General features: G+C 71.4%; 54 protein-coding genes (1 of these 54 cut by a window edge). 24 read left to right on the top strand and 30 right to left on the bottom strand.

Translation table 11 applies throughout. The features are described from left to right. On the top strand, nt 1–1,547 hold the 3' portion of the coding sequence (locus tag JD276_RS00270) for an MFS transporter (protein WP_504739334.1). It extends 4 nt beyond the left edge of the window; only the last 1,547 of its 1,551 coding nucleotides appear in the window; the start codon falls outside the window, past its left edge; it ends in the stop codon at nt 1,545–1,547. A gap of 63 nt (nt 1,548–1,610) precedes the next feature. Here the strand turns inward: JD276_RS00270 and JD276_RS00265 are convergent, their stop codons facing one another. From JD276_RS00265 to JD276_RS00220, 10 genes are all read right to left on the bottom strand, one after another. After that, the gene (locus tag JD276_RS00265) at nt 1,611–3,125 is read right to left on the bottom strand and encodes a PucR family transcriptional regulator (protein WP_200112598.1); all 1,515 of its coding nucleotides are present in this window, start codon (nt 3,123–3,125) and stop codon (nt 1,611–1,613) included. Between the two features lie 84 nt (nt 3,126–3,209). Then, the gene (locus tag JD276_RS00260; RefSeq protein WP_200112595.1) at nt 3,210–4,166 is read right to left on the bottom strand and encodes a 2-hydroxyacid dehydrogenase; all 957 of its coding nucleotides are present in this window, start codon (nt 4,164–4,166) and stop codon (nt 3,210–3,212) included. A gap of 57 nt (nt 4,167–4,223) precedes the next feature. Further along, complete coding sequence (locus JD276_RS00255) at nt 4,224–4,553, bottom strand: 2Fe-2S iron-sulfur cluster-binding protein (protein WP_200112593.1); 330 nt, start codon at nt 4,551–4,553, stop codon at nt 4,224–4,226. Next, nucleotides 4,553–5,080 (bottom strand): aromatic-ring-hydroxylating dioxygenase subunit beta, encoded by a 528-nt coding sequence (locus JD276_RS00250; protein WP_200112591.1) that lies wholly within the window; start codon nt 5,078–5,080, stop codon nt 4,553–4,555. Before JD276_RS00250 ends, JD276_RS00255 begins: the two co-directional genes overlap by 1 nt. Before the next feature lie 8 nt (nt 5,081–5,088). Then, nucleotides 5,089–6,519: an aromatic ring-hydroxylating oxygenase subunit alpha gene (locus JD276_RS00245; RefSeq protein ID WP_200112589.1), complete on the bottom strand. Its 1,431-nt coding sequence runs from the start codon at nt 6,517–6,519 to the stop codon at nt 5,089–5,091. 109 nt (nt 6,520–6,628) lie between these two features. Beyond that, nucleotides 6,629–7,633 carry an ABC transporter ATP-binding protein gene (locus JD276_RS00240; RefSeq protein ID WP_200112587.1) on the bottom strand — a complete coding sequence of 335 codons (1,005 nt, stop codon included), beginning with the start codon at nt 7,631–7,633 and terminating at the stop codon, nt 6,629–6,631. Then, on the bottom strand, nt 7,630–8,598 hold the full coding sequence (locus JD276_RS00235; protein WP_200112585.1) for an ABC transporter ATP-binding protein: 969 nt from the start codon (nt 8,596–8,598) through the stop codon (nt 7,630–7,632). Before JD276_RS00235 ends, JD276_RS00240 begins: the two co-directional genes overlap by 4 nt. Continuing rightward, a complete protein-coding gene (locus tag JD276_RS00230; RefSeq protein WP_233615150.1) occupies nt 8,595–9,539 on the bottom strand; it encodes an ABC transporter permease in 945 nt (314 codons plus the stop codon). The genes JD276_RS00235 and JD276_RS00230 overlap by 4 nt, the downstream gene beginning before the upstream one ends. Continuing rightward, the gene (locus JD276_RS00225) at nt 9,536–10,618 is read right to left on the bottom strand and encodes an ABC transporter permease (protein WP_307866361.1); all 1,083 of its coding nucleotides are present in this window, start codon (nt 10,616–10,618) and stop codon (nt 9,536–9,538) included. The genes JD276_RS00230 and JD276_RS00225 overlap by 4 nt, the downstream gene beginning before the upstream one ends. 12 nt (nt 10,619–10,630) lie before the next feature. Further along, nucleotides 10,631–12,223, bottom strand: a complete 1,593-nt coding sequence (locus tag JD276_RS00220; RefSeq protein WP_200112583.1) for an ABC transporter substrate-binding protein — start codon at nt 12,221–12,223, stop codon at nt 10,631–10,633. Nucleotides 12,224–12,464: 241 nt separating this feature from the next. On the opposite strand from JD276_RS00220, the gene JD276_RS00215 reads away from it, so the two are divergent. Further along, the gene (locus tag JD276_RS00215) at nt 12,465–13,226 is read left to right on the top strand and encodes an SDR family oxidoreductase (RefSeq protein WP_200112581.1); all 762 of its coding nucleotides are present in this window, start codon (nt 12,465–12,467) and stop codon (nt 13,224–13,226) included. Here JD276_RS00215 and JD276_RS00210 read toward each other — a convergent pair. Together JD276_RS00210 and JD276_RS00205 are read right to left on the bottom strand one after the other, a co-directional pair. After that, nucleotides 13,186–15,201, bottom strand: coding sequence for a YhgE/Pip domain-containing protein (locus tag JD276_RS00210; RefSeq protein ID WP_200112579.1), 2,016 nt, complete (start codon nt 15,199–15,201; stop codon nt 13,186–13,188). The two genes, JD276_RS00215 and JD276_RS00210, sit on opposite strands and share 41 nt — an antisense overlap. After that, nucleotides 15,198–18,077, bottom strand: a complete 2,880-nt coding sequence (locus JD276_RS00205; protein WP_200112577.1) for an MMPL family transporter — start codon at nt 18,075–18,077, stop codon at nt 15,198–15,200. The genes JD276_RS00210 and JD276_RS00205 overlap by 4 nt, the downstream gene beginning before the upstream one ends. Before the next feature lie 158 nt (nt 18,078–18,235). Here JD276_RS00205 and JD276_RS00200 point away from each other — a divergent pair, with 158 nt between their 5' ends. Both JD276_RS00200 and JD276_RS00195 read left to right on the top strand, forming a co-directional pair. Continuing rightward, the gene (locus JD276_RS00200; RefSeq protein WP_200112575.1) at nt 18,236–18,892 is read left to right on the top strand and encodes a TetR/AcrR family transcriptional regulator; all 657 of its coding nucleotides are present in this window, start codon (nt 18,236–18,238) and stop codon (nt 18,890–18,892) included. 83 nt (nt 18,893–18,975) lie between these two features. Further along, the gene (locus tag JD276_RS00195; protein WP_200112573.1) at nt 18,976–19,311 is read left to right on the top strand and encodes a VOC family protein; all 336 of its coding nucleotides are present in this window, start codon (nt 18,976–18,978) and stop codon (nt 19,309–19,311) included. A gap of 59 nt (nt 19,312–19,370) precedes the next feature. Here the strand turns inward: JD276_RS00195 and JD276_RS00190 are convergent, their stop codons facing one another. After that, nucleotides 19,371–20,180 carry a DeoR/GlpR family DNA-binding transcription regulator gene (locus JD276_RS00190; RefSeq protein ID WP_200112571.1) on the bottom strand — a complete coding sequence of 270 codons (810 nt, stop codon included), beginning with the start codon at nt 20,178–20,180 and terminating at the stop codon, nt 19,371–19,373. 238 nt (nt 20,181–20,418) lie between these two features. Here JD276_RS00190 and JD276_RS00185 point away from each other — a divergent pair, with 238 nt between their 5' ends. The 5 genes from JD276_RS00185 (at nt 20,419) to JD276_RS00165 (ending at nt 26,733) form a co-directional block, all read left to right on the top strand. Next, nucleotides 20,419–22,512, top strand: a complete 2,094-nt coding sequence (locus JD276_RS00185; protein WP_200112569.1) for a bifunctional aldolase/short-chain dehydrogenase — start codon at nt 20,419–20,421, stop codon at nt 22,510–22,512. Then, nucleotides 22,509–24,068 carry a rhamnulokinase gene (locus JD276_RS00180; RefSeq protein ID WP_200112567.1) on the top strand — a complete coding sequence of 520 codons (1,560 nt, stop codon included), beginning with the start codon at nt 22,509–22,511 and terminating at the stop codon, nt 24,066–24,068. The genes JD276_RS00185 and JD276_RS00180 overlap by 4 nt, the downstream gene beginning before the upstream one ends. Before the next feature lie 240 nt (nt 24,069–24,308). Further along, on the top strand, nt 24,309–25,097 hold the full coding sequence (locus JD276_RS00175) for a methionine ABC transporter ATP-binding protein (protein WP_200112564.1): 789 nt from the start codon (nt 24,309–24,311) through the stop codon (nt 25,095–25,097). Beyond that, a complete protein-coding gene (locus tag JD276_RS00170) occupies nt 25,094–25,828 on the top strand; it encodes a methionine ABC transporter permease (RefSeq protein ID WP_307866360.1) in 735 nt (244 codons plus the stop codon). The genes JD276_RS00175 and JD276_RS00170 overlap by 4 nt, the downstream gene beginning before the upstream one ends. A 74-nt stretch (nt 25,829–25,902) precedes the next feature. Beyond that, nucleotides 25,903–26,733, top strand: a complete 831-nt coding sequence (locus JD276_RS00165; RefSeq protein ID WP_200112562.1) for a MetQ/NlpA family ABC transporter substrate-binding protein — start codon at nt 25,903–25,905, stop codon at nt 26,731–26,733. 221 nt (nt 26,734–26,954) lie between these two features. On the opposite strand, the gene JD276_RS00160 is transcribed toward JD276_RS00165, so the two are convergent. From JD276_RS00160 to JD276_RS00135, 6 genes are all read right to left on the bottom strand, one after another. Further along, nucleotides 26,955–28,010, bottom strand: a complete 1,056-nt coding sequence (locus tag JD276_RS00160; protein WP_307866359.1) for a zinc-dependent alcohol dehydrogenase — start codon at nt 28,008–28,010, stop codon at nt 26,955–26,957. 2 nt (nt 28,011–28,012) lie between these two features. After that, nucleotides 28,013–28,771, bottom strand: coding sequence for an SDR family NAD(P)-dependent oxidoreductase (locus JD276_RS00155; RefSeq protein ID WP_200112560.1), 759 nt, complete (start codon nt 28,769–28,771; stop codon nt 28,013–28,015). A 124-nt stretch (nt 28,772–28,895) separates the two neighbouring features. Beyond that, on the bottom strand, nt 28,896–29,939 hold the full coding sequence (locus JD276_RS00150; protein WP_200112558.1) for an NAD(P)-dependent alcohol dehydrogenase: 1,044 nt from the start codon (nt 29,937–29,939) through the stop codon (nt 28,896–28,898). A 21-nt stretch (nt 29,940–29,960) separates the two neighbouring features. Continuing rightward, the gene (locus JD276_RS00145) at nt 29,961–30,674 is read right to left on the bottom strand and encodes a hypothetical protein (RefSeq protein WP_200112556.1); all 714 of its coding nucleotides are present in this window, start codon (nt 30,672–30,674) and stop codon (nt 29,961–29,963) included. Next, nucleotides 30,671–32,155 (bottom strand): xylulokinase, encoded by a 1,485-nt coding sequence (xylB, locus tag JD276_RS00140; protein WP_200112554.1) that lies wholly within the window; start codon nt 32,153–32,155, stop codon nt 30,671–30,673. The genes JD276_RS00145 and xylB overlap by 4 nt, the downstream gene beginning before the upstream one ends. Further along, on the bottom strand, nt 32,152–32,868 hold the full coding sequence (locus tag JD276_RS00135; protein ID WP_200112552.1) for a KpsF/GutQ family sugar-phosphate isomerase: 717 nt from the start codon (nt 32,866–32,868) through the stop codon (nt 32,152–32,154). Before JD276_RS00135 ends, xylB begins: the two co-directional genes overlap by 4 nt. Before the next feature lie 109 nt (nt 32,869–32,977). Between JD276_RS00135 and JD276_RS00130 the strand changes: the two genes are divergently transcribed. After that, the gene (locus JD276_RS00130; protein ID WP_200112550.1) at nt 32,978–33,907 is read left to right on the top strand and encodes a sugar-binding transcriptional regulator; all 930 of its coding nucleotides are present in this window, start codon (nt 32,978–32,980) and stop codon (nt 33,905–33,907) included. Between the two features lie 171 nt (nt 33,908–34,078). Here the strand turns inward: JD276_RS00130 and JD276_RS00125 are convergent, their stop codons facing one another. Both JD276_RS00125 and JD276_RS00120 read right to left on the bottom strand, forming a co-directional pair. After that, nucleotides 34,079–34,873 carry a response regulator gene (locus JD276_RS00125; RefSeq protein WP_200112548.1) on the bottom strand — a complete coding sequence of 265 codons (795 nt, stop codon included), beginning with the start codon at nt 34,871–34,873 and terminating at the stop codon, nt 34,079–34,081. Then, the gene (locus tag JD276_RS00120; protein WP_200112546.1) at nt 34,870–36,186 is read right to left on the bottom strand and encodes an ATP-binding protein; all 1,317 of its coding nucleotides are present in this window, start codon (nt 36,184–36,186) and stop codon (nt 34,870–34,872) included. The genes JD276_RS00125 and JD276_RS00120 overlap by 4 nt, the downstream gene beginning before the upstream one ends. Before the next feature lie 153 nt (nt 36,187–36,339). Here JD276_RS00120 and JD276_RS00115 point away from each other — a divergent pair, with 153 nt between their 5' ends. The 4 genes from JD276_RS00115 (at nt 36,340) to JD276_RS00100 (ending at nt 40,793) form a co-directional block, all read left to right on the top strand. Further along, nucleotides 36,340–37,371, top strand: a complete 1,032-nt coding sequence (locus JD276_RS00115) for a Bug family tripartite tricarboxylate transporter substrate binding protein (RefSeq protein WP_233615149.1) — start codon at nt 36,340–36,342, stop codon at nt 37,369–37,371. Then, nucleotides 37,368–37,991: a tripartite tricarboxylate transporter TctB family protein gene (locus JD276_RS00110; RefSeq protein ID WP_200112542.1), complete on the top strand. Its 624-nt coding sequence runs from the start codon at nt 37,368–37,370 to the stop codon at nt 37,989–37,991. Before JD276_RS00115 ends, JD276_RS00110 begins: the two co-directional genes overlap by 4 nt. A 1-nt stretch (nt 37,992) precedes the next feature. Continuing rightward, a complete protein-coding gene (locus JD276_RS00105) occupies nt 37,993–39,507 on the top strand; it encodes a tripartite tricarboxylate transporter permease (RefSeq protein WP_200112540.1) in 1,515 nt (504 codons plus the stop codon). A 209-nt stretch (nt 39,508–39,716) separates the two neighbouring features. Further along, complete coding sequence (locus JD276_RS00100; RefSeq protein WP_307866358.1) at nt 39,717–40,793, top strand: 3-methyladenine DNA glycosylase; 1,077 nt, start codon at nt 39,717–39,719, stop codon at nt 40,791–40,793. Here the strand turns inward: JD276_RS00100 and JD276_RS00095 are convergent. From JD276_RS00095 to JD276_RS00085, 3 genes are all read right to left on the bottom strand, one after another. Next, nucleotides 40,771–41,664, bottom strand: coding sequence for an ABC transporter permease (locus JD276_RS00095; protein WP_200112538.1), 894 nt, complete (start codon nt 41,662–41,664; stop codon nt 40,771–40,773). The genes JD276_RS00100 and JD276_RS00095 overlap by 23 nt on opposite strands. Before the next feature lie 65 nt (nt 41,665–41,729). Then, nucleotides 41,730–42,644: an ABC transporter ATP-binding protein gene (locus tag JD276_RS00090; RefSeq protein ID WP_200112536.1), complete on the bottom strand. Its 915-nt coding sequence runs from the start codon at nt 42,642–42,644 to the stop codon at nt 41,730–41,732. Nucleotides 42,645–42,877: 233 nt separating this feature from the next. Then, nucleotides 42,878–44,041, bottom strand: a complete 1,164-nt coding sequence (locus JD276_RS00085; RefSeq protein ID WP_200112534.1) for an Rv2578c family radical SAM protein — start codon at nt 44,039–44,041, stop codon at nt 42,878–42,880. A gap of 112 nt (nt 44,042–44,153) precedes the next feature. Between JD276_RS00085 and JD276_RS00080 the strand changes: the two genes are divergently transcribed. After that, nucleotides 44,154–44,468 (top strand): hypothetical protein, encoded by a 315-nt coding sequence (locus JD276_RS00080; RefSeq protein WP_200112532.1) that lies wholly within the window; start codon nt 44,154–44,156, stop codon nt 44,466–44,468. Nucleotides 44,469–44,478: 10 nt separating this feature from the next. On the opposite strand, the gene JD276_RS00075 is transcribed toward JD276_RS00080, so the two are convergent. Genes JD276_RS00075 through JD276_RS00060 form a run of 4 tightly spaced genes read right to left on the bottom strand, consistent with a single transcriptional unit; the run spans nt 44,479 to nt 47,086 of the window. Next, complete coding sequence (locus JD276_RS00075; protein WP_200112530.1) at nt 44,479–44,784, bottom strand: chorismate mutase; 306 nt, start codon at nt 44,782–44,784, stop codon at nt 44,479–44,481. An 8-nt stretch (nt 44,785–44,792) separates the two neighbouring features. Beyond that, entirely contained in the window at nt 44,793–46,079 is a 1,287-nt protein-coding gene (locus JD276_RS00070; protein WP_200112528.1) for an adenylosuccinate synthase, read from the bottom strand. Between the two features lies 1 nt (nt 46,080). After that, nucleotides 46,081–46,560 (bottom strand): DUF3151 domain-containing protein, encoded by a 480-nt coding sequence (locus JD276_RS00065; protein WP_200112526.1) that lies wholly within the window; start codon nt 46,558–46,560, stop codon nt 46,081–46,083. 37 nt (nt 46,561–46,597) lie between these two features. Beyond that, nucleotides 46,598–47,086 (bottom strand): YajQ family cyclic di-GMP-binding protein, encoded by a 489-nt coding sequence (locus JD276_RS00060; RefSeq protein ID WP_200112524.1) that lies wholly within the window; start codon nt 47,084–47,086, stop codon nt 46,598–46,600. A gap of 124 nt (nt 47,087–47,210) precedes the next feature. Between JD276_RS00060 and JD276_RS00055 the strand changes: the two genes are divergently transcribed. Then, nucleotides 47,211–47,936, top strand: coding sequence for a DUF1361 domain-containing protein (locus JD276_RS00055; RefSeq protein ID WP_200112522.1), 726 nt, complete (start codon nt 47,211–47,213; stop codon nt 47,934–47,936). Between the two features lie 16 nt (nt 47,937–47,952). Here the strand turns inward: JD276_RS00055 and JD276_RS00050 are convergent, their stop codons facing one another. Then, entirely contained in the window at nt 47,953–48,798 is an 846-nt protein-coding gene (locus JD276_RS00050) for an aldo/keto reductase (protein WP_200112519.1), read from the bottom strand. A gap of 163 nt (nt 48,799–48,961) precedes the next feature. Here JD276_RS00050 and JD276_RS00045 point away from each other — a divergent pair, with 163 nt between their 5' ends. Continuing rightward, nucleotides 48,962–49,390 (top strand): YciI family protein, encoded by a 429-nt coding sequence (locus JD276_RS00045; RefSeq protein WP_200112517.1) that lies wholly within the window; start codon nt 48,962–48,964, stop codon nt 49,388–49,390. 48 nt (nt 49,391–49,438) lie between these two features. After that, nucleotides 49,439–50,701, top strand: coding sequence for an RNA polymerase sigma factor (locus JD276_RS00040; protein WP_200112515.1), 1,263 nt, complete (start codon nt 49,439–49,441; stop codon nt 50,699–50,701). Between the two features lie 170 nt (nt 50,702–50,871). Here JD276_RS00040 and JD276_RS00035 read toward each other — a convergent pair whose 3' ends face one another. Beyond that, complete coding sequence (locus tag JD276_RS00035) at nt 50,872–51,162, bottom strand: DUF7882 family protein (protein WP_200112513.1); 291 nt, start codon at nt 51,160–51,162, stop codon at nt 50,872–50,874. A 631-nt stretch (nt 51,163–51,793) separates the two neighbouring features. Here JD276_RS00035 and JD276_RS00030 point away from each other — a divergent pair. The 6 genes from JD276_RS00030 to JD276_RS00005 all read left to right on the top strand — a co-directional run bounded on the left by JD276_RS00030 (nt 51,794) and on the right by JD276_RS00005 (nt 54,759). Beyond that, on the top strand, nt 51,794–52,102 hold the full coding sequence (locus tag JD276_RS00030) for a hypothetical protein (RefSeq protein ID WP_200112511.1): 309 nt from the start codon (nt 51,794–51,796) through the stop codon (nt 52,100–52,102). Between the two features lie 252 nt (nt 52,103–52,354). After that, entirely contained in the window at nt 52,355–52,612 is a 258-nt protein-coding gene (locus tag JD276_RS00025; protein WP_233615148.1) for a hypothetical protein, read from the top strand. Between the two features lie 624 nt (nt 52,613–53,236). Next, the gene (locus JD276_RS00020; protein WP_200112509.1) at nt 53,237–53,599 is read left to right on the top strand and encodes a hypothetical protein; all 363 of its coding nucleotides are present in this window, start codon (nt 53,237–53,239) and stop codon (nt 53,597–53,599) included. Nucleotides 53,600–53,643: 44 nt separating this feature from the next. Beyond that, nucleotides 53,644–53,829, top strand: coding sequence for a hypothetical protein (locus tag JD276_RS00015; protein WP_200112506.1), 186 nt, complete (start codon nt 53,644–53,646; stop codon nt 53,827–53,829). 16 nt (nt 53,830–53,845) lie between these two features. Continuing rightward, complete coding sequence (locus tag JD276_RS00010; RefSeq protein WP_200112504.1) at nt 53,846–54,061, top strand: hypothetical protein; 216 nt, start codon at nt 53,846–53,848, stop codon at nt 54,059–54,061. Nucleotides 54,062–54,099: 38 nt separating this feature from the next. Further along, entirely contained in the window at nt 54,100–54,759 is a 660-nt protein-coding gene (locus JD276_RS00005; protein WP_200112502.1) for an SOS response-associated peptidase family protein, read from the top strand. Nucleotides 54,760–54,958: the final 199 nt, after the last annotated feature.

Here is a 54,958-nt window from a genome sequence, read left to right as displayed (position 1 = left end):
GGCATCTCCTTGTCAGTGCCTGGGCGTCGCCACGGGGCAGCGCCCTCGAACTCCCTCATCGTAAGTTCGCCCGCGCGGCCGCTGATATGTGCAGCAGCACAACCATGCGGGGTCGCTTTGGGCCGCGGCACGTTCCCGGGGGCCCGCGTTCGCGCGACGATATTCTCGGGGTCGCGTGCCCGCCGCCCCGTGAGCCGCCGGCGCCCCATGCCCGGGCGCCCCAGCAGAGTCGGAGCACCGTGACGGAACCCCTCAGCCTCCCGCGCGCGTTCTGGCTGCTCTTCCTCGCCACGCTCGTCTCGCGCATCGGGTTCTTCGTCGAGTCGTTCCTCACCATCTTCATGACGGACGGGGCCGGGTTCTCCGCCAGCCGCGCCAGTCTCGTCATGGCCCTCTACGGGATCGGCGGGGCGATCACCGCGCTGCTCTGCGGCCCGCTCATCGACCGGCTGGGATCGCGCACGGTCATCACGATCGCGCTCGCCCTCACGGGCACGGCCGCGGGCTCGCTCGCGCTGATCCCGCCCGATTGGCTCGTGGCCCCGATCGTGCTCGCGATGGGGGCCTTCGGGCAGGTCATCATGCCCGCATCGAACTCGCTCATCGCGAACCTGGCCAGGCGCGAGCACCAGCGGCGGGCCTACGGGTTCATGTACATGGCGCTGAACTCGGGGCTCGCGCTCGGCCCCCTCATCGGCGGCTGGCTCTCCTCCTTCTCGTTCACCGCGATGTTCTCGACCGGGATGGCGCTGCTCTACACGGGCACCTTCCTCGCCTGGCTCATCGGCGGCGGTGGCGACGCGGTCGACCGGGCCGACGCCGCGGACCGGGCCGGTGCCGATGAGCGGGCCGGCGCGGATGACCGGGCCGGCGCGGTCGACCGGAATGCGGACCGGGCCGGGCGGGCGCTCGGCGCGGCCGCCCGTCCCGGCGCTTCGAGGGCCCGGCTCCGGCCGCCGTCGGGGTTCGCCGTGGTGGCGCGGGACCGGGTGTTCCTCGCCTTCGCGCTCACCAACATCCTCTACATGGGCGTGTACCTCCAGGTGTTCGTGACGCTGCCGCTGCTCATGCTCGCCGACGGCCTCGGCACGACCGGCTACGGGCTGCTGATGGCGATCAACGGGGTGCTCGTGGTCTCGATGCAGATCCCCTTCGACCGGATGCTGGCGCGCTTCGGGATCCCGCCGCTGCTCATCGTCGCCGCAGCGCTCATCGCGGTGGGCATGGGGCTGAACATGTTCGCCTCGTCACTGTGGGGGTACGTGCTCGTCCTCGTGGTGTGGACGTCGAGCGAGCTCATCAACATGCCCCTGTCGGCGAGCGTCTCGGCCGGCATCGCGCACCCGAGCCACCGCGGCGTCTACCTCTCGGTGCACGGGATGGGGTTTCCGGCGGGGATGGCGGTGGCGTCGCTCATCGGCGGCTTCGCGTTCGCGGTGCTCGACGACCCCAAGGCGCTCTGGATGATCGTCGCCGGGCTGGGCGCAATCGTCGTCGCGCTCAGGATCCTCACCGCCCCCGCGATCCGCGCCCGCTTGAACGCCTGAGCCGGCACCCGGCAGGCGCCGGCGATCGGCGGCTCCTCGATCCGGAGCCGTCCGGCCCGGCGGCTACCCCATCTCCATGGCCCGCACCGCGAGGTAGAAGTTCACGAGATCCTCGAACGAGTTCAGGTCGCAGCCGGTGAGCTTCTCGATGAGCCGCAGCCGGTACCGGAGGGTGTTGCGGTGCACGAACAGGCGCTGCGCGGCGTCGGCGCTCTGGCAGTCGCAGTCGAGGTAGACCTGCAGGGTCTGCACGAGCTGCGCGTCGTTCTCCCGGTCGTAGTCGAGCAGCACCTTCAGGATCTGCTCGCCCACGCTCTTGAGCGGCACCTTGAGACTCGCGAGCATGAGCCGAGGGAGGTGCATGGAGCCCCGCGAGGACGACGCGATGCCGGATCGCATCGAGCCCTGGGCCTCGAGCCAGGAGAGGCGCAGCCCGGCGACGCCGGGGTACGGGCTGCCGATCCCGATGCGGGTCTCGCCCAGCCGGTCCAGGTGCCGGTGCAGCGCCTGCGCGAGGTCGTCGACCGGCACCTCCTCGGAGCACATGACGGCGACGACGTCGTCGACGAGGGCGACGGCGTACTCCCCCGCGCCGGACGGCACGAGCGTCTCGACGTTCCACGGGATGTCCTCGAGCAGCCGCGGGGCGCACTGCACATGGGCGAGCACCACTCGATTGGGTCCGTCGAAGCTCACGCCCGCGCGCGACAGCCGCCGCTGCGCCTCGTAGTCGGCGAGGTCGCCCTGGATGTAGTCGCTGATGACCTGGCCGAGGAGCTCGCGCCGGCCGTGCTGCTCGGCCTGGCGGCGCGAGAGCTCGAGCGCGACCAGCCCGAGCGCGAAGCGCATAATCTCGGGGGCGGCGCCCACGCCCTGCGTGCACACGAAGGCGACGCGCTGGTCGGAGATGAGCACCGGGTAGACGGTGACGCCATCGATCGTGTCGCCCGAGGAGATCGACGTGCGCCGGGCGATGATCTCGTCCATCGGCCACGGCGTCGAGGCCGGCTGGCTCGCCACGAGGGTGCCCCAGTAGTCGACCACCGCGACCGGCACCTCGAGCAGCCGCCGCAGCCGGCTGAGCAGCCCCTCCATGCCGAGCCGCGAGGTCAGCGCCTCGGTGAGGTCCGTGTGCGCCTGAAGCGTGCTCTGCACGGCGGCGAACTTGTCGCCCAGGGTGTAGTCGACGATGTACTCGCCGATGGAGCGCAGCGTGGTGGTGAACGGGACCGCGATGAGCGGCAGGCCGTACTGGCTCGCGGCGTCGATCATGCGCTGCGGCACGGTCTCGTGCGACAGCCCGACTGCGATGCCCACCGCCGTCACCCCGACGGAGGAGATGCGCTGGATGAAGCGCTCGATGTCCGGGGACTCGGGATCCTCCCATGCGCTGCCGAGGGTGAGGATCAGCTCGTCGCCGAGGAGGTAGGGCGCCGGATCGACCATCTCGGTCACCGTCACCCAGCGGATGCTCCGGTCGAGCAGGTACTCGGGCACGTGCACCGGCTCGAGGTTCAGCGAGCGCTCCGACAGCAGGGCCCTGAGCGTCGCGTACGACCCGAATCTGCTCTGCTTCATGTGTCTCGCCCCATTGCCAGCCGCCCCCGGATGCGCGCCGTCACCAGAAGAGCCGGGTGCGTGCGGCACCCGGCTCTTCGACAGCTACGCGCTGTAGATGTCCTCCCAGTTTACGGGGGTCTTCGGCCGTTCTCCCTGGAGACCGGCTTCGAGATTCTCGACGGCGAGGTCGATCATCGCGCGCCTCGTCTCCTCCGTGGCGCTGCCGTTGTGGGGCTGCAGGATCACGTTGTCGAGCTGCACGAGCTCGTGCGAGGCGGGCAGTGGCTCCTCCTCGAAGACGTCGAGCGCGGCCCCCGCGATCGTGCCGTTCTTCAGCGCCTCGACCATGTCGTCGGTGTTCACCACCGCGCCGCGCGCCATGTTGATGAGGTAGGCGCTCGGCTTCATGAGCTCGAAGTCCTCCTTCACGAAGAAGCCGCGGGTGCGCTCCGTGAGCGGCGTGTGCAGGCTCACGAAGTCCGAGCGCTGCAGCATGTCCTCCCACTCGGCCCACGTCGCGACGCCCGACTCGTCGATCTCGGCGTTGCGCGAGCGGTTGTGGTAGAGCACCTCGACGCCGAGGGGCGCGACGAGCTCGGCGAGGCGCCGGCCGATCCGCCCCATGCCCACGACGCCGAGGGTCGTGCGGTGCACGTCGTGGGTGAGGGGCGGCCACTCGCGCTCCCAGGAGCCGTCGCGCACGTAGCGGTCGTAGGTGACGATGCCGCGGCCGAGGGCGAGCATGAGGCCGAGCGTGAGCTCGGCGACGGCGTCGTCGAGCACCCCGGGGGTGTTCGACACGATGATCTGCGCCGAGGTCGCGGCGGGCACGTCGACGCTGTCGTAGCCGACGCCGTAGTTCGAGATGACCCTCAGGTTCGGCAGCTGCGCGATCACCGCGGCGTCGACGGGGTTGCCGGCGACGAGCCAGCCCACGGGGTCGCCGTAGGCCTCGAAGCCGCTCGTGACGTCGTCGGGGACGTCGACGACCCGGTAGGCGCTCTCGAGCCTGGCCCGCAGGTCGGCCGGGATGTCGGAGGATAGGAAGACGGTCTCCATAGGGTGTGATGCCTTTCGAACGTTGTGCCGGCCGGGGCCGGGCGGTGGGAGGGGGCCTCAGATGTCGAGCTGGGTGCTCGGGATGTCGACCTCGATGCCCTCGAGCTCCGGCTCCATCGGGATCTGGCAGGCGAGACGGCTCGTCTCGCACGGCTCGGGGACGATCGTGAGCAGCGCGGCCTCGCTGGGCTCCGGTTCGGGCAGCCGGTCCGCCCACTCGGGGCGCACCCTGACGTGGCAGGTGCCGCAGATCGCGCCGCCGCCGCAGTCGGCGACGATCCCCTGGATGCCCTCCTGCCTGGCGCCCTCCATGAGCGTCCAGCCGTCGGGCACGTCGATCTCGTCCGTCGAGCCGCCGTCGGCCGAGTGGAAGATCGCCCGCACCATCAGATGAACACCGTGAGCGCCTTGGCGAGCAGCACGCTCTGGTCGAGGTGGACGGTCCGGTGCTTGAGCAGCCAGCCGCCCTCCGTCTCGGCGAGGGTGTCGATCCGCTTGCCGACGAAGTGGTTGACCTCGTCGTCGATGCGGTTCTGGTAGACGAAGACGCGGGATCGGGTCGTCACCTCGCGGGATCCCGGATCGCCTTCGACCGAGAGCAGCACGGTGTTGGTGATGAGGTGCGACACCCGCGAGGGCGGCTCCTCGGCCCAGTGGATGTTGGTGAGGATCTGCTTCACGCGCTTCTCGAGCGTCGTGTAGCCCTCGTCCATCCAGGCGTTGTCCTGCTGCTCGCGAGTGAACTCGTTGTCGCGCATCCGGGGGACGTTGCGCACGAGCGGGATGAAGTAGCGCACCTCGGGGTGCAGCAGCTTCAGCCACTCCGCGTACTCGCGGTAGTCGAGGAGGTCGGCCTCGCGGTAGAAGAACTGCGTGACGTCGTGCAGCAGCTCGATCTCTTCTCTCTTGGACACGGTTCCCCTCACTTCGTCTCGGCGGTCGCTGCGGCGTCTACGGAGGCGGCCTCGGCGTCGGCCGGTGCGCTCTCGGCCGCACCGCGGGAGCCGCCCGGCCCCGGGCCCTTGCCGGGGAAGAGCTCGTCCCAGGATCCGGCCTTCATGAACTCGGCCCAGCGGCGGTAGAAGATGCGCGCGTTCTCCTCGGTGAACTCGCCGTTCTCCACGGCGCCCTCGAGGTGGGGCACCACTCGCGCGTGGCCGAGGCCCATCTCGTAGTTGAAGTAGATGCTGCGCGAGATCTCGCCCCGGCTGGAGTCGGTGGCGTACGACCAGTTCTCCATGTCGTCGGACTCGGTCAGCCCGCCGGGCCCGGAGTAGCTCAGGTGGTAGTGCCGCGCCATGTCCTTCACCGCGTCGGGGGCGTCGCGGTCGACCAGGAAGATCCGCCACATCTCCATCTCGGTCGGCGAGATGGGGTGGAACACCGCGATCGTGCGCGGCTGCCGGCCGTGGAACGACATGTTCGGGAAGATGGTGCCGACCGTCATGCTCACCCGGTGCTCGTCGCCGAAGCGCTCGACGCGGGCGTCGTGGCACTTCCGGTACCACTCCGAGACCTCGGGGTTCGCCGCCCAGCCGGCGGACTCCGGCTCCTTCTGGTAGGGCATCTCGCCGATCACGCCGTGCCCGAGCTTCGGGAAGCCGATCGTCGTCGCGTCCTCGGGCTCGTCGTCGCGGCGGCCGGTGCCGCCGGAGGGGTTGATGCCGACGAGGTCGACCGAGCGGTGGGAGATGTCGTGGTAGTTGTCGCCGATGAAGTTCTCGGGGGCGAACTTCCAGTTCGACGGCACCCGCCACTTCAGGATCCCGCCGATCATCTCGTTGTTGCCCGGCGAGCCGTCGCGACCGTCGAGGGCGTAGTCGAGGTACTGCTTCATGTCGCCGAGGTAGTCGTCGAACTCGGGGGCGTCGGGATCCCAGGAGGCCCACACCGTGCGCTTGTAGACCTTCACGCGGGGCGCGCGGACGAGCCCCCAGTCCTTCTTGTCGAGCTCGCCGTGGTAGTAGGTGGCGTGGCCCGGCACGCCCGCGAGATCCCCGGGGGTCTCGACGATGCGCCCGTCCATCGAGTACGACCACCCGTGGTAGGGGCACGAGAAGGTGCGGGCGTTGCCCATGTCGTTGCGGCACAGGCGCATGCCGCGGTGCGTGCACGTGTTGAGCAGCACGTGCACCTCGCCCTCCATGTCGCGGGTGACGATGACGGTGTCGGTGCCCATCTTCGACACCACGTAGTCGCCGTTCTTCGCGATCTGGTCCTCGTGCGCGACGAAGAGCCAGGCCCGCGCGAACACGCGGGAGAGCTCCTGCTTGAAGATCTCCTCGTCCACGAAGATCTCGCGGCTCACCAACCCCTTGTCCTGGACGATCAGCTCGTCGATGGGCTTCGCCATTGCATCCTCCTCGATAGTCTGCGCGAAGTGCGCTCACAGCGGCTCATTACCAAACGGTATTGATCGGCCGGTCCGTCCTACATGTTCCGCCGCACAGCAAGTGCGACCCTCACTGTGCCCGCGCATAGTCGACCGCGGTCCGGGCTCCGACCGCCTCGGGGTCGAGCAGGCGGCAGGCGGCGGCGCGCGCGCCGTCGAAGCGCACGAGCTCCGGCACCTCGGTGTCGCAGCCCTCGAAGCGATGGGGGCAGCGGGGGTGGAAGACGCAGCCCGTGGGCGCGTTCGCGGGATCAGGCACCTCCCCCACCAGCGTCTGCGGGCGCCGCCCGGAGCCGTCGGGCACGGGGATCGCGCCGATGAGCGCCTGGGCGTAGGGATGCTTCGGATCCCGCCACACGTCGCGCGTGGGCCCCGTCTCGGCGACCCGGCCCAGGTACATCACCACGACGCGGTCGGCTATCGCCCGCACCACGGCGAGGTCGTGCGAGATGAACACGAGGGCGATGCCCTCCTCCCGGCAGACCTCCACCAGCAGCCGCGCGGCATACGCCTGGGCCGAGGCGTCGAGCGCCGAGATCGGCTCGTCAGCGACGATCACCTTCGGCTTCGAGGCGAGCGCCCGCGCGAGGGCGATGCGCTGCCGCTGACCTCCCGAGAACTCGTGGCTGTACTTCATCGCGGCCGACGGCGGAAGACCCACCTTGCGCAGCACGTCGGCGACCTCGTTCACCGAGTTGACGCCCTGCTCGCCCCGCTGCTTCACCCGCAGCGAGACCACCTCGGAGATCTGGGCCCCGATGGTGCGCCGGGGATTCAGCGCCGCCGCCGAATCCTGGAAGATCATCTGCACGGGCAGCTGCGCCTCGTCGCGCCTGCGGCGGCCGAGCGGCCGCACCGGCTCGCCGTCGAACTCGATCGATCCGGCCGCCAGCGGGACGAGGCCCATGATCCCCTTCGCCAGCGTGGACTTGCCGCATCCGCTCTCGCCGACCACGCCGAGGATCTCCCCCCGGCCGAGCTCGAAGCTGACGCCGTTCACCGCCTTGATCACCATGCGGTCGCCCCGCTTGTACTCGATCGAGACGTCGTTCACGCTGAGCAGCGCTGCGCTCATGATGCGATTCCCTTCACGTGGCAGGCCGCACTATGGCCCGGGACGAACTCCAGGAGCTGCGGCGCGCGCACCCGGCACACCGGCTCGACGTAGCCGCAGCGCGGGTTGAAGCGGCAGCCCTCGGCCCACTCCCCCGCCCCGGGCGGAGCGCCGCGCATCGGCTGCAGCACGACGTCGCCGTCGTCGTCCCGGTGGGGCACGGCCGCGAGCAGCGCCTCGGTGTAGGGGTGCGTGGGCTCGCGGAACACGGTGGACGCTGCGGCGGTCTCGACGATCTGCCCGGCGTAGAACACGGCGAGCCGGTCGGCGATGCTCGACAGCACGCCGAGGTCGTGGGTGACGATCATCACCCCGATGTCCATCTCCCCCGTGAGGCGCAGCAGCAGCTCGATGATGCCCGCCTGCACCGTGACGTCGAGCGCCGTCGTCGGCTCGTCCGCGATGAGCAGCGACGGCTCGCAGGCGAGCGCCGTGGCGATGGCGACGCGCTGCCGCATACCGCCCGAGAGCTGATGCGGGTAGGCGCGGAGCGTCTTCGCCGGATTCGGCAGGCGCACGAGCTCCAGCAGCTCGGTCGCGCGGGCGCGGGCGGCCCGGCGGTTCAGGCCGCGGTGCTTCCGCAGGTGATCGGTGAGCTGCCCCTCGACGGTCAGCATCGGGTGCAGGCTGCTCAGCGGATCCTGGAACACCATCGCGATGTCGTTGCCGCGGATCCGCCCGAACTCGCGCTCTCCGAGCGTCGTCAGCTCGCGGCCCTCGAAGCGGATCGAGCCGGCGACCTCGGCCTCCTTCGGCAGCAGACCCATGACGGCCATCGCCGACAGCGTCTTCCCGCTGCCGCTCTCGCCGGCGATGCCGAGCACCTCGCCCCGCTCGAGCGAGAGGTCGATCCCCTCGACGATCGGCACCATCCGCCCGCCGATCGGCAGCGAGATGCTGAGGTCTTCGACTGCGAGCAGGCTCATTTCTTCCTCCTCTGTGAGGGCCGCGGCACCGAGCGCTTCATCTTCGGGTCGAGCATGTCGCGCAGACCGTCGCCCAGCAGGTTGAAGGCGAGCGCGACCGTGACGATGGCGAGACCCGGGAACACCGCGATCCACCAGGCGTTGAAGTGGGTCACTCCCGCCGAGATCATCGCTCCCCACTCCGGCATCGGCGGCTGGGCGCCCACGCCGAGGAACGAGAGGCTCGCGAGCAGCAGGATCGCCGTGCCGATGTCCTGCGTCGCCAGCACCAGCGTCGGCCCCGCGATGCTCGGCAGCAGGTCGACCGCGATCGAGCGGCCCGACCCGATGCCGGCCAGCCGGCTCGAGATCACGAACTCCGCGTCGCGGTAGCCGACCACGAGCCCGCGCACGGTTCTCGCGTAGATGGGCCAGCTCACGACGATGCCGGCGAGCACGGCGTTCTGCACGCTCGCACCGAGCGCGGCGGCGACCGCCATCGCGAGGATCACGACGGGGAAGGCGAAGAAGAGATCCACGAGCCGCATCAGCGCCTCGTCGATCCACCCGCCGAAGAACCCCGACACGAGGCCGATGAGCGTGCCGATGAGCATGGCGGCGATCACGAGGATCACGGCGAAGACCAGCGAGATCCTGGCGCCGTGGACCACGCGGCTGAACACGTCGCGCCCGAGCTCGTCGGTGCCGAACAGGTGCTCGGGAGACGGGGGAGCGAGCGGTGCGGCGATCTGGGCCGCGGCGCCGTAGGGCGCGATCTGGTCCGCGAAGACGATGACGATCACCCACACCAGCACGATGCCGAGGCTGATCGCGAAGAGCGGCATCCGCACCACGCGCTTCACGGCGCCCCCGGTGGCCGCGGCCTTCATGCGCCGGCGTTCGACGGCCGCGGGGATCGAGGTGGTGGTCTGCGGGACGGAGACCTCCGGCTGGGTGCTCATGTGAGCCTCACTCTCGGATCCAGGACCATGTAGCACAGGTCGACGATCAGGTTGACGAGGATGTAGGCGGTCGAGACGAACAGCGTGACGCCCATGATCGCGTTCAGGTCCGCCGTCGTGGCCGAGCGGTAGGCGTAGAGCCCCAGACCCGGCCAGTTGAAGACCGTCTCGATGAGCACGGTGCCCGCGAGCAGGCCGCCGAAGGCGACGCCGGTGACCGTCAGGATCGACCCCGACGCCGCGCGCAGCACGTAACGGCTCACGACGGTGCCGCGGCCGAGCCCCTTGGCGCGCCCCGCCCGCACGTAGTCGTTGCCGAGCACCTCGAGCACGGAGGCGCGGGTGATCCTGATGATGAGCCCCAGCGTGCTGAGGCCCAGCACGATCGAGGGGAGGATCAGGTGCCGCACCGCCGACCAGAAGATCGCGGGCTGCCCCGCGAGCACGGCGTCGACGAGCATGAAGCCCGTGCCGCCCTGGATCTTCGGGAGGCCCGGGTCGACCCGGCCGCCGCTCGGGAGCCAGCCGAGCTGGGCGAAGAAGATCATCGTCATCACGATGCCGAACCAGAAGATCGGCGTGCTCACCCCGAGCAGGGCGAGGACCCTGGCGAAGTGGTCGGGGAACCTGTTGCGGTAGAGCGCGGCCGCCAGCCCCACCAGCACCCCGGTGACCACCGCGAGCACGATCGTCGCGAAGACGAGCTCGAGGGTCGCGGGCGCGTAGCTCATGAGGTCCTGGAGCACGGGCCGCTGCGTCTGCTGGGACATGCCCCAGTCGCCCTGGATCAGCCCCGTGACGTACACCCAGTACTGCACGATGAGCGGCTTGTCGAGGCCGTACTTCTCCCGGTAGGCGGCGACGATGTCGGGATCCGCCGCCGCCCGCTCGCCGAGGGCGGCGACGGCCGGGTCGATCGGCACGAGCGTGGTGAGCACGAACGTGACGACCGTCACCCCGAACGCGAGGAACAGGGTCAGGCCGAGACGGCGCAGGGTGTAGGAGAGGACGGGGTGCCGGGACAACCGGAGCACTCTGGCTCCGGCCGCCCCGGCCGCGGTGCCGACTGACACTGTCACGATGGTTCCCGCCTACTGCTCGAGCGTCAGCGTGTCCAGCGAGGTCTGACCGGTCACGTCCATGTTCAGGTTGCCCACCCGCTTCGAGGACACGAGGTTCTGCGGCACCTCGACGACCGCGATGAAGCGGTTCGTGTCGCGGATCGCCCGCGCCCAGGTCTCGTACGCCTCGGCGCGCTCGTCGCGGTCGACCACCCGCTGCGCCGTGTCGGCGAGCGCCGCGATGTCGGGCGCCTGGTCCGCGCTCCAGTGCGCGCGCTCCGCGAGCAGACCGCCCGGGCTGTGGATGAGGAACTGGCTGGCGTCGGCGTAGTCCGGCGGGAAGGGCCAGAGCGCGGCCTGCACCTTGCCCTCCTGGTTCGCGGTGCGCGAGACCTGGGTGGGGGCGCCGTCCAGTTCGACGTTCATGCCGATCTCCTCTAGGTCGGACTGGATCTTCTGGGCGAAGAGCCCCATGTCCTGCCCGCCGACCGCGTAGTCGCTGCCGAAGGAGATGGAGAGCGTCTGGTCGCCCACGCCGCTGGCGGCGAGCGCGGCCTTCGCCGCTTCGACGTCGCGCGTGAGGCCCTCGCCCTCGGGGATCGAGCCCTCGAGCACCGTCGGGATCACACCGGTGGCCTGACGCGCGCCGTCGCCCGCCATCTCGAGGAGGCCGTCGTAGTCGAGGCCGAGGGCGACCGCCTTGCGGAAGTCGTCGTTGACCGTCGGCCCGCCCGAGTTCGTCAGCGCCAGGTAGATCACCTGCGGCAGGGGCTGGCTGACCACGTTCACCTTGCTCTCGTCCAGCTCGGAGACCTGCGGCGACGACAGCGAGTTCGTCAGATCCGATCCGCCGTTCTGGATGTTCAGGATCTGCTGCTGGATGCTGCGGGAGTTGCGGACCAGCACCTTCGAGAAGTCGGGCGCGTCGCCGCGCCAGTTCTCGCTCGCGGCGAGCTCGACCTGCGCGTTGGGCTCGTACCCGGCGAGCGAGTAGGGCCCCGAGCCGAAGGACTCGCTGAAGAAGATGTCGCCGGCCTCGTCCGCGGTCGCCGCCGTCTCGTCGGAGACCGCGCCGTGCTCCTGCACCGCCTCCGAGTCGTAGACCGAGAAGTTCTCGTTCGCGAGCATCGCGGGGAGCTCGGGCTTCGGCACCTCGCTGGAGATCACGACGACCTCGTCGCCGTCGGCGGTGACGGTCAGCCCGTCCATCAGGTAGGCGGGCGGGCCCTGGAGGTTCTTCAGGCGGTCCAGGGCGAAGACGACGTCCTTCGAGCCGAGCGTGCCGCCGCTCTCGAAGGTGACGTCGTCGCGCAGGGTGAAGCGGTACTCGGTGGCGTCGTCGTTCATCTCCCAGGAGTCCGCGAGCTCTCCGACGATCTCCCCGCTCTCGGGGTCGTAGTCGACGAGCTGCTCGTAGATCTGCGAGTTGACGGTCGACGCCGACACGTCGAAGGTGCTCGCGGGGTCGAGCGTCGTCATCTCGAGGCCGAGGTCGTAGATGAGGGTCGCGTCGGCGTCGCCGCCCTCGCCCACGGAGACCTGGCCGGAGCAGGCGGCGAGCGCGGTCGCCGTTCCGAGCGCGAGCGCGACCGCCCCTGCCCTTCGTAGTTGTTTCGTTGCCATTCCTGTCCTCCATCGCGACTAGCAGGCACGTGTTGCGTGTGTCAGAATTGCGGGACTCGCAGCACCTCCGTTGGTATCGCGAGCTCTCACAAGCCTGTTGCGTACGCCGACACCCCATCTATGTGCGACGGCACAAGAGTCGCGCTCGGCAGTAGTCGCGGCGAACAGTTCGCGCACCATCCGGCGGCGGTTACGGTCGGAGCATCTCGGGACGCCAGGATCCCGGGCGAAGGGAGCCGCCGTGCTGGAGAACAAGATCGCCGTCGTCACCGGGGCCGCGGGCCTCATCGGCCGGGCCACCGCCGAAGCCCTGCGCCGCGAGGGGGCCGTCGTCGTCGGGATGGACCGTCGCGACGCCCCGCACGCGTGCGACCGCTTCATCGTCGCGGAGCTGAGCGACGAGGAGGCGGTCGCCGCCGCATTCGCGCGCGTGGATGCCGAGTTCGGGCGCCTCGACGTGCTGTGCAGCAACGCGGGGATCGCCCCGGCCGAGGACGGCAGCGTGATCAGCACCGACCTCTCCGCGTGGGAGATGACGGTGCGCGCGAACCTGACGTCGATGTTCCTCGTCAACAAGCACGGGATCCCGCTCATGCTGCGGGGAGGGGGCGGTTCCCTCGTGAACACGGCCTCGATGCTCGGGTCGCTCGGCTCGGCCGTGCCGGGCATCGCCTACTCGGCGACGAAGGGCGGCGTGCTCGCCCTCACCGCGGACATCGCGGTCGAGTTCGCGAAGCAGGGGCTGCGGGCGAACACGGTGTCGCCCGGCCCCGTGGAGACCCCGCTCTTCACCGAGCTCGTCGACGAGGAGGGCCGCAGACGGAGGCTCGACTTCGTGCCCACCGGGCGCTTCACGCACGCCGAGGAGGTCGCGGAGGCCATCGTCTTCCTGGCGAGCGACCGCTCCTCGCACGTGAACGGCCTCGACCTCAAGATCGACGGCGGCGCGTCCATCTCCTTCGTCACCGCACCCGCCGCGCCCGCATCACCGCCAGGCCCGTGAGCACGACCCCGCCGAGGCCCCAGAGCGCCAGCAGCAGGGCACTCCCTCCCCCGCCCCCGGCACCGGTCGCGACGGCCTGGAAGCCGGCGAAGGCTGCGCCGATCGGGCTGGCGTCGCTGATCGCCTGCAGCGGCCCGGGCACGGTCGCGACGATGCCGACCGCGAAGGACACGATGAGCAGCGCGAAGGCGACGAACCTGCCGAGGCCGCCGAGCAGCGCGGAGAGTCCCTGCGCGACGAGCGCGAAGGCGATCCCCGCCATCAGCGCGAGGCCGAAGAACCCGAGCCCCTGCGCCGCGTCGTAGCCGAGGGCGACGGGCAGCACGACCCCCGCGATGGCGCCCTGGGCCGCTCCGAGTCCGAGAGCGGGCAGGGAGCTGCGCAGGGTGATGGCGAGCACACCGCGCGCCGCGTCCCGCGTGCGCCGCCACAGCGGCGCGAGCACGAGGAACGCCGCGAGCGCACCGGCCCAGAGCGCGATGCCCGCGAACAGGGGCACGCCCGACGCGTTGAACAGCTCGTCGCTCGCCCCGGTCGCCTCGACGGGCCGCACGGCGGTGTCGGAGACGCGCTCGCGCTCGGCCTCGGAGTAGTTCGGGATCTCGTCCGCGGCGGTGCGCAGCCCCTGCGCCAGCTGATCGGCGCCGTCGGCGGACTGCCGGGTGCCATCGGCCAGCTGCGCGGCGCCGTCGGCGAGCTGCGGAGTCTGGGCGGCGAGCTCGCCCGTGCCCGCTGCGAGCTGGGAGGCGCCCGTCGACAGCTGCGACGCCCCCGAGGCGAGCTGCGATCCCTGCGCGGCGAACGTCTCGAGGCCCGCGCGGAACTGCTCGGTGCCGGCGATCAGCTGGTCGAGCTGGGTGGCCGGGTCGCCGCCCGATCCCGAGCCCCCGCCGAGCGATCCCTCGAGGCCCGACATCGCGTTCCCGAGGCCGGTGGCGCCGTCGGACGCGGTCTGCACGCCCCCGCCGATCTGGGCGGCCCGGTTCGACAGCGTGCCGAGCATGCCGTCGCAGAACTCCTGCGTGGCGCCCGAGGCGAGGCACTCGGCGTAGAGCGCGCCCGCGTCCTCGCCGAGCCCCTGAGCGCCGGCGCCCGCCGCCGTCAGCCCCTCGGCGAGCTGAGCCTGCGGCCCCGCCGTCGCGCCCTCCAGCTGCGCGAGCGCACCGACGATCGCCTGCAGCTGCGACACCGCGGCGGTCGTCCCCTCCGCGAGCGGTCGGTAGGACTGCGCGAGCTGCGCGGCGCCGCCGACGTACTCGCCCACGCCGCTCGCGAGCTGCCCCGTGCCGCTCGACAGCTCGGCGGCGCCCGCCGAGAGCTGCGCGGTGCCCTCGGCCAGCTGGCCGGCGCCGTCGGCGAGCTCTCCGGCGCCGTCGGCGAGCTGGGATCCGCCGTCCGCGAGCTCCGCGGCGCCGTCGGCCGCATCGCCGACGCCGCCGTGCAGCTCGGTCATGCCGACGAACACGTTGCCGACGAACTGCGCGCCGAGCTGCTGGTTGAGCACCCCGGTGGCGGTCTGGGTGACGATGTTCGAGAGCGCCGAGTCGAGCAGGCGCCCCCGGTCGGAGGTGTCGATGTCGATCGTCGCCGTCTCAGCGGCGTCGGGTCCCTCCTGCAGCGAGGTCGCGGCGCTCGAGAAGTTCTCGGGGATCGTGACGACCGTGGCGTAGCGCCCGTCTTCGAGCCCCTCGGAGGCGTCGTCCTCGTCGGTGAGCACCCAGGTGAAGTTCTGATCGGCGTCGCCCCCGATCAGCTCGCCCGCGAGCACCCGCCCGAGCGGCACGGTCTGGCCGTCGATCTCGGCCGGCTCGTCGAGGTTGACGACGGCCGCGGTGACGCCCTCGAGGCGCTCCTGCGGATTCCACAGCCCCCACAGCAGCACGCCCGCCACCGTCAGCGGCACCAGTACGAGACCGATCACGGTGCGCCAGGTCACCGGCCGGCGGCCGCGCAGGCGGCTCGTCGTCGCGCTCATCGGTTCGCTCCCATCGCGTCGGTCTCGGTCGGAGTCTCGGTCGCGGGGCGCCAGCCGCCCCGATCGGCGCGCTCGGGAGGAGCCGCGCTCCGCAGCACGAGCCCGCCGGGCAGCACCCGCTCGGCGTGCTCGCGCGCGCCGATCACGACCAGCGTCACCGCTGGAGCCGCGCCCCGGGCCGCCTCCACCGCCCGCGCCTCCAGCGCCGAGCGCTGCGAGTCGAGGCCTGCCGACTCGGGAGCGGCTCCCGCGCTGCGGAGGTCGAGCACGAGGAGCGACGGACGATCCCGCAGCGCCTCGCGCAGCGTCATCGGGACGGCCCACGCCGACCGGGCGCGCAGCGAGCCCGCGCGCTCGGGCAGCAGGAGGCCGACGATCTTCGCGGTCCCGGCGAGGAGGCCGCCGCGTCCGCTCAGCGCCTCGGCGAGCGGCAGCGCCGCCGGGTCGGTCGGGTCGAGCAGCAGGGCCTCACCCGGCCCCACGCGCAGGTCCGGGATCTCCGTGCCGCTCGGACCGTCAGGACCGCCCGTGCCGGGCGAGCCGCCCACGCCGGGCGAACCGGCGGCTGCGAGCACGAGCCCCTCGCTCGCGATCCTCGCGTCTGGCCGGTCCTCGGGCCAGGAGGCGCGCGCCAGCTCGCGGGCGAGCCCCTCGCCCTCGACGTCGAAGGCGGGCAGTATCCGGTCGAGCCACCGCGGCATCCGCCACGCCCGGTCCCCGAGCAGGGCGAGCACCGCCGGCACGAGCGTCATGCGCACGATGAACGCGTCCACGAACACCCCGACGGCGAGACCCAGCGCGATGACCTTGATGCTCGGGTCGCCCTCGGGCACGAACGCGGCGAAGACGGCGAACATGATGACGGCCGCTGCGGTCACGACCTTCGCCGAGCCGACGAAGCCGCGACGGATCGCGGTCTGCGCGTCGGCGCCGTGCACGACCTCCTCGCGGATGCGCGAGACGAGGAACACCTCGTAGTCCATGGCGAGGCCGAACAGCACGCCCATCAGGATGATCGGCATGAAGCTCAGGATCGGGCCCGTCGAGTTCACGTGCAGCGCATCGGCGAGCCAGCCCCACTGGAACACGGCGACGACCGCTCCGAACGCCGCGCCGACCGAGAGCAGGAATCCGAGCGTCGCCTTGACGGGCACCCACACCGAGCGGAACACCATCGCGAGCAGGATCAGCGAGAGCCCGACGACGAGCACGCCGAAGGGCAGCAGGGCGTGCATGAGCATCTCGGAGACGTCGATGCCGACCGCCGTGAAGCCCGTCACCGCGAGGCTGACGCCGTACTCGCGCTCCCACTCGTCGTGCCGGTCCCGGAGCTCGTGCACGAGCTCCGCCGTGCTCTCGGCGTGCGGCCCCTCCTCGGGCTGCACCTGGATGATGCCGGTGTCTGCGCCCGCGTTGGGAGTGGCGAGCGGCACATCGGCGACACCGGGCACCGCCCGGACCTCGTCGGCGAGATCCTCCATGAGGCCGAGCGGATCCTCGCTCGTGATGATCGAGCCCGTCAGCAGGAGCGGGCCGTTCGCCCCCTCCCCGAAGTGCTCTCCCGTCAGCTCGTAGGTGACGCGGGCCGGGTCGTCGACGGCGAGAGAGGTGGCGTTCGGCAGGGCGAGCCGCAGCTGCAGCGCGGGCACGGCGGCGACGCCGAGCAGCACGAGCACCGACACGATCGTGACGAGCGGCTTCGCGGTGGCGAGGCCGACCCACCGGCCGAAGAACCGCTCCGCGCGCGAGGGGGCGACGATCGTCGAGTCGGCCGACACGGCCGTTCCGTCTCCGGGCTCGGCGATCGCCGCCGATGCGGGGGCCGGTGCGATCCCGAGCGCGCGCCGCTGCCTCGCGGGCAGGATCCTGCTGCCCGCCATGGCGAGCACCGCGGGCGTGAGCGTCACGGCGATGAGCACGGCGATGCCCACCGCGGCCGCGGCGGCGACGCCGAGGGCGGTGAGGAAGGGGATGCCGGCGACCGAGAGACCGAGCAGCGCGATGATCACCGTGAGACCGGCGAAGACCACGGCCGATCCGCTCGTGGCGGTCGCCCGGGCGATCGACTCGCGCACCTCGAGACCGGAGCGGAGCTGCTCCTGGTGCCGGCTCACGATGAAGAGGGTGTAGTCGATGCCCACCGCAAGCCCCAGCATGAGCGCGAGCATGGGCGTCGTCGAGGTGAGCTCGACGAAGGCCGTGACGAAGAAGAGGCCCGCGATCGACACGCCCACGCCGATGACGGCGATGAGCAGCGGCATGCCCGCGGCGATGAGCGAGCCCAGCGTGAGGACGAGCACGATGAAGGCCACGACCACGCCGACGGCCTCGGTCGGGCTGATGCCCGGCACCTCGGCCGAGAAGGCCTCGCCGCCGTAGGAGGCCTCCCCGCCGCTCGGCAGCCGCTCCTGCAGCTCGTCCGTGACGCGCTCGATGCCCTCGAGGGTGGAATCGGGCACGCTGTCCATCGTGCCCTCGAGCTGGATCGTGAGGAGGGCCGCGCGGCCGTCGTCGGAGAGGCCGCCGCTCGCGAGCTCGCTGAAGGGCGTCTGCACCGCGGTGACGGCCTCGAGCTCTTCGAGCTCCTCCGCCGCGTCGTCGACGAGCCCCTCGTAGGGGCCGCCGTCGACGCGCTCGCCCTCGGGAGCCACCACGATGATCGTGGCGCTCGTGCCGCTCACCTCGGGGAAGGTGCGCCCCAGGCTGTCGATCGCCGCCTGCGACTCGGTGCCCGGGATCGTGATCGGGGCGTTCGCCCCCTGCCCCCAGAGCAGCGCGCCGGCGCCGAGCAGCGCGAGGATCGCGACCCAGATCATGAGCACGAGCGTGCGGGCCCTCGTGGCCCAGCGGCCGAGGGCATAGAGCAGCGTGGACATTCGATCCCTTCGATCGGACGGCGTGCGCAGGTGGAGTCCGTGGGCGGGGCCGCGAACGCGGGGACTGCGATCCCACCTCGATACACGAACGTATCGACTTCGATACACCAATGTATCGAGAGCGGCTTCGAACAGCCTGAACGTGGCATGATGAGGGGATGACCGACACCCGTCCCCCCGAGGCTCGGCCGAGCCCGCGCCGACAGGAGACCCGCGCCCGCCTGCTCGATGCGGCGGCCGAGGTCTTCGTCGAGGAGGGGCTCCAGGGCGCGTCCGTCGAGGCCGTGTGCACCCGCGCGGGCTTCACGCGCGGTGCCTTCTACTCGAACTTCTCGAGCAAGGAGGAACTGTTCCTCGCGGCACTCGCCCGCGAGTACGAGCAGCGCACCGATGAGCTGGAACAGCGCGTGACCGAGCTCACCCCGCTGCTGCGGGATCGAGAGGGGTGCCTCGAGCGGGCTGAGGTCGCAGAGTACGTCGCCGAGTTCTTCGCGCCCACCGATCCCGAGACCGTCTGGTTCGTACTCGAGACCGAGTTCCTCCTGCTCGCGATGCGGGATCCCTCGCTCGCCCCCGGCTTCGCCGACTTCCTCACCCGGTCGAAGAACGGCCTCGCCTCGATGGTCGAGGGGGTCGTGGGGGCCGCCGGGCGCCGCTTCACGATCCCCGTCGAGCGGGCCGTCCCGATCCTGGGCGGTGTGTTCGAGCGAGCGCTGCGCATCTCGGCGCTCTCGGGCAGGGACGCGCCGGAGGGCATCGACGAGCTGGGCGACCGGATCGCGGAGCTGATCTTCGCGATCACGGAGGAGGCGTAGGCGGCCGCTTCCCCTCCGCCGCCGTCCGTGATTGGCTCGTGGTGTCCGTCGATCCCCGGCGGCGACCAGCGGAGGAGCCGACCATGATCCATCGGATGCTCGCGAACTGCACCGTCACCGACCTCGACCGCGCCGAGCAGTGGTACGCGCGCCTGTTCGAGCGCGGACCCGACGCGCGTCCCATGCCGGGCCTGATCGAGTGGCACCTCGACCGCGCCTTCGGGCTGCAGGTGTGGTCGGAGCCCGACCGGGCCGGGGGCTCCACCGTCGTACTCGACGTCGCCGATCTCGATGCGGCCGCGGAGCGGGCCGCCCGTGCCGGCATCCGACACGAGGGCCCGCGGCCCGGCGGCGGCCGGCGGCGCATCCTGCAGCTCGCCGACCCCGACGGCAACAGGGTGGTCCTCACCGGGGAGTGACGGCGCGCGGCGGCCCTCGCGCCTCTCAGCCACGGTGGGCCTCTCAGTCGCAGCGGGCCTCAGCCGCGGCGCGTCAGCTCCACGCGGTCGACCGCGACGCCGGCGGCCTCCCAGGATGCCGCGAGGTCAGGATCGAATCCCGAGTCGGTCACGATGCGGGCGATGCGGCGCGCCGGCACGACGCTCGTCATGCCGAAGCCCTGCTGCTTGGAGGAGTCGCAGAGCACCACGACCTGCGCCGACACCGCGGCCATCGCACGCTTCGTCCCGGCCTCCGCGACCGACCGCTCGAGCAGCCCCCGCTCGGGCGACATGGTGGTCGCGCCGAAGAAGGCCGTCGCGATGCGGCCGAGCCCCCGCAGCAGATCGTCGGGAGCGCCGACCGTCGCACCCGAGGTGCGGCGCACGGCGCCCCCCAGCATGAAGATCGAGAGCTCCGACTGCTCGGCGAGCAGCAGCGCCGTCCGCAGCGAGCTCGTGACGACGGTGAGGTCGGGACGATCGAGCAGCTCGAGCGCCAGGAAGTAGCTCGTCGACGACGAGTCGAGGGCCACCACCTCGCCCGGCCCGATGAGCTCGGACGCCCGGCGCGCGATCGCGCGCTTCGCGGTCGCGTGGCGGCCGAGCCGCTCCGAGAACGCGCCCTCCCCCGCGCCCGCCTGCACGCGGGCGCCGCCGCGCACGCGCTCGATGAGCGAGCGGCGGGCGAGCCGGTCGAGATCCTTGCGGATCGTCACCTCGGAGACCCCGAAGCGGTCGGCGAGCGCGGCGACCGAGAGCTCCCCGTGCTCCTCGATCGCCGAGAGGATCTCCTCCCCCCGGTTCCCGTTCGCCCCCTCGGCCATCAGCGCTCCGTTCCTGGATCCCATCGTCACCCCATCGCCGCTCAGCCTATTCGCCTCCGGCTCCCCGACGGTGGATCTGCCGTCGGAGGAACCGAAACCCCGGGCGCGGTTTCTACCAAGGCCCATACCCCCCAGTAGGGCGGGCCCCGGGCAGCATCCACCGCCGCGAAGCTTTCGAACAAAAGTATTTCATTGACGAACGAAACTCACCGGGTTATGGTGGCCGTGTTCCCGGATCACGCCCCTCTACCAGAAGGCCCCCATGACGAACGCACCCAGCGCCCCCGACTCGAGCACCACCGCCGACCCCGGCACCCCCGGCACCCACCCCGCAGCCGCGGCGCTCATCGCCCGCTCGAACCGCCTCGGCTCCGACCCCCGCAACACCAACTACGCGGGCGGCAACACCTCGGCGAAGGGCACCGCGGCCGATCCCGTCACCGGCGACGAGGTCGAGCTGCTCTGGGTCAAAGGGTCGGGCGGCGACCTCGGCACCCTCACCGAGCAGGGCCTCGCGGCGCTCCGCCTCGATCGCCTGCGCGCCCTGGTCGACGTCTACCCGGGCGTCGAGCGCGAGGACGAGATGGTCGAGGCCATGAGCTACACCCTGCACGGCACCGGCGGCGCGGCCCCCTCGATCGACACCGCCATGCACGGGCTCGTCGAGGCCGACCACGTCGACCACCTGCACCCCGACTCCGGCATCGCGATCGCGACCGCCGCCGACGGCGAGGATCTCACCCGGAAGATCTTCGGCGACCAGGTGGTCTGGGTGCCCTGGCGCCGACCCGGCTTCCAGCTCGGCCTCGACATCCGCGACATCAAGCGCGACAACCCGCAGGCCGTCGGCTGCATCCTCGGCGGCCACGGCATCACCGCGTGGGGCGAGACCTCCGAGGAGTCCGAGCAGAACTCGCTCTGGATCATCGACACCGCCGCGAAGTACATCGAGCAGCACGGCAAGGCCGACCCCTTCGGCGCGGCCGTCGCCGGTTTCGAGGCGCTGCCCGAGGCCGAGCGGCGCGCCAAGGCCGCGGCGCTCGCGCCGACGATCCGCGGCATCGCCTCGCAGGATCGCCCGCAGGTCGGCCACTTCACCGACGACGCGGCCGTGCTCGAGTTCTGCGCCCACGAGAAGCTGCAGCCCCTCGCCGCCCTCGGCACCAGCTGCCCCGACCACTTCCTGCGCACCAAGGTGAAGCCGCTCGTGCTCGATCTGCCGGCCGACGCCCCCGTCGAGGACTGCATCGCCCGACTGCGCGAACTGCACGAGGCCTATCGCGCCGACTACGCGGCGTACTACGACGCCCACGCCGACGAGGCGAGCCCCGCCATGCGCGGAGCCGATCCGGCGATCGTGCTCGTGCCCGGCGTCGGCATGTTCAGCTTCGGCAAGGACAAGCAGACCGCCCGCGTCGCCGGCGAGTTCTACATCAACGCGATCAACGTGATGCGCGGCGCCGAGGCGCTCTCGAGCTACGCCCCGATCTCCGACGAGGAGAAGTTCCGCATCGAGTACTGGGCGCTCGAGGAGGCGAAGCTGCAGCGCATGCCGAAGCCCAAGACCCACGCCACGCGCGTCGCGCTCGTCACCGGCGCCGCCTCGGGCATCGGCAAGGCCATCGCGACCCGCCTGGCGGCCGAGGGCGCGTGCGTGGTCATCGCCGACCTCGACCTCGAGAAGGCGCGGGCCGCCGCGGCCGAGCTCGGCAGCTCCGACGTCGCGATCGGCGTGCAGGCGAACGTCACCGACGCGGAGGCCGTGCGCCGCGCCGTCGACGAGGCGGTGCTCGCCTTCGGCGGCCTCGACCTCATCGTCAACAACGCCGGCCTCTCGCTGTCGAAACCGCTGCTCGAGACCACCGAGGCCGACTGGGATCTGCAGCACGACGTGATGGCGAAGGGATCCTTCCTCGTCTCCCAGGCCACCGCGCGCGTCATGATCGAGCAGGGCCTGGGCGGCGACATCGTCTACATCTCCTCGAAGAACAGCGTGTTCGCGGGCCCGAACAACATCGCCTACTCGGCGACCAAGGCCGACCAGGCGCACCAGGTGCGGCTGCTCGCCGTCGAACTCGGCGAGCACGGGATCCGCGTCAACGGCGTGAACCCCGACGGCGTCGTGCGGGGATCCGGCATCTTCGCCTCGGGCTGGGGCGCCAACCGCGCCAAGACCTACGGCATCGAGGAGCAGGATCTCGGCAAGTTCTACGCCCAGCGCACGATCCTGAAGCGCGAGGTGCTGCCCGAGAACGTCGCGAACGCGGTGTTCGTGCTGACCGGCCCCGAGCTCAGCCACACGACCGGCCTGCACGTGCCGGTCGACGCGGGCGTCGCGGCGGCCTTCCTGCGATGAGCGCCGGCGGCCCCCTCGGAGGCGGTTCGGGCGTCGCTCCCGAACCGGCCGGCGGCTCGGGAGCGCGCCGCGCGTCGGGATCCGTCGCCGTCGCCGCGGTCGACCTGGGCGCGACGAGCGGTCGGGTCGTGCTCGGCCGGGTCGGTCCCGACGAGCTGCGCATCGAGCAGCTCGCGAGGTTCCCGAACCGACCGCTGCGGCTGCCGAGCGGGCTGCACACCGATCTCGGCGCGCTGTGGCGCGGCACCGCCGAGGGCCTCGCCGCCGCCCTGCGGATCGAACCGGATCTCGCCGGCATCGGCGTCGACTCCTGGGCAGTCGACTACGGACTGCTGCGGGGCGATCGGGTGCTGGGGCTGCCGTTCCACTACCGCGACGAGCGCACCGCCCGCGGGGTCGAGGCGGTGCACGCCGTCGCCCCCTTCGCCGAGCTCTACGGCCGCAACGGCTTGCAGTTCCTGCCCTTCAACACGCTCTACCAGTTCGCCGCCGAGCTCGGCGACGGCGTGCTCGATGCCGCCGAGACGGCCCTGCTGATCCCGGATCTCTTCTCGTGGATGCTGAGCGGCGAGCTCCGGGCCGAGCGCACCAACGCCTCGACCACGGGCCTCCTCGACGTGCGCACCCAGCAGTGGGATCGGGATCTCGCCGACCGGATCGGGATCCCGACCCGCCTGCTGCCCGAGCTGATCGACGCGGGGCGGCGCATCGGCTCCCTGCGACCCGAGCTGCTGGCGGAGTGGGGCGCCGTCGACGCCCAGCGGCCCGACGGCGGCGGTGCCGCCAGCGGCGCGGCCGCGCTCCGCTCGGATCGCCGCCCCGTCGACGTCATCGCGGTGGGATCCCACGACACCGCCTCTGCCGTGCTCGCGACCCCGATGGAGGGGCCCGCCGCCTACATCTCGTGCGGCACCTGGGCGCTCGTGGGGGTCGAACTCGAGCACCCCGTGGTCACCGAGGCCGCCCGCGAGGCGAACTTCACGAACGAGGCCGGCGTCGACGGCACCACCCGCCTGCTGCGCAACGTCATGGGGCTGTGGCTGCTGTCGGAGACCGTGCGCGGCTGGGAGGCCGAGGACGGCGCGTCGATCTCGCTGCCCGAACTGCTGGCGGCCGCCGCGGAGGCCTCGGAGCGCGCGCCGATCTTCGACGCCGACGACCCCCGGTTCCTGCCGCCGGGCGACATGCCGACGAGGATCGCCGCGTGGTACGAGGAGCACGGCCTCCGGGGCCCCCGGACGCGGGCCGGCATCGCCCGCGCGATCGTCGAGAGTCTCGCCGCCGCGTTCGCGCAGGCGGCTCACCGGGCGGCCGAGCTCGGCGGCACCCGGATCGAGGCGATCCACCTGGTCGGCGGCGGCTCGCTCAACGAGCTGCTCTGCCGGCTGACGGCCGACCGCGCGGGGCTCCCCGTGATCGCGGGGCCGGTGGAGGCGACCGCGATCGGCAACGTGCTCGTGCAGGCGCGGGCCCTCGGCGCCGTCGACGCCGACCGCTGGGCGCTGCGGCATCTCGTCGCGCGCCACGAGACCGTGCGGCGCTACGACCCGCGCTGACACCCCGCTCCCCGCTCCGCCCAGACATCCGCAGCGAAACTCCGCGGTTGCATCGAAACCACGGTGGTTCCGATGCAACCGCGGAGGCCCCGTGCGCCTGCGGAGGCCCAGTGCGGCCGCGCATCCAGCACGGAGCACACTCGAGCGGTATAGTTGAACTCGGTCCAAAAACGCAACGCCCGCGGCGCCGCAACGCCCGCGGCGCCGCACCGGCCCCACGCCATCCGAGAGAGACTTCCCATGCCCGCCCTCGCAGCTCCCGACGCAGCGGCCGCCTCGCCCGCGAGCGCACCCGCCGTGGAGTTCGCCGGCGTCACGAAGCACTACGGCGGCCCCGCGGGGTCGGCGGTGGTCGCCCTCGACGACGTCAGCCTCGCCGTCGAGGCGGGCGAGATCTTCGGGATCCTCGGCGAGAGCGGCGCGGGCAAGTCGACCCTGCTGCGTCTCTGCAACGGCCTCGAGTCGCCCAGCGCGGGCAGGGTCTCGGTCGAGGGCACCGATCTCTCGACGCTGTCGAAGGCCCGGCTCGCGGCCATGCGCCGTCGCATCGGCGTCGTCTTCCAGGGCTTCAACCTGCTCGGCAACCGCACCGTGCGGCAGAACATCGAGCTGCCGCTGAAGCTGCAGCGCACCCGCGATCGCGAGTTCGTGGATCAACTGCTCGACTTCGTGTCGCTCTCGCACCGGGCCGGCAACTACCCGGCCCAGCTGTCGGGCGGCGAGAAGCAGCGCGTGGCGATCGCCAGATCCCTCGTCACGCGGCCGGGCGTGCTGCTGTGCGACGAGCCGACCTCGGCGCTCGACACCCAGACCACTCACGACATCCTGAACCTGCTCGTGCACACCCGCGACCGCTTCGGCACCACGATCGTCATCGTCACCCACGAGCTCGACGTGGTGAAGGCGATCTGCCGGCGCGCCGCGGTGTTCGAGGGCGGCCGCCTGCGCGAGACCCTCACGGTGCGCGGTGAGCGACGGGAGAAGCCCGAGAGCTACCTCGAGCACGCGCGATCGGTGCTGCTCTCGTGAGCGCGCCGCATCTGCTCGGCCCGGGTTCCCTGCCGGGCCCCGCCGGATCCCCGGCCGTCGTGAACCTCCTCTCCGAGCTCTTCGCCGAGTACGGCGACAAGATCGCGCAGGCGATGGCCGAGACCGGCTACATGGTGCTCGTGTCGCTGCTCTGCGCGATCCTGCTCGGCCTGCCGCTGGGCACGCTCATCTACCTCACCCGCGCGGGCGGGGTGATCGAGAACCGCGCCGTCTGGTCGCTCGCGAACCTCTACGTGACCGTCGTCAGGTCGTTCCCGTTCCTGCTCTTCGTCGTGTTCATCATCCCCCTGACGAGGCTCGTGTTCCAGACGAGCTACGGCACGGTCGCCGCGACGTTCCCGCTGTGCTTCGTGGCGGTCGCCATCTACGCCCGCCTCGCCGAGCAGATCCTGCTCGAGATCCCGAGCGGGATCGTGCAGGCCGCGCAGTCGATGGGGGCCGGCGTGCCGCAGATCGTGTTCCGCTTCCTCTTCGTCGAGGCCCGCTCGGGGCTCGTCTACGCCCTGACCTCGGCGACGATCAGCCTCGTCTCGTACTCGACCGTGCTGGGCGTCGTGGGCGGCGGGGGCATCGGCGATTTCGCGCTGCGCTACGGCTACCAGAGCTACAACTTCGGGCTGATGCTGCTCACGATCGTGCTCATCGTCGTGTGCGTGCAGCTCATCCAGACCATCGGCCAACGCGCCTCCGTGGCGCTCGACAAGCGCTAGCGAGTCGGATCGCGGCCACCCGCCCGCGACTCATCCCGGCCGGCACGACCCGGACCCACCAGGAAGGATCCCGCATGACACTCCGCACCGCCCGCACGACCGCCTCCGCCGCCCTCGCCGCCGCAGCCGCCTGCGCCCTCGCGCTCACCGCCTGCTCCGGAGGCGCCTCGGGCGGCGCCTCCGGCGGGGAGACCGAGACCGTCACCCTGAAGGTCGCGGCGCACACCGAGCCGATGACCGACATCGTGCTCGCCGCGGGCGAGGCCATCGAGGACGGCTACGAGATCGAGCTCGTCGAGGTCGCCGACTACGTGCAGCCGAACCAGATGCTGCAGGCGGGCGAGCTCGACGCGAACTTCGTGCAGCACCTCCCCTTCATGGAGGAGTTCAACGAGAAGAACGACGCCTCGCTCGTGCGCGTGCAGCCCGTGTACAAGACCGTGGTGGGCTTCTACTCGAAGACCGTCGACAGCCTCGACGAGCTGCCCGACGGCGGCAGCGTCGTCATCCCGCAGGACGTCTCGAACGCCGGGCGCGCGCTGCGCCTGCTCTCGGACGAGGGCGTCATCGAGCTCGACGACTCGGCCGAGCAGTACGGGGCGACCCTCGACGACATCACCGACAACCCGCGCGACCTCGCGTTCACCCAGGTCGAGCTGCTGTCATTGAACTCGGCCTACGAGGAGGCCGACGCGGTCTTCAACCTGCCGGCGTTCGCCCGCCAGATCGGCCTCACCCCGCAGGACGATGCGATCGCGACCGAGGGCGATGAGCGCTTCGCCGTCTCGCTCGTGACGCGCGAGGAGGACGAGGACTCGCCGGAGACCGAGGCGCTCAAGCGCGCCTTCACGAGCGACGAGGTGCGCGAGGCGGTCGAGGAGTCGGGCAACCCGCTCGCCTTCTAGGCTCGGACCGCTGGGGCCACCAACCGCGCGCGCGAGGGCCGATGCGGCACGAGCCGCACCGGTCCTCGGACACACGAAGGGCGGGTCGGGGGCGATACCCAACCCCCCACCCCGGGGGGGCCCCGGGCGACCCCCCCAAGGCCCGCGGCCTCGGGGGCGCGTCCCCCCGGGGGGGGGGTGGGGTAGCCACCCCCCCCCCCCCTCGCGGGTGGAGCAGCGGGCTACGCCCGATCGCCCACCGTGATGAGCACCTTCACCTGCTCGGGATCGTTCGACGCGTCGAACGCCTGCTGCGCGTTCTCGATGTCGAAGACCGACGTGACGAGCTCGTCCATGGGCAGTCGGCGGGTGCGCAGCAGCTCGATCGCCAGATCGACGTCCTCGCGGACGTACATGAGGTTGCCGAGCAGCGCGATCTCGTGATCCTGGATCAGCTGCAGGTCGACCACGGTCGGCCCGTCGGGCACGCCGACGGTCATGAGCGATCCGCCCTTCTCGAGGATCTGGATCGCGAGCCGCACCGTCGACTCTCGCGAGACGCAGTCGAACACCACGTCGACCTTGCCGCCGGCGGCCGCCTCGGCCTGCGCCGCGGCGTCCTCGGCGCTCGAGTCGAAGCTGCCCGAGGCGCCGAGGCGCTCGGCGCGTGCGCGCTTCGACTCGAGCAGGTCGGCGACCACGACGGTCTCGGCGCCGGCGTGCAGCGCCGCGATCGTGACGAACAGCCCAATCGGGCCGGCGCCGAACACGGCGACCCTCTTGCCCTCGAGGCTGCCGCCGTTCAGCGCGGCGGCGCGCCGCACCGCGTGGACGGGCGTGGCGAGCGGCTCGATGAGGGCCGCCTCCTCGTCGCTGAGATCGTCGGGCAGCGGCACCACGCGGTCGGCCGCGATCGTGAAGCGGTCGGCCATGCCGCCCGGCGTCTGGCACCCGAACACGTCGAGCGTGGCGCAGATGTTGTAGCGGCCCTGCATGCACGGCGTGCACTCGCCGCACGCGAGGTTCGGCTCGATGACGACGCGCTTGCCGACGAGCTCCTGCGGAGCGTCGGCTCCGGCCTCCTCGACCACGCCGATGACCTCGTGACCCGGCCAGAACGGCAGCGACATGAAGGGGTGGCGGCCGTGGGCGGCGTGGATGTCGGATCCGCAGATCCCGACCACGGTGGAGCGGACGAGCACCTCGCCCGCCGCCGGCGTCGGAGTCTCGATCTGCTCGACGCGGATGTCCTCGGCCGTGTTGACGACGACCCGGCGGATGCTCTGCGTTGCCGTCACGATCAGACCGCCGTGTATCCGCCGTCGGCGACGAGCACCGAGCCGGTGATGAACGACGCCGCATCGCTCGCGAGGAAGACGACGCTCGGCGCGATCTCCTCGGGCAGGGCGAAGCGCTGCTGCGGCGCGTCCTCGATCCAGTAGCGCTGGAACTCGGGACGGTCCACCGGAGCCATCTCGGTCTTGCAGTAGCCCGGGGCGACGGCGTTGACGCGGATGCCCAGCGGCGCCCACTCGACGGCGAGCGACTTGGTGAGGTGGTGCACGGCGGCCTTCGAGGCGTTGTAGGCCGGCTGCATCTGCGGACGGTTCACGATGATGCCCGACATCGAGCCGATGTTGACCTGCGAGCCGCCGCCGATCTCGCGCATGTGCTCGCCGACCGCGCGGCTGCACTTCCACAGCGCGTTCACGTTGAGATCCCACACGGCGTCCCACTGCTCGTCGGTGACGTCCCAGCTGTCGCCGTGGTAGCAGGTGCCCGCGTTGTTCACGAGGATGTCGATGCGGCCGAGGCCCGCGACGGCCTCCTCGACCATGCGCGCCACCTGGGCGTCGTCGGTGATGTCGACGGCGATCGCGACGAACTCGTAGCCCGCCTCGGCCGCCTCGGCGACGACCTGCGCGTTGCGCTCGGCGCTGCGGCCGGCGATCGCGACTTTGGCGCCCGCCTCGGCGAGGCCGAATGCGAAGGCCTTGCCGAGGCCCTGGTTGCCGCCGGTGACGAGGGCGGTCTTGCCCTCGAGGCTGAACTTGTTCATGTACTTCTTCCTTCGGTGTTCTCGGATGGTTCGCGGCCCCTCGCCGCACGGCTCGGGGAGCTCCGGCTCAGGGATCTCCGGCTCGGGGCCGCCGGGTGCGGAGGCCGTCGAGCGCGGAGGCTGGTCAGCGGCCGGGGTAGACGACCGACTTCAGGCTGTCGGGGTCGGTGTCGCTCTCGAGCGCCTGCTCGACCTCGTCGAGGCCGAACTTGCCGGTGACGAGCGAGTCGAGGTCGACCTGACCGCGGGCCACGAGCTGGATGGCGACGGGCCAGGTGTTCGTGTAGCGGAAGATGCCGGTGACGGTGATCTCGCGGTTCTGGATGTCCTCGACGGGCAGCGTCATCTCGGGGTTGCCGAGGCCGACCAGCACGGCCGAGCCCGCCGGACGGACCGCGCGGATCCCGCTCTGCACGGCCGGGGCGGCGCCGCTCGCGTCGATGAACGCGTCGATCGGCACGTCGAGATCCTTCGGATCCTCGCTGCGGGGGTCGAGCACGCGGGTGGCGCCGTACTTCAGCGCGCGCTCGCGGCGCTCGGCGACGAGGTCGGAGACGATGACCTCGGCGGCGCCGAAGGCCCTCGCGGTCTGCGCGGTGATGATCCCGATGGGGCCCGCGCCCGCGATGAGCACGTTCGAGCCGGGCACGATGCCGGCCTTGCGCACCGAGGTGATGGCCACGGAGAGGGGCTCGAGCAGCGCGGCGGCCTCGTCGCTCACCTCGTCGGGCACGTCGTGCGCGAAGATCGACTGGATCGTCACGTACTCGCAGAACGCGCCGTCGATCGGCGGGGTGGCGTAGAACTCCATGTCGGGGCAGAGGTTGTACTTGCCGGTGCGGCACTCGTGGCACTTGCCGCAGGGGCGCTGCGGCTCGATGGCGACGCGGTTGCCGATGCGCTCGGGGGAGACGTCCTCGCCCACGGCGACGATGGTGCCGCCGAGCTCGTGGCCGAGCACGAGCGGGCCGTCGACGACGAAGTCGCCGATGCGGCCGTGGCGGAAGTAGTGCACGTCGGATCCGCACACGCCGACCGCGGCGACGCGCACGAGCACCTCGTCGGCCGCGGGCGTGGGAACCGGACGGTCCTCGATGGTGAGCGATCGCTCGCCGAGCAGCACGCTCGTGCGCATCGTCCCCGGAATCTCGTTCGACGTCGCGTTCATGGTCATCTCCTTCTTGAGTGTTCAGCGTCCTTGCAGGTCTCGTCCCAGCAGCGATCTCCCGGCCACCACGTGCCTGGCCCCCCGCGCGAGAGCGGTCTCGGCGATCTCGCGGCTCACCCCGCCGTCGACCCCGAACGGGGTGCGGGGCGGGAACTGCGCCATCTGATCGAGCAGCGAGGGATCCGCGGCGTCGCGCGTACCGGGTTCGATCAGCATCACGAGCACCCCCTCGGACTCCCCGACTTCAATTTTGCCCGTCTCGCCGCCGGGAACAAGCTGTGTCCACACCTCGCCGCCCGATTCTCGGAACTCCCGGACCGCGGCGTCGCCCGCGCAGCGGTGCTCGACGGGCAGGGTGACGCGCTCGGCCCCGGCCGCGGCGGCGAGCGCGACGGCCTCCCGCACGAGGCGCGAGGCGTCGCCTGACGGGGCGTCGGCGTCGACGATCACGTGGACGTCGATGCGCGCCGACGGGTACAGGGCGCGGATCTCGCCGAGCAGCCCGGGGGCGACGCCGCGATGCTCGGCTCGCGGCGCTTCGTCGCCGGGAAGGGTGGCGCGAGCGATGATGAGGTCGGCGTGGATCGGGATCCCCGCGGCCGTCAGCGCGGCGGCTGCGGCGAGCCGGTCGGCCTCCTCGACGGCGTAGACGCTGCCGAAGACGGTGCCCGGGGGCAGCTCGGCGTGCCAGCCGGCGACCGGGTAGACGTCGTCGATCGCGGCGGTCGCGCTCATCGGCTGCGGCTCCGATCCAGCTCGGTGCACGAGGCGACCTCGAGGTAGCGCTCGTAGCGGGCGGCGTGCGCGCCGGGGCGGGGCTCGGCGACGACCCGGCCCGGGGGTCGCCAGGCCGCGGCCTTCTCGGCGACGGTGGTGCCCGTCAGCACGGCGGCGGCCTGCACCGCGGCGCCGCGGGTCACCGCCTCGGGCACGTCCACCGTCTGCACCGGTCGGCCGACGGCGTCGGCGATGAGCTGGGTGTAGGCGGGCGACCTGGATCCGCCCCCGATGACGGTCACGGCTCCGCCGACCGGCACGCCGACCCGCTCCATCTGGCGCATGCCGAAGACGAGGCCGAAGACGACGCCCTCGTAGGCCGCCCGCGCGATCTCCTCGCGCGAGGTGGAGGTGGTGAGATCCGCCAGCAGCCCCGTGGCGTCCGGCCGGTTCGGCGTGCGCTCCCCGTCGAGGTAGGCGGCGAGCACGGGCCCGTCGTCGCCGGCGGCGAGCGCGAGCGCCGAGAGCCCGTCGTGGTCGACCCCCATGAGCCGGGCGAAGGTGTCGGTCGTCTTCGCCGCGTTCAGGGTCGAGGAGAGCGGGAGGAAGCCGCCGGTGAGGTTCGCGACGCAGTCCACCGCCCCCGAGCGATCCCGCACCGGCTGATCGGTCGTGGTGAAGACGACCCCCGAGGTGCCGAGCGAGAACACCAGCTCCCCCTCCGAGATGCCGAGACCGAGCGCGGAGACGTGCTGGTCGCCGCCGCCCGCCGTGACGGTGGCGCCGGGCAGGATCCCGAGCTCGGCCGCGGCCTGCGGCGTGACCACCCCCGTGACGCCCTCGGGCGGCAGCACCTCGGGCAGCATCGCGGCCCAGTCCTTGCCGCCGTCGATGATCTCCAGGTGCTCGAGCAGGTACCGGTTGTTCACGGCGTCGAAGTAGGCGGTGCCCGAGGCCTCGGAGCGATCCGTGGCCATGCGCCCGGTCAGCCGGTAGCCGAGGTAGTCGTGCGGCAGCAGCATGTGGCGCATGGCGGCGAAGTTCTCGGGCTCGTGCGCCCGCAGCCACGCCACCTTGCTGAGCGTGAAGGCGGCCGTCGGCAGGGTGCCGACGCGCTCGAGCATGCGGTCGGCGCCGATCTCGTCGAGCAGCGCCTCCAGCTCGGGCGTCGAGGTGGTGTCGTTCCAGAGCTTGGCGTCGCGGATGACCTCTCCGCGCCCGTCGAGCGCGACGAGGCCGTGGCACTGACCGCCCACGGCGATCGCCCGCACCTCGAGCTCGCCGCGGTCGCCCGCCCGCACGCGCGCCTCGTCGAGGGCGCCGCGGAAGGCCTCGACGAACGCGCTCCACCAGGCCCGGGGATCCTGCTCGCTGCGGGGAGGGGCGACCGGCGGGTGCGCGGCCGAGGCGCCGGCGACGCGCTCGCCCTCGAGCGTGTACAGCTCGACCTTGCAGGACTGGGTCGAGGTGTCGACGCCGGCCACGAGCGCGAGCGTCACCGCTCCGCCCCCGCGCCGGCCGCGGACCCGGGCGCGCCGGGAGCACCGCCTGCCGACTCGGGCGCGCCGGGCGCGCCGGGAGCACCGCCGTCGAGCGACATCGCCTCCGGAAGATCGCTCTGCTCGCCGACGATGCCGGCAGGGTGGATCCGCACGACCTCCTCCCAGCTGAAGCCCGAGAGCGCCATGAGGGTGCCGGTGAGCGCGTCGCCCCACGCGCCCGCGACGAGGGTGCTGCCCGTCGCGATCAGGCCGCCGAGGTCGGCTTCGGCGGGATCGGTCGTGACGACGACGGTGCGCGTCGCGGCCTCGGCGAAGGGCGAGTCGGGGCTCTCCGTCACGGCGGTCACGGCGACGCCGCGCTCGACGAGGCGCGAGACGAGCTGGGTCAGCTCGGCCGACCTGCCGCCCTTCGAGAACGCGATCACGTAGTCGCCCGGCGTGACCGCGCCCATGCCGCCGTGCAGCGCGTCCTGGCTGGGCAGGTAGAAGGCCGGCGTGCCGGCGACGGCGAGCAGGTGCGCGAGGCGCTCGGCCATGATGCCGGAGGTGCCGGCGCCGGTCGTCACGACCTTGCCGCTGCAGGCGCTCACCTCGGCGACCACGTCGGCGAAGTCGTCGTCGATCGTCTCGGCCAGATGGGCCAGGGCCCGCGCCTCGCGGCGGATGCACTCCCGCGCGTTCTCGACGATTTCCTCACGACGTGCGCTCATATGATCGCGACCACCTCTCATCTGTAACGCTCAGTCTACTCACTCGCCCGCGCGTTCCGCTCTCCTTCCCCGTGAGAACATGTGTGGTGTTGCCGAACGAGGAGGTGCGATGCAACCGGGCCCCAGCAGACTGGTCGAGATGGCGTACATCGCCCGCGAGTTCTACGTCAACGACGTGCCCCTCGTCCAGATCGCCGAGCACCTCGGCGTCTCGCGCTTCAAGGTCGCCCGCATGCTCGGCGAGGCACGGGATCTCGGCATCGTCCGCATCATCGTCCGCTCGCCCGAGGGCGTCACCGTCGAGGGCCTCGAGGAGATCGCCGCCCGATACGGCCTGCGCGAGGCGCGCTGCGCGATCCCGCAGGATCGCACGGCGGCCGGGGTGCGCGAAGCCCTCGGGCGGCTGGCGTCCGACTACCTCAGCGAGGCCGTGAGCCCCGCCGACGTGCTCGGGTTCGCGAGCGGGCGGACGCTGAGCGCGATCGCCGACCACCTGCCGCCGCTGCCCCCGTGCGACGCGGTGCAGCTCACGGGGCTCGCCGGGCCGCTCGACGAGACGGCGGGCGACCTGCTGCGCCGGGTCACCTCCCGCTCGGGCGGCCGGGCCTTCCCCATCCACGCGCCGCTCGTCGCCTCCGATCCCGCGGCCGCGGAGGCCTTCCGCCGGCAGCCGGCGACGGCCGAGGCCTTCGACCGCATGCGGGGCGTGACGAAGGCGATCATGGCCGTGGGCAGCTGGGATCCGGTGGCCTCGCAGCTCGCCGAGGCGCTCGCCGCGGAGGAGCGCGAGGCGCTCGTGACCGCCGGGGTGCGCGCCGAGGTCTCGACCGTGCTCTTCGACGAGCGAGGGCGCGTCGTCCCCGGACTCGAGGATCGCTCCATCGCGATCTCCCTCGACACGCTCCGCGCGATCCCCGAGGTGGTGCTCGTGGCGGGCGGGCGCGAGAAGCTCGACGCGCTGCGCGCGGTGCTGCGCGCCGGGATCGCGACGGTCCTGATCACCGACGACGACACCGCGCACCGGCTGCTCGAGCGCTGAGCGCGGGGCCGGGGCGGGGGCGGGCGGGCTCGGGCGGACTCGGGTCCGCCAGCGGAAGATCTGCCGCCGGAGGAACCGAAACCGCGTTCCACGTTCCGCTGGAGGCAGATCTTCCCCTGGGGAGGTGCGGTGCGCGGCGCAGCCCCTGGGGAGGTGCGGCCCGGGCGCGACTCAGCCCGCCGGGGACGGCGCGAGACGGTACAGCACCTCCGGCCGCCCTCGCTTCCCGTAGCGGTGGGCGAGGTCGATGGCGCCCTCGGCGAGCAGGTGGTCGAGGTAGCGGCGCGCCGTCGCCCGCGAGATCTCGCAGCGCTGGGCCAGCTCGCTCGCCGAGACCGGCACGACGGGATCGAGGGCCCCCAGGATGCGCAGCAGGGTGACCTCCGCGAGCCCCTTCGGCAGGCGCGAGGCCGGGGCCGCGAGATCCGGGATCTCCATGCGCTCCGAGGACTCCCGAGGCGCAGCGGGCCGCGCCGCCGGTCTCGCGGAGGCGCGATCCGGGATCCGGATCCTGCCCGTGGAGAGCAGCCGGTCGATCTCGCCCTGCGCGAGCGGACGGTCGCGCTCGTTCCGATCCCGCAGCCGCCGTTCGGCCCGGTAGACCCCCAGCCGCTCGCGCAGCGCCTCCTGCGTGAACGGCTTGACGAGGTAGCCGACCACGTGCGCCGCGAGCGCCTGCCGCACCGTGACCTGATCCCGGGAGGAGCTGATCACCAGCACGTCGGGCGACCGGGAGCCGAGGGTGCGCAGCTGGTGCAGCACCTCGACCCCGCTGATGTCGGGCAGCCTCATGTCGAGCAGGATCAGGTCCACTCCCCCGCGCAGGCCCCGCTCGACCGCCGCCTCCCCGCCGGCGACGGTGCCGACGAGCGAGAACCCCGGCGTACCCGAGACGAAGCGGCCGTGCAGCGCCCGCGCCCCCGGATCGTCGTCGACCACGAGCACCCGGATCGCGTCTCCGCTCATCGCGCGACCTCCATCTCGAAGGCGAAGCGCGCCCCTCCCAGCTCCGACCTGCCGAGCTCGACGGTTCCGCCCCGCACGGCCACCGTGCGGCGCACGAGGTCGAGGCCCAGGCCCCGGCCGCTGCCCGACGGATCGGGTTTCGACGAGTAGCCGCGGGTGAAGACGCGCTCGGCCTCGCGCGGGTCGATGCCCGGGCCGTCGTCCTCCACCGTGCCGCGCAGCCGGTCGCCCCGCTCGATCAGCTCGCACCGCACCAGCGCCGCACCCGCCTCGCCGGCGTTCCGGCAGAGGTTCGCGAGCACGAGCAGCTCCTCCTCGTCCACCTCCCGCGCCACGTCGATCCGCGTCTCGAGGCGGGCCCCCAGGGCGCCGAGCTCGGCCCGGAGCGCCTCGACGGTGGCCCGCAGCAGCGGCTGATCCCGCAGCTCCTCGTCGCCGCCGGCAGTGAGCACGGGCGCGACGCCGTCGATGTAGGAGAGCGCCTCGGCGGTGTCCCCGTGGGAGACGAGCCCGTGGATGACGTGGAGCCGCGTGTTGAACTCGTGGGTCTGCTCGCGGAGCGCGGTCGCGGTGCGCTGCGCCAGCTCGAGCTCGCGCGCGGTCGCGTCGAGCCGGCGGAAGCGCCGCTCCAGCGCCGCGGCGATCGCCGAGCTGGCGAGGGTGCCGACGACGAGCGCTCCGATCGCCCACGGCAGCAGGGTGCGCAGCGCCTCGTCGAACTCCGCGGCGATGCGGGTCTCCAGGATGCCGACCGAGAGCGAGCCGATCACTTCGCCGTCGGCGCCGCGCACCGGCGCCTTCGCGCGCAGCATCGGCCCGAGCGTGCCGGTCTCGGTGCCGAGGAACTCCTCGCCGGCGAGCACCGCCGAGACGTCGGTCGAGACGGGCTTGCCCCGCTCGGAGGGGGTGGGGTGCGTGATGCGGATGCCCGCGTCGTCGGTGATGACGAGGTAGTCGACGCCCGCCGCGCGCTCGACGACGTCGGCGAGGGGCTGCAGGGAGGCCGCGGCATCGGCCGCACCCGCGGGATCGGCGGCGTCCCTCGCACCGGCGGCGTCCTCGGCACCGGCGGCTCCCTCGGGATGGGCGGCGTCCCCGGAGCCGACGGCCCCCTCGAGCGCCTCCCGCACCTGCGCCAGCTCGGCGAGACTCGTCGCGACGTCGCGCACCCGATCCGCGGTGGACTGGCGGATGCTGCGCTCCTGCACCGAGATCGCGATGCTCGCCGTGATCCCGACGCAGGCGAGCACGATGAGGCAGGGCAGCAGCAGGATCCCGAGCCGCGCAGCGCGCGACGACCGCACGGTCCTCATCGACCACCTCCCGCCCGGCCGCCGCCCCGAAGAGCTCGGCCGCCCCGTGAGCATCAAAGATCACAATTCCCCCGGCCGGGCGGTGCCGGCGGGGCTGCTGCCATCCTAGTAACCGTTATGCGGCAACAACGGCGTCCGCATGAAGGAGCGAACATGACGGAAACACCAGTGGAGTCGGCGGAGGGCCCGCCCGATCCGGCCTCTCCCACCAGGCGCACCGCGCTGCGCATCATCGGCGGAGCGATCGCCGCGGCCTCGATCGGCGTCGCCGGCTACGGATCGATCAGCTCGGCCGCCGCCGGGCAGGATCTCCGGTCGTCCATGACGATCATCGCGCCGGCGGCCGCGGGCGGCGGCTGGGACACGGTGGCGCGCGAGATGCAGCAGGCGCAGAAGGCGAACGGCCTCATCAACAACGTGCAGGTCGTGAACATGCCGGGAGCCGGCGGCACGATCGCCCTCGGCAACGTGTCGATGCTCGAGGGCCGGGCGGGCAACCTCCTGGTCGGCGGCACCGGCCTGCTCGCCGCGACCATCCAGTACGGCTCGGCAGCCACCCTCGACGACGTCACGCCGCTCGCGGTGCTCTTCGAGGAGTACGACGTGATCGTCGTCCCCGCCGACTCGCCGTACCAGACGCTCGAGGAGCTCGTGACCGCGTGGGAGGAGGATCCGAAGTCGATCCCCTGGACCGGCGGCGGCTCCTTCGACCAGCTCGTCGTCACCGACCTCGCGCTCGCCGCAGGGATCGATCCCGTCGACACGACCTACATCTCGTCCGACGGCGGCGGCGAGGCGATCCAGGCCCTGCTCAACGGCACGGCGGGCGCCGCGACCGGCGGCTACTCCGACAACATCGACCAGATCGAGTCGGGGCGCCTGCGAGCCCTCGCGCTCGTCGCCGAGGAGCCCGTCGAGGGGATCGACATCCCCACGGCGCGCGAGCAGGGATACGACATCACGCTCACGAACTGGCGCATGCTCGCCGCACCCTCGGGCATCTCCGCGGAGGAGACCGAGGATCTCGAGGATCTCATCGCCGAGACCATCGAGACGCCCGAGTGGCGAGACGCGATCGAGCGCTACCACTGGTCCGAGCGGGTCATCGTCGGCGACGAACTGACGCAGTTCCTCGACGACGAGCACGCGCGCATCGAAGTGCTGTACGAGGAGATGGGGCAATGATGCCATCGAACAACCCCACCGCGGCCTCCGCGGTGGTCGGCGAGGAGCTCGAGATCGGCACGGGCAGCACGGCCGCCCTGCTGAAGAACCTGATCATGCCCGTCGTGCTGATCGCCTTCGCGACCTACCTGCTGATCGGGATCGTCACCATGCGCGTGCCCGAGGGCACCGCGTTCCCCGGGCCGCAGTTCTTCCCGGGGCTCATCACGGCGGGCCTCTACCTGTTCGCCGTGCTGCTGATCGTCTCGACGATCCGCGAGCACCGCGCGGCGGCCGAGGCGCGCCGCGTCCTCACCGAGGAGCTCGAGCTGATCCTCGAGGAGGACGAGGCGGCCGGGGCCGACGGCTCCGGATCCCGCACCGGCAGGAGCGTCGGCGTCGACTGGAGGTCCCTCGCCTGGATCGTCGGCTCCTTCCTCGTCTTCTCGCTGACGCTGCAGTTCCTCGGCTGGATCGTGGGCTCGGCCCTCCTCTTCTGGTGCGTCGCCCGCGGCTTCGGCTCGACGCGGCCGTTCTTCAGCCTGGTCGTCGGCCTCACCGTCGCCTCGCTCTCCTACATCGCGTTCGACATGATGCTCGGGCTCTCGCTGCCCTCCGGCGTCCTGGGCTGGGGGTTCTGACATGGATACGCTGCAACTCCTCGCCGAGGGCTTCGCGGGAGCGCTCACCTGGCAGAACCTGCTGTGGGTGCTCGTCGGTTGCCTGCTCGGCACCGCCGTCGGCGTCATGCCCGGGCTCGGCTCCTCGATGGCCGTCGCCCTGCTGCTGCCGATCACCTTCTCGCTCGAGCCGACGGCCGCGTTCATCATGTTCTCGGGGGTCTACTTCGGCGGGCTCTTCGGCGACTCGACGATGGGCATCCTGATGAACACGCCGGGCCAGGCCTCGGCGATCGCGTCGACGTTCGAGGGCCACAAGATGGCGCTCAGCGGACGAGCCGCCCAGGCCCTCGCCACCGCGGCGATCGGCGCGTTCGTCGGCGGCTTCGTCGCCTCGATCGTCGTCGTGTTCCTCGCGCCGGCGCTCGCCGACTTCTCGACGCGGTTCGGGCCGGCGGAGTTCTTCGCGCTCGCCGTGTTCGCGTTCGCCGCCACCTCGTCGGTGGTGACCGACAACGCGGTCAAGGGCCTCGCCGCGCTGTTCATCGGGCTCGGGATCGCGGTCATCGGCGTCGACGGCGTGTCCGGCGCGCCGCGCTTCACCTTCGACTCCCCGAACCTGTTCGACGGCATCTCGCTCGTCACGGTCACCGTGGCGGTGCTCGCGCTCGGCGAGGTCATCTACGTCGCCTGCCTCGAGCGGCACATCACGGGCGGGGCGATCATCCGGCCCAGTGGACGGCCCTGGCTGTCCCGCAGAGAGCTGAAGGAGGCCGCGCCGGCCTGGGCTCGCGGCACGGCGATCGGCCTGCCCTTCGGCGTCGTGCCGGCCGGCGGCTCGGAGATCCCCACCTTCCTGGCCTACGGCCTCGAGAAGCGGCTGGATGCGCGACGCCGGCACCCGATGTTCGGCAAGGGCGCGATCCGGGGCCTCGCCGCCCCGGAGGCGGCGGGCAACTCGACCACCGGCATGGCGATGGGCGCCCTGCTCGCCCTGGGCCTGCCCATCTCGGCGACGGCGGCGATCATGCTGGCGGCGTTCCGGCAGTACGGGCTGCAGCCCGGCCCCCTGCTCTTCGAGCGGGCGCCCGACCTCGTGTGGGCGCTGCTGGCGAGCTTCTTCATCGCGATGATCGTGCTGCTGATCCTCAACCTGCCGTTCGCGATGCTGTGGGCGAAGCTGCTGCTGATCCCGAGGCCCTACCTCTACGCGGGCATCACGCTGTTCTGCGCCCTCGGCATCTACGCGACCTCGGGATCCACCTTCGACCTGCTGATGCTGCTCGGCGTCGGCGTCGTCGGGTTCCTCATGCGGGCGGTCGACTTCCCGCTCGCGCCGCTGATCATCGGCATGGTGCTCGGGCCGCTCGCCGAGACGAGCCTGCGCGACGCGGCGATGAGCGCGAACGGCGACTTCAGCGTGCTGGTCCAGGGGCCGATCACGCTGACGCTGTACGCCCTGCTGCTGCTCGTGCTCGGGTTCGCCGTGCGCAGCAGGATCGTCGCCCGCAAGCGGCGCGAGCTCGTCGACGCCTGAGCGCCCTGCCCTGGGGCGGCCCGGGCTCCCCGGGCTCGGCTCCCCGGACCCGGCTCCCCCGGACCCGGCTCCCAGGCCCGCCCTCCAGCGGTACTTCTGCCCCCAGAGGAATCGAAATCGCCCATTCGGTTCATCTGGGGGCAGATCTGTCGGCGGAGGCGCTCCACTCGAGAGGGGTTCGACCCGGAGCCGCCGACTACACTCGCAGGGTGCGGACGTTGAGCGAGTCGGAGTGGCGGGCGCGCGATGCCGAGCACCGCGCGCGGGCCGATCGCCTCACGGCCGGGCACCGGGCGCGCAAGCAGCGCGGCGAGAAGCACCCGATCGAGGATTTCCTCTTCACCTACTACTCGATCAAGCCCTCCGAGCTGCGGCGGTGGCACCCCGGGGCCGGCATCGTGCTCGAGGGCGGCGGCGAGCGCGCCGAGTGGAAGCACTACACCGCAGCTCCCGCGACCGGAACCGCCGCCGCGGCAGCGCCCATCGCGGGAACAGCCGCCGGAGCCCCGGCCGCGGAAGCCCCCGCCGGTCGCGGCGCGACGGTCGACACGGACGCCTACTTCGCCCGCCGGGGCGGCACCGTCGACTACGTCGAACGGCTGCTCTCCGCGACCCTTTCGAGCACTCCGCAGTTCGGCTGCTTCGGGTTGCACGAGTGGGCGATGGTGTACCGCATGACCCCGGATCGGCTGCGGCATCGGGGGCTGTCGCTCAGGATCGGGCACGAGGCGACCGACCGCGTCGTGGAGACCCACGCCGTCGTGTGCAGCCACTTCGACGCCTATCGCTTCTTCACCCCCGAGGCCGCGCCCCTCAACGAGCTGCGGCCCACGCGCGCCACCCAGGCCGACCTCGAGCAGCCCGGCTGCCTGCACGCCGGGATGGACGTCTACAAGTGGTGCGGCAAGCTCGGGCCCGTCGTGCCGGGCGAGCTGCTGCTCGACGCCTTCGAACTCGCCCGAGACATCCGCGAGGTCGACATGCAGGCGTCCCCCTACGACGTCGGCGGGTTCATCGGTGCGGATGGAACGCCGCTCGCCGCGATCCCGATCGAGACCCCCGAGGGGAAGCGGGAGTACGCGCGGCGCCAGCGGGGCTTCGCGGAGCGCGGCAACGCCCTTCGGGAGCGCGTGCTCGGCGCGATCGCCGCGGCCCGAGCGGATCGAGCGGCCCGGGCGGCTGGGGAGGCGGTCATGAGCCGGGCGCGCGCGGCTCGGATGACGACTGCCCCGCCAGGCCTCGCCGCCCGCGCCCGGCCGGCGCCTACTTCGCGTCGCGGCTCTTGAAGAGCACGGCGGCGGGGATCACCGCGACGGCCGCCCAGACCGCCATCGCGAGCGCCGACACCCAGTAGCCCGGCGCCTCGGGCGCGCCCATGCCCATGCCCGCCGGCGTCCCCTCGGGCACGATGCCGCTGCTCAGGGTCGTGCCGAGGTTCGAGGGCAGGTAGCCGGCGGCGGTGGGCACCCACTCCCAGCCGGTGATGGCGAGCAGCTGCATCGCGATCGGCATCACGAAGATGATCGCGACGACGACGGTGATGCCGCCGGCGGTGCTCCGCAGCATCGTGGCGACCCCGTAGGCGAGCAGCGCGAGCAGCACCAGGTAGACGACGGTGCCGAACAGGGCCGAGACCACCTGCGCATCGAAGATCTCGGCCGCGGCGTCCGGCATCATGATGCTCGCCAACCCGAGCCCGCCCCACACGAGCAGCAGACCGGTGACGGCCGAGACCGCGGTCAGCACGAGACTCTTCGCGAGGAAGACGGGCGTCCGCTTCGGCACTGCGGTGAGAGTCGAGAGGATCATCCCACTCGAGTACTCGCTCGAGATCGCGAAGACGCCGAGCACGCCGAAGATGAGCGAGAGGAACGCCGAGGGGAAGGTCGCCGTGGTGATGAGGTACATGCGCATCGCCTCGGCGGGCCCGCCCTCGAAGCTGCTGCGGGAGGCGAGCGCGATCAGCAGGCTGACGCCGAGGATGGAGGCGAAGGTGACGATCAGCGTCACCCGGATGCTGCGCAGCGACATCAGCTTGATCCACTCGGAGCGGATCACACCGCCGAACGAGAGGCGGGGCGAGCCGGTCAGGCCGGTCTGTCCGGTGGGGATGCCGGCGTTCACGTGCTGCGTCGCCGGGACGGTCTGGGTGTTCATGGTTCGGGATCCTGTTCTGTGAGATGCTGGGGCGGGAGGCCGGAGGCGCCGTGCGCGACCGGAGCTCAGACCGCCTGGTACTCGACCTGGTCCCTCGTCAGCGCGAGGTAGGCCTCTTCGAGGCTCGCGGCCTGCGGCGTCAGCTCGTGCAGCACGACGCCGTTCGCGGCCGCGATCTCGCCCACCCGCGCGGCGGAGAGCCCGGTGACGGTGAACCGCTCCTCGCCCTGCGGCTCGATCTGCAGCTCGGGCGAGGGATCCGGGCCCAGGAGCACCGAGGCGAGACGCGCCGCATCGGGCGAGACCACGGTGACGCGCTCGGACCGGCCCTCCGAGATGAACTCGGCGATGGGCGCATCCGCGACGACGCGGCCGCGGCCGAGCACGATCACGCGGTCGGCGGTCTGCGCCATCTCGCTCATGAGGTGGCTCGACAGCAGCACGGTCCGCCCCTCGCCCGCGAGGTAGCGCACGAGCTCGCGCACCCACAGCACGCCGTCGGGATCGAGCCCGTTCACCGGTTCGTCGAGCAGCAGCACCTGGGGGTCGCCGAGCAGCGCGGCCGCGATGCCGAGGCGCTGCCCCATGCCCAGCGAGAACCCGCCGACCCGCTTGCCCGCGACGGAGGAGAGCCCCGTCATCTCGAGCACCGCGTCGACCCGCTTGTCGGGGATCCCATGCGTCGCGGCGAGCGCCCGAAGGTGGCTGCGCGCGCTGCGGCCCGGGTGGACGCCCTTCGCGTCGAGCAGCGCCCCGACGGTCGCCAGCGGCGCCTGGCTGTCGGCGTAACTGCGGCCGAGCACCGTGACGCTGCCCTCGGTCGGCCGGTCGAGCCCGACCACGAGGCGCATCGTCGTCGACTTGCCCGCGCCGTTCGGGCCGAGGAAGCCCGTCACCTGGCCGGGCGGCACCGTGAACGTCACGTCCTCGACCGCCATCTTGCTGCCGTACCGCTTCGTGAGACCCCGTGCCTCGATCATGCCGCCTCCTCGTGCGGGATTCCCTGTGTGGCGTTCCCTGCTCGCCCCCACACTAGGAGCCGCGCCCTGTCGGCGCCTCCACCTCCGGTATGAATCGGATGGTGCCCCGGTACCACGCGCACGGGGAGACCACCCGCCCGGGAGGCCTCGCCTGCGCCGGACACCGCCTGCCCGGCAGGCCCCCCTGCCCGGCGGCCCCGCACGCATGAACGGGCGGAGCTTGCGCGGGCGGGTCAGAAGAGCATCGGCGCCACTGCCGGGTCGGCGGGCCGAACCGGGCCGGTCGACGAGGGTGCTCGACCCGCGGCGGAGGGCACGGGCCCGGAGGTTGAGGGGAGGCGGCGCGCACCCCTCGGAGCGACCGTCGGAGCACCCGTGTCCGCGGTCGGCTCCACGAGCCGAGCGCCCCGCGTCGAGCGCCCGGTCCGCTCGAGCCCGTATCTCCGGATGAGCGGCCGGATCCTGCTCGCGAGCTCGAGCCGGTAGGCCTGCGGGGCGGTGGTGGCGCTGCCGGGATAGAGCGAGCGGTACGCCCCCAGCAGCTCGGGGTGGGTGCGCTCCAGCCACGCGAGGAACCAGGGCTTCACGTGCGCGCGCAGATGCAGCGCTCCGTAGGTCACCGAGGCCGCGCCCGCGTCGCGGATGTCCCGGAGCAGGCGCTCGAGCGCCGCCGTCGAATCGGTGAGGTAGGGCAGCACGGGCATCACGAACACGTCGACGTCGAAGCCGGCCGCCCGAGCCGCCGCGACCGTCTCGAGCCTGGCCCTGGTCGACGGCGTGCCTGGCTCGAGCGCCTGCTGCAGTTCGGGATCGCCCACCGCGATCGACATGGCGAGGTGCACGGGCACGCGCTCGGCCGCCTCCGCGAGCCTCGGCAGGTCGCGGCGCAGCAGCGATCCCTTCGTCAGGATGGTCAGCGGGGTGCCGCTGCCGCTGAGCGCGTCGATGATGCCGGGCATCAGCCGGTACCGGCCCTCGGCCCGCTGATACGGGTCGGTGTTCGTGCCGAGCGCGACGGTCTCGCGCTTCCACGAGGGCCTGGCGAGCTCGCGCCCCAGCACCTCGGCGACGTTCACCTTGACGACGATCTGCGAGTCGAAGTCGCGGCCGGCGTCGAAGTCGAGGTAGCGGTGCGACCCGCGGGCGAAGCAGTAGACGCAAGCGTGCGAGCACCCGCGATAGGGGTTGACGGTCCACTGGAAGGGCATTGACGAGGCGGCGGGAACCCGGTTCAGCGCGCTCTTGGCCAGCACCTCGTGGAACGCGGCGCCTCGGAACTCGGGCGACCTCACCGTACGGAGGTGGCCGGGCACGGCGGCCACCTCGGCGAGCTCCAAGCCGGGGAGCACGCCATCGCTCTCCACTCGCTTCACCGCGCTCTGCCCGTCCCATCGCATGGCGCTATTCGAACACATGTTCGAGTAATGTGCAAGCGGGGTATTCAACCGGTCGCCGATGCTGGGTAGGCTGAGCGCAGAGCGCAGCGGAGCGCGGAGCCGAGGAGGGAACATGGACCAGTCTCACATCACCGAAGACCAGCTGCACGAAGCCCTCGAGGGCTATCGCTGGGCGCTCACGGACGCGCTCAGCGAGCTGGGGCTCGACACCCCGCGGGAGGAGATCATCGCCCGGGCCCGCAAGATGTTCGGGGACGACGAGCCCGACCAGCAGGCGCTCATCGTCGCGCTCGCGGAGGGCGAGAACGGGGATCCGGTCTGGAACCTCGAGGAGGAGATCGTCGACGACGAGGAGAGCGTCGCGAGCACCGAGGAGGGTGAGAGCCGGGCCGCGACGTCCGGCGACGAGGAGGACGAGGAGGACTGAGGCGCCCGGCCTAGTCCTCCCGCGACTCCTCGGCGATCCGGGTGTGGTGGTGGATCACCTCGGCGACCACGAAGTTGAACCACTTCTCGGCGAACTCGGGATCCAGGTGCGACTCCTCGGCCAGGCGCCGGAGCCTCGCGATCTGCCGGGCCTCGCGGTCCGGATCCGACGCGGGCATCTCGTGCTCGGCCTTCAGCCTGCCGACGCGCTGGGTCGCCTTGAAGCGCTCCGCGAGCATGTGCACGAGCGCCGCGTCGATGTTGTCGATCGTCGAGCGCAGCTCGGCGAGCTGCTGCTCCGGGGACACGGCCGCCATGGCCGCCCCTAATCGAGCAGGTCGTGCAGCACCACGACCTGCTCGCGCTCGGGCCCCACTCCGACGGCGGAGATCCGGGATCCGCTCATCTTCTCGAGGGCGACGATGTAGTCCTGGGCGTTCTTCGGCAGGTCGTCGAAGGCGCGCGCACCCGAGATGTCCTCCGTCCAGCCGGGGAACTCCTCGTAGATCGGCTTCGCGTGGTGGAAGTCGCTCTGGTTGACGGGCATCTCGTCGTGGCGCACCCCGTTCACGTCGTACGCGACGCAGACCGGGATCCTCTCGAGGCCCGAGAGCACGTCGAGCTTCGTCAGCACGAAGTCGGTGACGCCGTTGATGCGCGCGGCGTAGCGGGCGATGGGGGCGTCGTACCAGCCGCAGCGGCGGGGCCGGCCCGTCGTGGTGCCGAACTCGTGGCCCACCTGCGCGAGGTGCTCCCCCGACTCGTCGAAGAGCTCGGTCGGGAAGGGACCGGCGCCGACGCGCGTCGTGTAGGCCTTGACCACGGAGATGACGCGATCGATCTGATGCGGGGGCAGGCCGGAGCCGGTGCTCGCGCCGCCCGCCGTCGCGTTCGAGGAGGTCACGAACGGGTAGGTGCCGTGATCGATGTCGAGCATCGTCGCCTGTCCGGCCTCGAACAGCACGTTCTTGCCGGCCTGCATCGCCTCGTGCAGCAGCAGGCCCGTGTCGCACACCATCGGCTCGAGCATCTCGCGGTACGAGAGCAGATCCTCCACGACCTCGTCGGCGTCGATCGCGCGGCGGTTGTAGATCTTCACGAGGACCTGGTTCTTGAAGTCGAGAGCGGCCTCGACCTTCTGCCGCAGGATCCCCTCGTCGAAGAGATCCTGGATGCGGATGCCGACCCGGTTGATCTTGTCGGCGTACGCCGGGCCGATCCCGCGCCCCGTGGTGCCGATCTGGCGCTTGCCGAGGAAGCGCTCCGTGACCTTGTCGAGGGTGCGGTGGTAGGCGGTGATGACGTGCGCGTTCGCGCTGACCTTCAACTTCGAGACGTCGACGCCGCGAGCGCTCAGCGCGTCGAGCTCGCCCTTCAGCACCTCGAGGTCGACGACGACGCCGTTGGAGATGACGGGTGTGACACCGGGCGTGAGGATCCCGGAGGGCAGCAGGTGCAGGGCGTACTTCTCGTCGCCGATGACGACCGTGTGGCCCGCGTTGTTGCCCCCGTTGAACTTGACGACGTAGTCGACGCGGCTTCCGAGCAGATCGGTCGCGCGCCCCTTGCCCTCGTCGCCCCACTGGGCGCCGGTGATGAGTACAGCGGGCATCTCAGCCCCTTCCTTCGAGCTCTGCGCTCTCTTCGGTGCGAGCGGGCGCGCCGGATGTGCCCTGCGCCCCGCCCTTCTCTATCTCAGCGATCGCGTCCGCGTCCGCTCCGTTCAAAAACTCCGTGAGACGGTCGACCTCGGCGGTCTCGCCGATCGCGGCCGCCGCCCGACGCAGCGCGTACAGCGCGCGCAGCACGCCGCGGTTCGGCTCGTGCTCCCAGGGCACCGGGCCGGCGCCCCGCCATCCCGCCTTGCGCAGGGCGTCGAGCCCGCGGTGATAGCCCACGCGGGCGAAGGCGTACGCCTCGATCTCGCGACCGGCGGCATCCGCCTCGTCGGCGAGCACGGCCCACGCGAGGGGCGATTCGGGGTGCGCGCGCACCACGCCCTCCACGGGCTCCCCGTTCGCGAGCGCTTCGGTCACATTCGATTCGGCGCGGAGCCGGGTGGGCTCGGGGCCGAGCAGGTTCTCGCCGATCACCCGCCCAGTCTACCCGGGCGGATGTGGGGCACAGACCCTAGCGGAAGTTGACGAACTGCAGCGCCACGTCGACGTCGGCGCCCTTGAGCAGCGCGATCGTCTGCTGCAGGTCGTCGCGACTCTTCGACGAGACGCGCAGCTCGTCGCCCTGGATCTGGCTCTTCACGCCCTTGGGCCCCTCGTCGCGGATCAGCTTGTTCAGCTTCTTCGCTGTGGCCTGGTCGATGCCCTCCTTGAGCTTCGACTCGATGCGGTACTCCTTGCCGCTCGCGTACGGCTCCCCGGTGTCGAGGGCCTTCAGCGAGAGCCCCCGCTTGATGAACTTCGACTGCAGCACGTCGAGCACGGCGTTCGCCCGCTCCTCGGTGTTGGCCTTGATCAGGATCGTCTCGCCCGAGAGGGAGACGTCGGCGCCCACGCCCTTGAAGTCGTAGCGCTGCTCGACCTCCTTGCGGGCCTGGTTGATCGCGTTCTCGACCTCCATGCCGTCGATCTTGCTCACCACGTCAAACGAAGAATCAGCCATGCACCCAGGGTAGACGAAATCCACCCCGGCCCTCGGCGAAACGCTCCGGCGGTGGACCTGCGGCCCGGGGAGGGGCAGATCCACCGCTGACGGCCGCGCCGCCGACGCATCGTAGAGTCGGAGCATGCTGTTCCTCTTCATCGGCGCCGCGCTGCTCAACGCCTACGCCGCGGTGCTGGTCGTCGCGCGAGCGCTCGTCTACCGCACCGCGCTCTACCGGCCGATGCTGTGGAACATCGTCCTCTCGATCGCGCCGATCCTGATCCTCGTGCTCGGCGGTGCGGCCTGGGCGCTCACGGCCAGGGTCGATCACGCGCTCTCGCTGGCGGTGCTCGGGATCGCCGCTGCGGTCTGGCTCCTGATGCTGCCGAATGCGAGCTACCTCATCACCGAGCTGAATCTCTCGCACCGCACGGAGCACGACGACCGGGTGCCGCTCTGGTACGACATCATCCTGGTCATCTCCCTCGCCATGTCGGGCGTCGCGAACACGGTGCTCAACGTGTTCATCGTGCACACCTTCTACGCCGGGATCTGGGTGGACGACGACGCCGCGGTGTTCGTGCGGCCGGGAGTGCTCGCCGCGGTCGGCGCCGTCATGCTCCTGCTCGGGCTCGGCATGTACCTCGGCCGCTACCTGCGGCTGAACAGCTGGGACGTGAAGCATCCCGTGGCTTTCGCGCGCAAGGTGCTCGCCCACTTCCGCGTGGCGGCGAACGTCTGGGCGTGCCTGGGGTTCACTCTCACCTACGCGGTCTTCCTGGCGATCATCTACGTGCTCATCGCGGGGCCCGTCGTCCAGGGGCTCTTCACGCTGGAGGGGGCTCTCGCGCCCTACCGCCAGGGCTGACGGCGCCGAGCCGCCCTCACTCCCCGTGGAGCTGATCCAGCGGCGGCATCCGATCCGGATCCGGCCACCCCTCCCACAGCGGCGCCCCGCGGTCGAGAGCCGCGATACCGCGCATCTCGTCGGCCGAGAGCTCGAAGCCGAAGACGTCGAGGTTCTCCCGCATCCGTTCGACGCGCACCGTCTTCGGGATCGCGACGATCCCCCGCTGGATCAGCCAGCGCAGCACCACCTGCGCTGGAGACCGCCCGTGGCGCTCTCCGATCCCGGTGAGCACCGGATCCGAGAGCAGGCCGCCCTTCGCCTGGGCGAGCGGCCCCCACGATTCGGTGACCACTCCGAGCGTGCGCAGCGCCTCCTGATCGGCACGGCGCTGGTGGAGGGGGTGCGTCTCGATCTGATCGACGGCCGGCGCGATCTCGTGGTGCTCGATCAGGTCGGCGACGCGCGGGGCGGGGAAGTTCGAGACGCCGATGGCTCCGGCAGGCCCCTCGCGGTGCAGATCCTGCATCGTCCGCCACGCCCCGTAGTAGTCGCCGTAGGGCGCGTGGACGAGGTAGAGGTCGATGCGGTCGAGGCCGAGGCGTCTCCGCGACGCGTCGAAGGATCTCCTGGCGCCCTCCGCGTGCGTGTGCTTCGGGCTCAGCTTCGTCGTGACGAAGAGCTCCTCGCGCGGGATCCCGCTCGCCGCGAGGGCCCGCCCGACGGCCGCCTCGTTGCCGTAGCCCTCGGCGGTGTCGACGGAGCGGTACCCGGCGTCGAGGGCCTCGCGCACGGCCCGTTCGGTCTCCTCCGGCGGTATGAGGTACACGCCGAAGCCGAGCACCGGCATCTCCGCTCCCGTGTTCAGCACCACGTGCTCCATCGGCCCCTCCCCCATCGGATGCGGCCCCGGTCCCTCCGCCCGCCCGTGCCACGGATTCTACCGATCCCGGAAAAAGTTCTCGCCGGTGTCGATCCGCACCGTTCCCATTCGACGTATTCAGTGAGAGGGTCAGAAGATCCTCCCGGAACGAATGGAGAACATCATGAAGTACATGCTCATCATGCGCGACAGCGACGAAGCGCTCGCGGCGTCGAAGGAGATGCCGTTCGAGGAGATCCTCGAGGCGATGGGTCGCTACAACGAGTCGCTGATGAAGGCCGGCGTCATGGCCGGGGGCGACGGCCTCACGCCGCCCGAGGAGGGCTTCGTCGTCGATTTCTCGGCCGATCCGCCCCTCGTCACCGACGGGCCGTACGGGGAGACGAAGGAGCTGTTCAACGGCTTCTGGATCCTCGAGGTGTCCTCCCGCGAGGAGGCGGCCGAGTGGGCCAAGCGCTGCCCGCTCGGCCCGGGCACCAAGCTCGAGGTGCGGCGGATCGCCGGCGACGAGGACTTCCCCCAGGACAACGAGTGGGTGCAGAAGGAGAAGGAGTGGCGCGCGCAGCTCGAGGAGAAGCAGGCGCAGGGGTAGCAGGCGGGGTCGGGGCGCCGTGATCGTCTCGCGGTCCGGGGAGCCGGCGTGAGCCGGGCGGAGGAGACGCGGCGCACGGTCGCGGCGGTCTGGCGGATCGAGTCGGCGCGCATCGTCGCGGCGCTGACGCGCTTCGCCGGGGATTTCGGGCTGGCCGAGGATCTCGCGCAGGAGGCGCTCGCGGAAGCGCTGGCACGGTGGCCCGAACAGGGCGTCCCGCGCAATCCCGCAGCCTGGCTGACCGCCGTCGGGAAGCGCCGCGCCGTGGATCACTGGCGGCGCCGCGAACTCCACGACCGGCGCATGGTGGCGATCGCGCGCGATCTCGAACTCGAGCAGCAGCAGGCCCTGAGCGGAGACGCTTCGTGGGACCCGATGGCCCTCGACGACGAGGTGCTGCGGCTGATCTTCGTCGCCTGCCACCCCGTGCTCTCGCGCGAGGCGCAGGTCGCGCTGACGCTCCGGGTCGTGGGCGGCCTCACGAGCGAGGAGATCGCGCGGGCCTTCCTCGTGCCCGTCTCGACGGTGCAGCAGCGGATCGTCCGGGCCAAGAAGACCCTCGCCGCGGCGAGGGTTCCGTTCGAGGTGCCGGAGGGGCCCGACTTCGAGGCCCGGCTCGGCACCGTGCTGGGCGTGCTCTACCTGATCTTCAACGAGGCGCACACGGCGAGCTCCGGATCGGCCTGGATGCGGCCCGGGCTGGCGCGGGAGGCGGTGCGCCTCGCGCGCGTGCTCGCGGGGCTCACGCCCCGGGAGCCGGAGGTGCTCGGCCTGCTCGCCCTGATGGAGCTGACCGCCGCGCGCTTCCCGGCGCGGGTCGACGCGGAGGGGACGCCGGTGCAGCTGGACCGGCAAGACCGCACGAGGTGGGATCGCGGCGCCGTCGAGCGCGGGCGCACAGCCTTGGCCGCCGCCGACGCGATCGGGCGGGGGCGGGGAGGCTACGCCCTGCAGGCCGGGATCGCCGAGTGCCACGCGGTCGCAGCCTCCGTCGAGGAGACCGACTGGGAGCGCATCGTGCTGCTCTACGAGGCACTCGGCCGGGTGGCGCCGTCGCCCGTGGTGGAGTTGAACCGCGCGGCCGCACTCGCGATGGCCTCGGGGCCGGAGGTCGCGCTGGAGGTCCTCGACCGCCTCGCCGCCTCGGGCGAACTGCGCGGCTACCACCTGCTGCCCGCCACGCGCGGAGAGCTGCTCCGCAGGAGCGGCCGGGAGGAGGAGGCCCGCACCGCCTTCGCCGACGCCGCAGCGCTCGCGGGCAACGAGCGGGAGCGCGCGCTCCTGGAGGCGAAGTCGGCCGGTATGCCGTAGGCCCTGCGCCGCGCCGTGGGCCCTGCCGGCACATCATAGGCTGGGCCGGTCTCGCGCTCGAGGGGCGCCTCGCGCTCGAGGGGCGGACCGGGGCGGTCGGACCGGGGCGACCGTTCGGACCGCGGCGACCGTTCGGCGAGGAGCGCACCCGCTTCCCGCCGGTGCCCGCCTTACTGCAGTGCGGGCTCGTCGACGAGCCGGAGCCCCGTCGGGCTGTTGGCGAGCGAACCGAGGGCCTGGAGCCATTCCCGGTTCAGATCGGGAGTCACCGCCGACTCGAACTCGAAGACGATGCTCATGGACGGGTGCAGCCAGATGGTGCGCTGCAGGCCCGTGTCGTTCCAGGTGAACACGAAGCTCTCCTGCTGCAGCAGCTTGTTCGAGATCACCGTGCGCAAGTGGGCGAGCGTGCGGTCGTCGAAGCGATAGATCTGCTGCTGGCAGTAGTGCAAATAGCCCATCGAAACACTCCTTCCTGGCTGCGGGTTAGTCTATTTCTTCTTGGTTCCTATGCATGAACACTCCATCGCAGTCTTCGCCTTCGGCCGGTTCCTGCTGAAGCATCTTCGGCTGCCCCCACGGTAGGCGCGTCGTTCGACCCCGAGTACGGGGTTGTGCATACCCCGACGGGGTGGTACTTCCACGGTTCCACGACTTTCCGTCTCGCTCGCCACGGAGGCCACGACGCCGTAAGCGTCCGCGTCCGCATCCGCTGTTCTCGCGCCCCGCATCGCCGTGCCCGCGCGCGGGGTCGTGCCGACGTCCCGCACTCCCCTGTTCGGAGGTCCGCCGGCACCCGGGACCGCCGCGACGGAGCGCAGGATCCGAGGCGCCTATCCGTTCCGGGCCGCCCCGTCAAGGTCTTGGCAGGATCCCCGGCCCCTTCCGAGAATGTGAAGTGGTCGGCCAGCGCGCGGGGACCGGCGGCCGAGCACCCGAGAGGATGCGGGGCCGTACCGGGTCGCGCGGGCGGCGTCGCCCGTGCAGGGCACCGTGCGGGGCCGGGACCGACCCGGCCGGGTGGCTTCGCGGCACCGGAGGGCTCGGCCGAGCAGCGCCCCTCCGGCCGCGCGAAGAGACAGGAGTGACAACATGATCGACTACCCGAGATACGTGCGGGTCGTCCTCGATCTCGAGGTCGAGGTCGTGGATCCGGTCGCGGCAATGGAGTACACCTTCGATTTCATCGCGACCGAGGACGGACCCGCGGAACTCGACAGCACTCCTGAGGAGCACATCTCGCAACTCCTGTCCCGCCTGCTCGTCAAGTCGATGTTCGCGGCCTCGGACAGCACCGGGGTGCTTCCCGCGCACGTCTCCGTGCGTCCCGCCGGCGGAAGCGGTGACGGAGCGGGATCCGACGGGGCGGCCGACCCGTGCCCGCAGATGTGGGAGTCCTGACGGAATGCCGGCGGACGTCGAGCGGGTGCTGAGTGGAAGCCGAGCAGGTGCCCGGCGGAATCGGGCGGATGCCCGGCGGAGCCGAGCGGACGTGGAGCAGGTCCGGCCCCGCGGGCGAGGTCGCACGAGTCGCCCGCGCCGCGCATCGGCCCGACCCGGGTCCCGACCGAAGTCTCAACCGGCCCCCAACTGAAGTCCCAACCGAATCGACCCAACCGAATCGTCTGAACCGATAGTGAAGGAGCGGTAACGATGGAGATGAAGGCGAATCTGAAGAACGCGAAGAAGCGGGCACCCCAGTGGGATCCCATGAAGGTGCTCCACGAGAAGGGGGTGCGCAGCCAGCATGCGTACATCGCGGCGATCGTCGCGATCGGCGTCTCCTTCCTCTCGTGGGTCTTCTCCCGCGGGAAGGACGAGGAGGGCTCCGGACGCTGGGGCCTCTTCATCGGGGAGTGGGCGCCCACCCTGCTCCTCGTCGGCCTCGGGCTGAAGCACGAGGAGAAGTAGAGCGAGAGCCGCGGGGTCGCGGTCCGGCACGGCCGGGCAGCGACCCCGCGCTGTGTTTCGGGGCAGGCGCTCGGGCGTCGCCTCCCGCGCCGCGTCTCCGGACGCGAGCGTGCACCCCATCCACTGGCGAGCGGATGCGTTCTTCGCGAGAGGGCGCCCATCTCCCCGCGAATCAGCCATCCGCTCGCGAAACAGGCGTCCGCTGGCGGCTGCGCGCAGCGCCGGAAGACGGCACCTCGCAGCGTCCGAGGGGAACGAGCAAAGCCCGGCCAGAAATCGCTTCTGACCGGGCTTCTTCGGTGGCGGGTGAGGGATTCGAACTCGCGAGGGCCGGGGAGCGTGGAGCATCAAGCAACCACGCTCAGGCGCAAGATTTCAACGATTCCCGAGCCCCAAGCGAGCGACGACCCCGCCGGGATACAAGCAATTACCTAGTCGGTGCCCCATCGTTTGCCCCATGAAACCCCGGCAAAGTTTGCCGGGGTTTCAATAGGAATTTTTGCCTCCTGAGATGGTGCAAACTTTGCACCATCTGCTGGAAGGCTTGTTAGGGCTACTCGGGAAGGGGAAGTGCGGCTAAGGCCGCGACGAGTAGGTGTCAGTGGGGCTGCGTACCCTCACGGCATGCGACCGCCCATCCAGATCGATACCGACACGTGGATCATCATGCGCGCCGTGGAGCAACACCCGAAGGCCATCGTGCACCGCGTCACCGACACCGCAGGCGAAGCTCGCTTTCTGCTGATGACGTGGTGGCCGGTGCCCGCACATCGCCGCATGGTGGGCATCTATAAGTCCCTGGCCGAGGCGGATGCGCAGGTGCCCGTCGCGGACGCTGAGTCGCCGCCACGGCCGGACGGTGACCCTGAGCGGAGGGCGGCGTGGGAGGAGCGGCAGGAGAAGAAGCGTCGCAGGCGCGAGCTCATGATGGCGGAGCTGCAACGCTACTCGGCGACGGGTAGCGGGGATCGAGACCCGCGTCTGTGATGGCGTCGCATGCAATGCCTGATGGGTCACGCTATTCTGGGGCGATGATTGCCTACGCTCGTGTCGCACTCAATGCCGTCGCGTCCATGGAGAATCAGCATCGGCGTGATATTTCCCAGTGTGAGCAGGTCACCCTTTCCGGGGAGGCTGATACGTGGGATGCCGCGAAAGCGAAGTGTGAGATCCCGGACGGTGCGGTGATCCTCGCGTGGTCGTCCTGGCCCGTCTGATCTGGGGTGAGGCAGCATGGCGATCCGTGAGCAAGGCGGCATCAGTGGTGGCGCGTCCCGGTACGACGCCTCTCACGCCGAGACCGTGATCGCGGAACTCGACGCGCAATACGCGGCGGGGAAGATCGAGCGGCACGCGTACCTCGAGAAGAAGCGGTCGCTTGTGAGACTCTTCCTGAAAGCCACGACCTCGCCGCGCCGGGGCCCGCGCTGGTATGAAACCGAGCTGTAGGTCTACCGGCATGATGATGAGCGGCCTATCCTGAGGCCATGTGCGCATCGTACGGACTCGGCAGCGGCGGCGGGACGACACTGCCCAACGACCTGCCTCCGCTCTCCGAGCAGGCCAGCAAGACGCTGCTCGAGGAGTGGATGAGGAGCCGGTCGGGCTCGGCGAAGATCACCGGGAGGCGCGCGCTCAACCTCAACCCGATCATCCGCGCCGACGCCGGCGGCGAGCGCTCGCTCGAGCTGGCCTGGTGGTGGCTATGGCTCGACGGATCCGGGCCCGCGAAATTTAGTGCGTTCAACTCGCGTGACGACAAGCTTCTGCGGAGCTGGAAGCGCCAATTCCAGCACCGCGCGCTCCTACCTGCGACCTGGTACGTCGAGAAGAAGGGGCGCTTCCAACTGCCAGGCGGCGAGGTCTTCGGGATCGCGGCCGTCACGTCGACCGTGACCCAGGAGGACGGGACCGAGCTCGTCACCTACTCGATGGTCACCCGCGATGCACCAGAGGACAGTGAAGCCGCCGAGTACTGGCCGCGGATGCCGCTCGTACTCCCGCGAGACCAGCACGACACGTGGCTCGATCCTGAACGCGCCGGCGACGAGACGCTGGTCGCTGAGGTGCAGCACGCGAGCGACGAGATCTCACGAGCACTGACCACAGGAGCTCCCTTGGTGTCTGTCGACTCCACACTGTTCTGAAACGACGAAAGGCCCCCTGCAGCATCCCGAAGGACACCACAGGGGGCTGCTGGTAACTAATTGGAAACGGTTTGAAGCGCCCTGGGTTTGTTGGAGGCTCCCGACCTTGGAAACGAGGATGGAGTTATGCCGAAGGAACTGGCGAATGGGAAGCCGACGACGCGTCGGTACTCGGTCGAGGAGAAGGCCGCCGCGGTGC

This window comes from Leucobacter chromiisoli, assembly GCF_016522505.1.
GTDB classification, from domain to species: Bacteria; Actinomycetota; Actinomycetes; order Actinomycetales; family Microbacteriaceae; genus Leucobacter; species Leucobacter chromiisoli.
This window is presented reverse-complemented; position numbering and strand designations above follow the sequence as displayed.

Excerpts from the sequence above, each read along its gene's own strand:
- JD276_RS00265 (WP_200112598.1), bottom strand. The coding sequence starts at position 3,125 with ATGAAGCAGAGCAGATTCGGGTCGTACGCGACGCTCAGGGCCCTGCTG.
- JD276_RS00260 (WP_200112595.1), bottom strand. The coding sequence starts at position 4,166 with ATGGAGACCGTCTTCCTATCCTCCGACATCCCGGCCGACCTGCGGGCC.
- JD276_RS00255 (WP_200112593.1), bottom strand. The coding sequence starts at position 4,553 with ATGGTGCGGGCGATCTTCCACTCGGCCGACGGCGGCTCGACGGACGAG.
- JD276_RS00245 (WP_200112589.1), bottom strand. The coding sequence starts at position 6,519 with ATGGCGAAGCCCATCGACGAGCTGATCGTCCAGGACAAGGGGTTGGTG.
- JD276_RS00240 (WP_200112587.1), bottom strand. The coding sequence starts at position 7,633 with ATGAGCGCAGCGCTGCTCAGCGTGAACGACGTCTCGATCGAGTACAAG.
- JD276_RS00235 (WP_200112585.1), bottom strand. The coding sequence starts at position 8,598 with ATGAGCCTGCTCGCAGTCGAAGACCTCAGCATCTCGCTGCCGATCGGC.
- JD276_RS00230 (WP_233615150.1), bottom strand. The coding sequence starts at position 9,539 with ATGAGCACCCAGCCGGAGGTCTCCGTCCCGCAGACCACCACCTCGATC.
- JD276_RS00220 (WP_200112583.1), bottom strand. The coding sequence starts at position 12,223 with ATGGCAACGAAACAACTACGAAGGGCAGGGGCGGTCGCGCTCGCGCTC.
- JD276_RS00210 (WP_200112579.1), bottom strand. The coding sequence starts at position 15,201 with ATGAGCGCGACGACGAGCCGCCTGCGCGGCCGCCGGCCGGTGACCTGG.
- JD276_RS00205 (WP_200112577.1), bottom strand. The coding sequence starts at position 18,077 with ATGTCCACGCTGCTCTATGCCCTCGGCCGCTGGGCCACGAGGGCCCGC.
- JD276_RS00200 (WP_200112575.1), top strand. The coding sequence starts at position 18,236 with ATGACCGACACCCGTCCCCCCGAGGCTCGGCCGAGCCCGCGCCGACAG.
- JD276_RS00195 (WP_200112573.1), top strand. The coding sequence starts at position 18,976 with ATGATCCATCGGATGCTCGCGAACTGCACCGTCACCGACCTCGACCGC.
- JD276_RS00190 (WP_200112571.1), bottom strand. The coding sequence starts at position 20,180 with ATGGGATCCAGGAACGGAGCGCTGATGGCCGAGGGGGCGAACGGGAAC.
- JD276_RS00185 (WP_200112569.1), top strand. The coding sequence starts at position 20,419 with ATGACGAACGCACCCAGCGCCCCCGACTCGAGCACCACCGCCGACCCC.
- JD276_RS00180 (WP_200112567.1), top strand. The coding sequence starts at position 22,509 with ATGAGCGCCGGCGGCCCCCTCGGAGGCGGTTCGGGCGTCGCTCCCGAA.
- JD276_RS00175 (WP_200112564.1), top strand. The coding sequence starts at position 24,309 with ATGCCCGCCCTCGCAGCTCCCGACGCAGCGGCCGCCTCGCCCGCGAGC.
- JD276_RS00165 (WP_200112562.1), top strand. The coding sequence starts at position 25,903 with ATGACACTCCGCACCGCCCGCACGACCGCCTCCGCCGCCCTCGCCGCC.
- JD276_RS00155 (WP_200112560.1), bottom strand. The coding sequence starts at position 28,771 with ATGAACAAGTTCAGCCTCGAGGGCAAGACCGCCCTCGTCACCGGCGGC.
- JD276_RS00150 (WP_200112558.1), bottom strand. The coding sequence starts at position 29,939 with ATGAACGCGACGTCGAACGAGATTCCGGGGACGATGCGCACGAGCGTG.
- JD276_RS00145 (WP_200112556.1), bottom strand. The coding sequence starts at position 30,674 with ATGAGCGCGACCGCCGCGATCGACGACGTCTACCCGGTCGCCGGCTGG.
- JD276_RS00135 (WP_200112552.1), bottom strand. The coding sequence starts at position 32,868 with ATGAGCGCACGTCGTGAGGAAATCGTCGAGAACGCGCGGGAGTGCATC.
- JD276_RS00130 (WP_200112550.1), top strand. The coding sequence starts at position 32,978 with ATGCAACCGGGCCCCAGCAGACTGGTCGAGATGGCGTACATCGCCCGC.
- JD276_RS00125 (WP_200112548.1), bottom strand. The coding sequence starts at position 34,873 with ATGAGCGGAGACGCGATCCGGGTGCTCGTGGTCGACGACGATCCGGGG.
- JD276_RS00120 (WP_200112546.1), bottom strand. The coding sequence starts at position 36,186 with ATGAGGACCGTGCGGTCGTCGCGCGCTGCGCGGCTCGGGATCCTGCTG.
- JD276_RS00115 (WP_233615149.1), top strand. The coding sequence starts at position 36,340 with ATGACGGAAACACCAGTGGAGTCGGCGGAGGGCCCGCCCGATCCGGCC.
- JD276_RS00110 (WP_200112542.1), top strand. The coding sequence starts at position 37,368 with ATGATGCCATCGAACAACCCCACCGCGGCCTCCGCGGTGGTCGGCGAG.
- JD276_RS00105 (WP_200112540.1), top strand. The coding sequence starts at position 37,993 with ATGGATACGCTGCAACTCCTCGCCGAGGGCTTCGCGGGAGCGCTCACC.
- JD276_RS00095 (WP_200112538.1), bottom strand. The coding sequence starts at position 41,664 with ATGAACACCCAGACCGTCCCGGCGACGCAGCACGTGAACGCCGGCATC.
- JD276_RS00090 (WP_200112536.1), bottom strand. The coding sequence starts at position 42,644 with ATGATCGAGGCACGGGGTCTCACGAAGCGGTACGGCAGCAAGATGGCG.
- JD276_RS00085 (WP_200112534.1), bottom strand. The coding sequence starts at position 44,041 with ATGCGATGGGACGGGCAGAGCGCGGTGAAGCGAGTGGAGAGCGATGGC.
- JD276_RS00080 (WP_200112532.1), top strand. The coding sequence starts at position 44,154 with ATGGACCAGTCTCACATCACCGAAGACCAGCTGCACGAAGCCCTCGAG.
- JD276_RS00075 (WP_200112530.1), bottom strand. The coding sequence starts at position 44,784 with ATGGCGGCCGTGTCCCCGGAGCAGCAGCTCGCCGAGCTGCGCTCGACG.
- JD276_RS00070 (WP_200112528.1), bottom strand. The coding sequence starts at position 46,079 with ATGCCCGCTGTACTCATCACCGGCGCCCAGTGGGGCGACGAGGGCAAG.
- JD276_RS00060 (WP_200112524.1), bottom strand. The coding sequence starts at position 47,086 with ATGGCTGATTCTTCGTTTGACGTGGTGAGCAAGATCGACGGCATGGAG.
- JD276_RS00055 (WP_200112522.1), top strand. The coding sequence starts at position 47,211 with ATGCTGTTCCTCTTCATCGGCGCCGCGCTGCTCAACGCCTACGCCGCG.
- JD276_RS00050 (WP_200112519.1), bottom strand. The coding sequence starts at position 48,798 with ATGGAGCACGTGGTGCTGAACACGGGAGCGGAGATGCCGGTGCTCGGC.
- JD276_RS00045 (WP_200112517.1), top strand. The coding sequence starts at position 48,962 with ATGAAGTACATGCTCATCATGCGCGACAGCGACGAAGCGCTCGCGGCG.
- JD276_RS00035 (WP_200112513.1), bottom strand. The coding sequence starts at position 51,162 with ATGGGCTATTTGCACTACTGCCAGCAGCAGATCTATCGCTTCGACGAC.
- JD276_RS00030 (WP_200112511.1), top strand. The coding sequence starts at position 51,794 with ATGATCGACTACCCGAGATACGTGCGGGTCGTCCTCGATCTCGAGGTC.
- JD276_RS00025 (WP_233615148.1), top strand. The coding sequence starts at position 52,355 with ATGGAGATGAAGGCGAATCTGAAGAACGCGAAGAAGCGGGCACCCCAG.
- JD276_RS00020 (WP_200112509.1), top strand. The coding sequence starts at position 53,237 with ATGCGACCGCCCATCCAGATCGATACCGACACGTGGATCATCATGCGC.
- JD276_RS00015 (WP_200112506.1), top strand. The coding sequence starts at position 53,644 with ATGATTGCCTACGCTCGTGTCGCACTCAATGCCGTCGCGTCCATGGAG.
- JD276_RS00010 (WP_200112504.1), top strand. The coding sequence starts at position 53,846 with ATGGCGATCCGTGAGCAAGGCGGCATCAGTGGTGGCGCGTCCCGGTAC.
- JD276_RS00005 (WP_200112502.1), top strand. The coding sequence starts at position 54,100 with ATGTGCGCATCGTACGGACTCGGCAGCGGCGGCGGGACGACACTGCCC.